Source organism: Flavobacterium sp. NRK F7 (genome assembly GCF_024054195.1).
Classification (GTDB): Bacteria; Bacteroidota; Bacteroidia; order Flavobacteriales; family Flavobacteriaceae; genus Flavobacterium.
Genome location: NZ_JAMXLB010000001.1, coordinates 403699 through 444992, shown reverse-complemented (window position 1 = coordinate 444992; position 41294 = coordinate 403699). Strand labels below are relative to the sequence as shown.

The following is a 41294-nucleotide window of genomic DNA, read 5'->3' as shown; positions in this document are numbered from 1 at the left end:
CTGGTAGTGCTAAAGTATAGTAAGTGTTGTTGATAGCATAAAAAAATTGTTGAACAACACAAAAAACCGATAAAAAGCTTTTTTAATACGCTCGAGCATCTTTTCCTTCGTAAAAATTCATAAATGCTCTATTTACAACTCGATTTCCTCCTGCGGTAGGATAGTCACCTGTAAAGTACCAATCTCCTAAGTTTTTAGGACAAGCTTTGTGTAAATCTCCTACTTTTTGATAGATTATTTTAATTTCTGCACGAACACCTTCAGGAGTTAACATGGCTGCAATTTTATCTGAAATTTCTTCATCTGTAAAGGGTGCATAAATCTCTTTTACATAATTCACTACTTCATCATCTTTAAAAAGTTCTTGACTTTTTGATTTTTTATAAACTTCATCTACAATGTGGTATAAATTACGTTCTTTTAATAACTCTAAAGCAGCTTTAAAAGCAACTAGACCTTCCAATTTAGCCATGTCAATACCATAACAATCTGGATACCTAATTTGAGGTGCAGATGAAACCACCACAATTCTTTTCGGTTGTAAGCGATCCATCATTTTAATAATACTTTGTTTTAAAGTTGTACCTCTTACGATACTGTCATCAATGATGACTAAATTATCTTTGGGTTTAACCACGCCGTAAGTAACATCATAAACGTGCGCTACTAAATCATCTCTACTACTATCTTCTGTAATAAAAGTTCGAAGTTTTGCGTCTTTTATAGCTACTTTTTCGGTGCGTAACTTAACCGATAAAATATCTTGTAATTTTTCTTCTGAAAGTTGCTCTTTGTTTTCTAGAATGGATTTGATTTTTCTTTGATTTAAAAAATCATTGGCTGCTTCAACCATTCCGTAAAATGAGGTTTCTGCTGTGTTCGGTATAAAAGAAAACACACTATTATCGGTGTCGTAATCAATGGCTTTTAAAATAGATGGAAATACTAATTTACCAAGCTCTTTTCTTTCTTTGTAAATCTCTGCATCACTTCCTCTAGAAAAATAGATGCGTTCAAAAGAACAAGCTTTTTTTATAAGCGGTTTTCGAACTTCTTCTATAAATACATTTCCATTTTTTTTGATAATTATTGCATTTCCTGGTTCTAGTTCTTTTACTTCTTCAAAAGGAACATTGAAAACAGTTTGAATTACGGGTCTTTCTGAAGCTACAACGGCAATTTCATCATCTTTATAATAATAAGCAGGTCTAATCCCAGCTGGATCTCTTAAAACGAATGAGTCTCCATGTCCAATTAATCCTGCCATGGCATAACCACCATCCCAATTTCGAGAAGCTCTTTCTAGAATTTTAGGAATGTTTAAACGTTCTGCGATAACAGCAGAAGCTTCTTTTTTGGAATAGCCTTCGTTCTTGCATTTTTGATATAAATCGGTTACTTCATCATCAAGAAAATGACCTATTTTTTCCATTACGGTAACGGTATCAGCTAATTCCTTTGGATGTTGGCCTAGATCTACTAAGCTTTGGAACAATTCTTTAACATTGGTTAAATTAAAATTTCCAGCCACAATAAGGTTGCGATGCATCCAATTATTTTGACGTAAAAAAGGATGTACGCTTTCAATACTGTTTTTTCCAAACGTTCCATAGCGAACATGTCCTAAAAATAATTCCGCGATATAAGGAATGTTCTTTTTTTGTAAATCAATATCATTAAGATATTCTGGGTGTTCTGCTAATTCATTACTGATTCTTCCGTTAATTTGTGAAAAAATATCCTGAATTGGTTGAGCATGATTGGAACGAATTCTACTAATATATCTTTGTCCTGGTTCAATATCCATTTTAATGCTAGCTAAACCAGCACCATCTTGACCACGATTGTGTTGTTTCTCCATTAAGAGATACATTTTTTGAACACCATAAAAAGAGGAACCATATTTTTCTTTATAGTATTCTAAGGGTTTTAATAGTCTTAATAATGCAATCCCACATTCGTGTTTAATAGCGTCACTCATAAAGTTGTTGTGTTGTTTGAGTAATTAGTGTTATGATGAAAATTTATTATTAAAAAAGCCCCGAAAATTCGAGGCATATGACTTTAATCTAATTCTATTTCAAATTGCGTTAGCGCTTTAAATTGTTGTAAGCGAGCAATTACTTCTTCTTTTTCTAATCTTTCCATTCTTTCTGTACCAAATTTTTCTACACAGAATGATGCTAAATTAGAACCATAAATAATCGCATTTTTCATATTGTCGAAAGCAATATTTTCGCTTTGTGCAATATAACCAGCAAATCCTCCTGCAAAAGTATCACCAGCACCTGTTGGATCAAATACTTCTTCTAAAGGTAAAGCAGGAGCAAAGAATACTTCCTTGTTGTGGAACAATAAAGCACCGTGTTCTCCTTTTTTGATAACCACATATTTTGGTCCCATAGTGTGGATTTTTTGAGCTGCTTTTACTAATGAGTATTCACCAGATAATTGACGCGCTTCTTCATCATTAATTGTAATTACATCGACTCTTTTAATTACATCCAATAATTCAGGTAAAGCGCAGTCCATCCAAAAGTTCATAGTGTCTAAAACAATTAATTTTGGTTTAACCTCCATTTGGTCTAATACACTTGATTGTACTAATGGGTGTAAATTACCTAATAAAACCACTTCTGAATTTTTATAATTGCTAGGTACTACAGGATTAAAATCAGCTAATACATTTAATTCGGTTACCAAGGTATCTCTTGAATTTAAATCATTATGGTATTTGCCACTCCAAAAGAAGGTTTTACCTCCTTTCACAATTTCAATTCCTTCAATATTGATACCTTTATTTTCTAATAAATCTAAATGTTCTTTTGGAAAATCTTCTCCTACTACAGAAACTATTGCTGCATCTACGTTAAAAAAAGAAGATGATAAACCAATATATGTAGCTGCTCCTCCTAAAATTTTATCTGTTTTTCCAAATGGAGTTTCAATAGCGTCAAATGCTACTGTACCCACGATAAGTAATTTATTCATTATATCCTTTTTGAAATAAGTTGCAAAGATAAAACTTTAGTTTAAAACTGTAAAGGTTTTAATAAAGTAAAATTGCGAATCTATTTTGATATAATTTTTCTAATTTTATACTATAAATTTATTTGTTAAAAGATGAGAATTGCAATTTTTCAAACAGCGTTAATTTGGCAACAGCCTGAAAATAATCGGAATCTTATTGAAAAGTACCTACATACCTGTAAAGAAACTTTTGATCTTTTAATTTTACCGGAAATGTTCACCACTGGTTTTACCATGACTCCTTCGGAAATAGCTGAGTCCATGAATGGAATTACAATACAGTGGCTAAAAAATCTTGCAAGAGAGAAAAAAATAGCTGTAACAGGAAGTTTGATTATAAAAGAACAAGAGCAATTCTACAACCGTTTGGTTTTTATTTTTCCGAATGGCACTTTAGAGTGGTATGATAAAAGACATTTATTTTCACTAGCTGGAGAGGAGAAAGTATATACGAAAGGGAGAGAGAAGCGTATTATTGAATATAAAGGTTGGAAAATTTGTCCTTTAATATGTTATGATTTACGTTTCCCAGTTTTTAGTAGAAATATTGAATCGTATGATTTATTAATTTATGTGGCAAATTGGCCAAAACCAAGAATTAACGCTTGGAATACCTTATTAAAAGCCAGAGCCATAGAAAACATGGTGTATACTGTTGGTGTTAATCGTATTGGTAACGATGCGAATCAATTGGAATATACGGGAAGTTCTCAAGTAGTAGATTATTTAGGGAATGAAATACTGAATGCTCAAGAGAATCAAGGTGTCTTTGTAGTTGAAATAGATAAAGAAAACATGCTAGAAACCAGAAAAAAACTCAACTTTTTAAACGATAGAGATGTTTTTGAACTTAACTTTTAAAGTTTTTTTTAATCGCCAATTCTAAATTCTTGTTCTACATCCCAATTGGCTCTAACGTCAATTTTTTTAGAGTAATAAATTATTTGTTCGGCTTGTTTTTTTTCTAAATAATTTCCGGTATCCCAAATGCCGTTTTTATTATCGTCATAGATAATTCGTAAGGTGTAAATTCTAGGTTCAATAGATTCGAAATAGACGGATTCATTATTTTCTCTACTTTCTGAAGCTACGACTTCTCCTTTGTCTGTTAAGATTTGAAGAATATAAGGAAAGCGGTTTGCATTTTTAACGGTAACGTTTAAATTACCATAATCGGAGAGTGCTTTAGTAGTAAAAGAAAAGGAAAGTGAATCGTTTTTGGTGTTATAAAAATCTTGCACCGCTTCTGGTAAAAAATTCAGCGTATATTTTTGGTTTTCTTCTTTTTTAAAATCAAAAACAATTTCTTGTTGATATTCTTGGTATTCAAAGGAAAAATCTAAAGCAACGGAATCTTTATCCATTAAATTAATTTTACTCTTGTCTATGTTTACCAAAGGTGTTTTTGTCTTAACGATTAAAGCATCTCTAAAGTTAAGGTTTCTTTGTGTGCTTTGAATTTCTAAAGAATCCGTTTGTTTGAATTCTTTAACTTTACTTGTAAAAGTCTTTGAATAGTCTCCATTTTTAACTGTAAATTGTAAAGAATCTGCTTGTATTGTAGGGATAAATAACTGAATGGAATCTTTTCCTTTATCTGGAAATTTAGTCATTTTTACAGGGATAGTTTCACTTCCAGTGGTTGCAATAATAGTTGCTTTTTCAGGATTTCCTTGAAAACCCATATAGAATTTATTATTGGATTGTTGAATTGGTTTTTCGGCTTTAAAAGTTGTTTTTTCTTTAAAAAGCTCTAATTCACATAATGTATCATTTGGCAAAGTGATAGTTTGTTCCAAGAAAGCAATTTTATCTGTTTTGGGATCAAACTTGTAGTTGTTATTTTTGTCTTTTAGTGCAATAATTTTATAAGCACCTGCTTTTATATTTTCGAAGGCAAAGAATTTTAAACTATCTAAGGTATTCGTTACATAAAGAGGTGTTTCCTTATATATAGTTGAATCTTTAAAAGTAGGGGCGTCATATAATTGTATGGATACAAAATTATCAGGTTTTTCTTCGTACGCATCTTTAACTTTGCCAACTAAAGTTAACGAGTCTATATAGCTTCCCGTTGAAAAAACGTATTTAAATTGCGAATAAGGATTGCCTTCATTATTGTCTGTGATACTTTGACCAAAATTAAAACTATAAGTTGTGTTTGGCTTTAGAGTATCTAAAATTTTTACAGAAATAAATTTACTTGCACTTCCTTGAGGGATAATAATGGGTTGCGTTTTGAAAGGAGGAGAAATAATTAATTGCTTGTTAATGTTTTTTACCTTAATAAGTTCATCAAAAACAATTCGTATTTCATTTCCTTTAAAATTAGTATTGAAATTTTCTGGATTACTAGAAATAATTTTTGGTGCAATAGTGTCTTTTGAACCACCTGTAATAGTGCCTCGTTTTGCACAACTACTCGTAAATAGTAAGAGCGATACAATAAGCCCAAATGTTATACAATAGATATTTTTCATGCCTTCTTTTAACTAAACGCTTACAAAATAACAACTATATTTAGTGTAAACATAATTTTTTATTTTTTTTTATGACTGTGTATAAGCTAACGTAATTACACTAACTTTAGCGTTGGGGATTTTTAATAGAGCTTTGGTGCAAGCTTCGATAGTTGCTCCAGTAGTAATTACATCATCAATTAAAAGAAAATGTTTTCCATTGGATTCAGTGCTATTTCTAACTTCAAATAAATTTTTACCTTTTGTTTGTCGTTCAATTTTATTCTTTTTGGTTTGTGTTTTTGAATACTCGTTTCTGAATAAAAGAGTGTCGTTATAAGGAATGCTTAATTCATTAGATAAACTGATACAAAAAGTCTCTACTTGATTGTAATTTCTTTCTTTTAATCGTTTCGGATGGAGCGGAACTGGAATTATTTCATCGATTCGATATTTTTCTTTTAAATGCTGTAATGATGGAGCATAATTTAATCCTAAAAAAGTGCCAATTTCTTGTTTGCCTTTATATTTTAATTGATGAATGAGGTTTTGGACAATACCTTCTTTATGAAAATAGAGCATGGAATAGGCAAATTCTAAATCGACTATGCCATAAAATTTATTCAAAGTATCATTTTGTTCTAATAGATGATGGTGTGTATAAGGTAAATGATGAATACAGGAACTACAAATTATTTTTTCATTGTTTAACAAAAGTTCGTTACAACCATAACAAAGTGAGGGAAATAATAATTTTAACAGATTTTTATGCATTACACCGATAATAAAATTAGAGAGACTTAAAATTCAGTTAATTTAATCAAAAATAGAACTTAATGGCATTCAAAAAAAGGACAATTATTAAAATTTCATTAACTGTTTTAACCTTTTTGGTGTTATTATTAGTTTTTGGATATTATAATCTTTGTGCTAAATATGATCTTTTAGTGGATCAATCCAATATAGAAAGCAAATTGCTTCAAAATCAGTTTGATGAAATTCTGAAAAAATACGATTCACTTAATTTAGTGATTGAAAAGAATGAAGTTGCCGAGGTTGAAAAGGTTGTGGTAGCCGCTCAAGAAAATAAAGCGCATTTTCTTTCTACTACTTGGGATATTAACCATGAAAACAAATCCTTAGAATATAAAATTAATCTTTTGAAATCTAAGATTAATGAGGATTCTAACGAAATAATCAAAATCAATACGATACTTACCCAAAACAAGAAAGAATTGGCAGAATTGGTCTCTCATAAAAAGAATGAATACGTAGGAAGACATGAGAATTTAAATGCCATAAATTTAAATGCTAGAGGGGTGAAGATTTTATCAGATTTGTATTCCAAAAATAGAGAGGGTAAAATTCAGCAAATCAGAGTTTGTTTTACTTTAGAAGGAAATGAATTTGTAAGAAATGGAAATAAGCAATTATACGTTCAAGTAGTGAATCCAAAAAATCAAATTATATCTGTTAAAGACACGCATTTAGAAACAAATAACTTGAAGTTGACCTATAGTGCGAAAACAGAAGCAATGTACACTAAGAAAGATTTAGATGTTTGTACCTATGTAGATTTAGAAGCAGACAAAACCATAAAAGGAAAATATATTATTAATGTTTACAATTCTTTTTGTAAAATTGGTAGCACTATTTTTGAATATGAATAATACTCAAATTATTCACAAAAAATCTTTTCTTTATTTAAAACCTATTTTTACTTTTGCAACATGGCAAAACAAGATGATTTATTTAAAAATGTAATTTCGCATGCAAAAGAGTACGGATTTATTTTTCCGTCAAGCGAAATTTACGACGGACTAAGTGCGGTATATGACTATGCACAAAACGGTGTTGAATTAAAGAAAAATATACGCGAATATTGGTGGAAAGCCATGGTGCAAATGCATGAAAACATTGTAGGAATTGATGCCGCTATTTTTATGCACCCAACCACTTGGAAAGCTTCAGGTCACGTAGATGCTTTCAGCGATCCATTAATTGATAATAAAGATTCCAAAAAAAGATATCGTGCCGATGTTTTGATTGAAGATTATGCTGAAAAAATCAATATCAAAGCACAAAAAGAAATAGAAAAAGCGAAAGTGCGTTTTGGTGATGCTTTTAACGAAGCAGAATTTGTAAGTACAAATGAGCGTGTTAAAGGATATTTAGATCAAAAAAATGCTATTTTACAGCGCATGGCACGTTCTTTAGAAAGTGATAACTTGGCAGATGTAAAAGCGTTGATTGAAGAATTAGGAATTGCTTGTCCAGAATCGGGTTCTAAAAATTGGACCGAAGTAAGACAGTTCAACCTAATGTTTGCAACAAAATTAGGAGCTTCTGCTGATACGGCAATGGACTTATACTTGCGGCCTGAAACCGCTCAAGGTATTTTTGTAAACTTTTTAAATGTTCAGAAAACAGGGCGCATGAAAATACCTTTTGGTATTGCGCAAACTGGTAAAGCATTTCGTAATGAAATTGTAGCGAGACAATTTATTTTTAGAATGCGTGAGTTTGAACAAATGGAAATGCAGTTTTTTGTAAAGCCAGGTGAAGAAATGCAGTGGTACGAGTATTGGAAACAAACCCGTTTAGCTTGGCATCAATCTTTAGGTTTAGGTGCTGAAAATTACCGTTTTCACGATCATGAAAAATTAGCCCATTATGCGAATGCAGCGGCTGATATTGAATTCAACTTTCCATTTGGTTTCAAAGAGTTAGAAGGAATTCATTCTAGAACTGATTTTGATTTAAAAGCGCATGAAGAATATTCTGGTAAAAAATTACAATTCTTCGATAATGAAACCAACTCTAGCTATGTACCTTATGTAGTAGAAACATCGGTTGGTTTAGATCGTATGTTTTTAGCGGTTTTTTCAAAAGCTTTGCAAGAAGAGACTTTAGAAGATGGTTCGACTAGAACCGTATTGCGTTTGCCTTCTGTTTTAGCACCCACTAAAGCGGCCGTTTTACCTTTAATTAAAAGAGATGGTTTGCCAGAAGTTGCTAAAGAAATCATTGAAGATTTAAAATGGGATTTCAACGTAGCGTATGATGAAAAAGATGCTGTTGGAAGAAGATATAGAAGGCAAGATGCGTTAGGAACACCATTTTGTATTACTGTAGATCATCAAACGTTAGAAGATAAAACGGTAACCATTCGTCATAGAGATTCTATGGAACAACAACGTGTTGCTATTTCTGAATTAAGAGGAATTATCAACAATGAAGTTTCTATGAGAAACTGGTTGATGAAAATGAAATAATTAGTTTTACACTAAAAATAAAATCCCAAATGAAACCATTTGGGATTTTTTATTGTCTATAAAGCAGTGTTGAGATGTTTCTAAATTCTGAAATTTAATTTCTAATTTTCAAGTGCATTCCAACCTCTTGCTTTTAAAGGGATTTTAGTGTCTGCTCTTGTAATTAAATGCACACCTTCTTTTTCTTCCACCATATGTCCAATTACCGAAAAATTGGGATTGGCTTTAATTTTATCAAAATCTTCCATTTTAATGGTAAATAACAATTCATAATCTTCTCCGCCGCTTAAAGCAATAGTGGTAATGTCAAGATTGAATTCTTCACAAACAGAAATTAATTGAGGATCAGCTGGAATTTTTTCTTCATAAAGATTACAACCCACTTTACTCTGTTTACACAAATGAAGTATTTCTGATGATAAACCATCTGAAATGTCAATCATAGAGGTGGGTTTTACGTCTAATTGAGCTAACAATTCTTTGATATCCGCTCTGGCTTCGGGTTTCAATTGTCTTTCAATTAAATACGAATATTGTTCTAAATCGGGTTGATTATTTGGATTCACTTGGAATACTTGTTTTTCGCGTTCTAAAACCTGTAATCCCATATAAGCAGCACCTATATCTCCAGTTACCACTAATAAATTGGTTGGTTTTGCACCATTTCTATAAGCAACTTCGTCTAAGTCTACTTCTCCTATGGCTGTGATGCTAATAATTAATCCTTTTTGAGATGAAGTGGTGTCGCCTCCAATAATATCTACATTGTAAACCTTAGCGGCTAATTTTATACCTTCATATAATTCTTCAATAGCTTCTAAAGGAAATCGGTTAGACATGGCTAAAGATACCGTAATTTGTGTAGGTTTAGCATTCATGGCACAAATGTCGGAAAGATTAGCTACCACCGCCTTATAACCTAAATGTTTTAAAGGCATATAGGCTAAATCAAAATGAACACCTTCAATCAATAAATCGGTAGAAACCACTACTTTTTTATTTTCAAAATTAAGTACGGCTGCATCATCTCCAATACTTTTAATGGTAGATTCGTGATTGATGGTGATATTTTTGGTCAAATAATCAATTAAACCAAATTCTCCTAATTCAGCTAAACTGGTTCTTTTTTGGTTTTTGTCTTCTAACATGTGATTTTTTTTGCAAAGATAGTATTATTTGGAGTAATGGTTTGTTTTGAAGAGTAGGAAATCTTACTTTGCTTGTAAAGAAACTACAAGTCTAATTCTTGAAGTTTGTCATAAATAAGATGGCTTTCATAACCTCTACGCAAAAAGTAATCAACAAATTTTTTATTTTTTTTAGGCCCTTTTTTTTCTTTTAAACTTAACCAATGTTTTTCAGCAAGAGAATTAAAGTGATGCACATACTTTTCTTCATCAATTTCTTGTAAGGCTAACTCAATGATCTTTGAAGAAATATTTCTAAATTTTAATTCGTTTTTAATTCGCAGTTTACCCCAACTCTTATAGTTGTGTTTTCCTCTAGTAAAACTTTTAGCAAAACGCTCTTCATTGATGTAATTATTTTCAATTAAATGAATCAGGATTTTCTCTTTTTCAGCTGAGCTCACTCGGTATGAAAAAAGCTTTTCATCTACTTCTTTATAACAACGCTCTTGGTAGGAACAATAATACTCCATTTTTGTAAGAATATCTTGTAATGAGAGGGTTAACGAATTGTTTTGGTTCAAAGTCTTAACGATTTAGTAAAGTAAATTTTGAACAAAAATACGTATTATTAAATATTTTTGCCTACTTTTAAAAGCTATTTTGTTATTAACCAAATCTTTAAAGCTATTAACCAATGAAGCTAAGATTACTATTAATTACCCTTTTTATGGGGTATTTTGCGTGTGCGCAAGGTTTAGAAGATTTCTCAAATATACCTACTGCTAGTACTGGAAGTTATTTGTCTAGAACATGGACAGGAACAGATGGTGTTACTTGGAATGCTACTGCAGCTAGAACAGATCAAACGTTAAATGGAAAAGCAATTTGTACAAGTGGTACTGGTTCGGTAACTTCACCAACCTATGCTGGTGGAATGGGTGTTTTAAATTTTTCATATGTACGTGCTTTTACAGGAACTGGTACGAGAAGTATTCAAGTATGGGTAAACGGGTCTCAAATTGGAGAGACAATAACTGTTTCTCCCACTTCTGATGCTGTAGCTGCTTATAGTCAACCTATTAACGTATCAGGAAATGTTGTTTTAGAATTGCGAACATCAGGTAATCAAATTAAAATTGATGACATTTCATGGACTACTTTTTCTGCTTGTTCGCCACCAGCTGATCCTTCTGGAAGTATTTCAGTCACTGCTGCTTGTGGTTCTTCGAGTTTGACTTATTCTTCGCCAAGTACAACAGCTTATTGGCAAACTAGTGCTACAGGAACTGATACTTCTTTTCCAACAACCTCTTCCTACACGGCTACTGCTTCGGGAACGTATTATGTAAGAGTATTTAACGGGTCTTGTTGGTCAACGAATGCTGTATCACAGTCAGTAAGTGTTGTGAATTCAGTATCAATAACTGCGCAGCCTACTAATCAAGCTACTATAACCGGTGCTACTGCTACATTTACTGTTATGGCAACAAATGTTACTTTGTATCAATGGCAAGTATCTACTAATGGAGGTAGTTCTTGGTCTAATGTGGGTACAAATTCCAATAGTTACACTACTCCTACGACTACCTTAAGCATGAATGGTTATTTGTATCGCGTTTTAGTTTCTGGTACAGCTCCATGTGGCACTGTAACTTCTTCTGAAGCTACTTTAACCGTTACTACAGGACCTTGTGTAAGTGAAAATTTTAACACCTTTACAGGTTCTAATTTTTCAAGTGGTTGGACCGGAAGTGGATTAGGAAATTACACCACTGCTGGTAGTTCAGGGCTTTCACCTAATTCAGTACAATTTAATGATACTAATGATGTATTAGTTACACCTTCTTTTACAAATGCAATTGAACTTTCATTTTGGATAAAGGGAAATGGTACTAATGCCGCTTCTTCATTATTAATTGAAGGTTACAATGGAAGTACTTGGGTAACAGTGAATACTATTACTTCACTTCCAACAACTGGTACAACTATCACTTATAATTCGGGTTCAGTACCTTCTTTGCCAAATAATTTACAGCAATTTAGATTTACCTATACTAAAAGTGCAGGAAATTTAGCTTTTGATGATGTAACTGTGATTTGTGGCACACCACCTTCTGGTCCAGAAATTAATGTAACAGGTAATGGCATTACTATTGTTGATGGAGATACTTCTCCTTCTTCCACTGATAATACTAATTTTGGTAGTGCATTAATAAGCACTAATATCGTCCAAACATTTGTAATTCAGAACTTGGGCACAACCGATTTAAATTTATCGTTGCCCATCACTTTTTCAGATACTTCATTGCCTCAAGAATTTGTGATTACACAACCTTCGGTGAGTACTATTGTTGCGGGTGGTTCTACATTCTTTACCGTTACTTTTAACAGTGCTGTAGCAGGATTGTTTACCAATACTATAAATATCTCAAATTCAGATTCTGATGAGTCATTGTATAATTTTGATATTCTTGCAATAGCTTCTAATTTAGCAACTGGGGGTACTGCTTTTAGATCTGGAGAGTTGATTTTTACAGGTTATGATGGGCAAATTAATGGAAGTGGGGCTGAAGATGAATATTTAGTAGCAACTTTAGTGGATATTTTACCAGGGACCGTATTTTCAATTGTAAATTCTAGATATGAAGCGGGTGCTGCAGCTGGTGTGAGAACTAATAAATGGGGAGGCGGAGGAGACGATCCTAGTGAGCCTCCTTATCAAGCCGATATTACTTATAATGGTAGTACTTCAATTCCTGCGGGTTCTGTTTTACAGATAATTACTAATGGAACCGCAAATTGGTTTGGAACAATTAATGTAATAACTAATAATGTTTCTAGCAATCGAACTTCAGATTTTTCTGGAAGTGTTTTAGGAGGGACATTTTTAACACCAAATATTTCTACAAGTTCTCCAGATCAAATGTATTTAGTTCAAGGAAGTTTTACATCAGATGGAACTATTGACGCCAATCAAGCAAATTATTATTTATCAGGCACATTACTGCATGGATTGACAAATAGAGCGGCTTGGGTGCCTTTGGCAAATGCATGTAGTGGTTCGAGTGCAACTACTTCTGCAAATCCAAGGGAGTCAAGATTACCTGCAGCATTAACTTGTTTTAATGTGGAAAGTATTAGTTCAAGTGCTGTAAGTGGATATTATGAAAATGATAAAGAACATGGAACAGCTTCCATTTACCAAATAATTAATGCGGTGGCTGATGTTTCCAATAATTGGACTTTAGGGACCGGAAGATATAATTTAAATCCAACAAATGTTGTAGCTACAAGTGCTGGTAGAACTTTTGTGATTGGACCAAGTAACCCTTCAGGTCAATGGGTAGGAGATGTAGATACAAATTGGTTTAACTGTGCTAACTGGTCAGGTTTAGCTGTCCCAGATGCGAACACTGATGTGATTATTACAGCTTCTGCAACTAATGTTGCTAGAGTAGATTATACAGCGGCTTATTCGGATAATTATACTGATTTAGCAGTTTGTAACAACATTTCGATTTTAGGGAGTAAAGTAGAACTTTTTGCTAGCAATAATAATATTTTAGAAGTATTTGGAGATTTATTAATTGACACTTCTGGAGTTTTAGATATGGATGACGCAAATTCAGCTACTGCAGATGGACAACTTCTTTTACATGGAAATTGGACCAATAATAGAACAAAAGATGCTTTAGAAGAGGGTAACGGAACTATTGTGTTTAAAGGGATAACAGATCAGATAATCAATGCAGTAGCTCCTGAAGGGACAGAAGTTTTTTACGATGTAATTATGAATAATAATTTTACAACTAGTGTTTCTAATAATTTAATTGCTTCAGGAGATTTACTTGTTGAAGTAGGTAAAACGATAACTGTTAGTGCGGATGATTATATTCAAGTTAATAATGATTTAACTGTTGATGGCACATTAACGGTTTTAAATGATGGTTCTTTAATTCAAGTGAATGATTCAGGAGTAAACACAGGTAATATTACATATGAAAGAACGACTTCAGGTAGTGCTTTGGATTATGTTTATTGGTCTTCACCTACTGAATCGAGTGTTACACCAACTAGTGGTCATGTGTATATATGGAATCCAACTCAGTCTAATCCAAATGGGGGTTATGGATATTGGAATCTGGCTTTAGGAACTTCTATGGAATCTGGAAAAGGGTATATTATGAGAGATGTGTTTTCAAGAACGTTTACAGGAGTGGCAAGAAATGGAATCATTTCAGTACCAATTGAAAGAGCAGATTATACTGGACTAGATTATTCTGGAAACAATGGAGTGACCATCACTAATGTAGATGATAATTTAAATTTAGTTGGAAATCCTTATCCATCTTCCATAAATGCGATAGATTTTCTTCTTGCCAATACTAATATTGAAGGAGCAGTAAGAATTTGGACACACGGAATAACACCTTCAACAAGTATTCAAAACCCTTTTTATGGTTCGTATCAAGCTAATTATTCGGTTAATGATTATGTGATATATAATAGTACTGGAGCAAGTTTTGGTCCAAGTACATTTAACGGTTTGATAGCTGGTGGCCAAGGTTTTTTTACAATTATGAATGATGGTGCAGCTGCAACCGAAACTGTTGTTTTTAATAATTCTATGAGAGACAAAGGGTATGATAACAGTCAGTTTTATAGAACGGCAACTGGTAGCAACAAACATAGAATATGGTTAGAATTAAAAACTGATGTTAATCAATCTGCTAAAACACTTGTTGGGTACGTTGAAGGGGCTACCATGGGTAGAGATAGAATGTTTGATGCAGTAGCTTTAGAAGCTACGCAAGCCTCAATTTATTCCATAGTAGAAGAAAAAAACATGAATATTCAAGGAAGATTTCCATTTAATGATGATGATATCGTTTCTTTAGGTGTTAAAATAACTAAAAATGGAAGTAATACTATTGGAATTTTTGCTTTAGATGGTCTTTTTTCTAATCAAGATATTTATCTGGAAGATTTATATTTGCATGTTATTCATAATTTAAAAACAGCACCTTATACGTTTGATGCTCCTAAAGGCATTTTTAATGACCGATTTGTATTGCGATTTAAAAATACTAGTGTGTTATCTAATGAATCATTTATAGCTAATGATAATCTTGTTGAAATACACACAGGTTCGTTTATCGAAATAAAATCAACTTCGAAAAGTAATATTAAATCTGTTAGTGTTTATGATATTTTAGCTCGAAAAATAGTTGATGAAAAAAACATTAATCAAAGAGAATTAACACTAAAATCACTAAATAAAAATAATGTCCCATTAATCGTGTTAATTGAATTAGAAGACGGTTATAAAATGTCTAAAAAGATTATCTTTTAAATTTTCCTACAAAAAAGAACGAAAAAAACTGCTAAATGGCAGTTTTTTTCGTTTAAATGTAAAAAATATGCTAAATAATTTTATATTTGTTGTATTAATCGAGTAGAAAAATTACCTATTAACCAACCGAGAAATGAAAAAAATTTTACTTTCATTAACTCTGCTTTTCTCTATTTTGAACGGTTTTTCTCAGAAACAAAATGGATGGAAAAAAGTAGAAAAGTCAACTTTCTTAGATACCAAAGAGATAAGAAGGTCATCCTTACCTTTAGAATATGAACTATTTGAATTCGATTATCAAGCTTTTAAATCTAGTTTGATAAATGTTCCTAAAAGAGAATCTTTAACTGAAATTTCAAATGCAATAGTTTCGATTCCAAACCCTAAGGGTAACTTGGAGCAATATCGAATTGTGGAAGCGTCTAATTTTGAAGCCGAATTACAAAATAAGTTTCCTGAAATTAGATCTTATTCAGGACAAGGTGTAAATAATCCTTCCAATTCAATCCGATTTAGTGTGTCACCCTATAATGGTATAAGTGCGATTATTCGTTCGGGTTCAGAACAAACTACCTACATTATAGATCCAGTATCAATAGATTATAAAACGTGTATTGTTTTTGATAGAGCAAAATCAACAAAGGCAGAAGGAGAATTTATCTGTACGACTGAAGAAGCAATTCAAAGAGTGGGTAATCCAAATGAGATGGAGAGTTCTTTCTTGAGAGATGCAGACGATTCTAATCTAAGAGTTTTTAGAATGGCTCAATCTTGTACTGGAGAGTATGCGAATTATTTTGGTGCAACAAGTTCCGCACAAGTAAACTTGGTTATGGCAGCTTTTAATGCTACTTATACTCGTGTTAATGCTATTTTTGAAGTCGATTTTAATTGTACGATGCAATTAATAGCAACCACTACAAATGTTATCTACTATAATGCAGGAACAGACCCTTATTCGGATTCTGCCAACATGAATAACTGGAATTCACAATTACAATCTACATTAACAAGTGTTATTGGAAGTGCTAATTATGATATTGGGCATCTTTTTGGTGCAGATGGTGGTGGTGGTAATGCAGGATGTATAGGCTGTGTATGTGGTACTTCTACTCAACCTTGGACTGGTTTAGGTTCGGGTAAAGGGAGTGGTTATACTTCACCGGGAGATGGTATACCATATGGGGACAATTTCGATGTTGATTACGTGGCTCATGAAATTGGTCATCAATTAGGTGGGAATCATACTTTTTCGCATAGTGCTGAAAATAATTCAGTTAATATGGAACCAGGTTCTGGAGTAACAATTATGGGTTATGCTGGTATTACGGGAGCAACCGATGTGGCTAATCATTCTATTCCTATTTTTCATGCGGGTTCAATTCAACAAATAACTACGAATATAAAAAGTAAATCATGTCCTTCAATTGTATCACTTTCTAATGCTGTACCAGTACCTAGTGCTCCAACTACAAAAACTTTACCAAGAGGGACAGCTTTTAAATTAATTGGTTCTGCTACTGATACAGACTCAGGAGACGTTTTATCTTATTGTTGGGAACAGGTAGATGATGCAACCACTGTTGGTGCTGTAGCTTCTTACCCAACAGAAACGAAAACAAATGGTCCCAACTTCCGATCTTTTATGCCAAGTAATTCAGGGGTAAGGTATTTTCCAAGAATGCAAGACCATGTTACTAATGGAATTACAGGAAATCAATGGGAGATAGTACCCAATGACGCTAGCGCGAATAGAACTTTAACCTTCAGAATGACCGTTAGAGATAACAGAGCAGATGGAGGAAATAATAAAGGCGTAAATACTGCGGTTACTTTCGACAGAACTAAAGGTCCGTTTTTAATAACGTCTCAGAATACAACCGGAATTAGTTATACACAAGGTTCCACACAAACTGTAACTTGGTCAGTAAATGGAACGAATACCATGACGGGTGCAGCCAATGTAAATATTAAACTTTCTACAGATGGCGGTCAAACGTTTCCAATAACGTTAGCTAGTAATACCACTAATGATGGTAGTCAAAATGTTACGATTCCTAATGTGGCTGCACCTTATTGTAGAATTTTAATCGAGCCAACAGGAAATGATTTTTATGCTATCAATACTCAGGATTTTGCAATTGGATATGTAGTTACCGATGTTTGTAATACATATACTAGAACACTTACTTCGGGTAATACAATTACAGATCAAAGTCCATTGGCATATCAAAATTTTGTTTTAAATGTACCAGATAATGTAACTATAACAGATGTTAATGTAACTTCTGATATAACTCATTCGAGAAGAAATCATCTATATGCTGCTATAAATAGTCCAGAAGGAACATTTGTACAGTTGTTTACTGGCGGTAGTTGTACTAATGCTATTTCTAATTTAACTGGGACATGGGATAGTCAGTCAGCAACAGCAGCAACTTGTGGTCCAACTAGTAATTTTGGAACTATGAAGCCAACTGGCGATTTAAATGTTTTAAACGGTCAAAATGCGCAAGGGAATTGGTATTTCAGAGTTGCTGATGTAACTGCTGGTAGAGATGGAACTTTAAATAGTTTTTCATTTAGAATTTGTTACAAAGAAATAGTTGAATCTCCTAACGCATGTGGAGTAATTACCACAACTTGGAATGGTACTTCTTGGTCTAATGGGGTGCCAATCAAAAATGTGGCAGCTATTATTAACGGAAATTATACTTCAACTGCAGATTTAGAAGCTTGTTCTTTAACCATTGGTTCAGGAGCTAACGTTATCATCAATTCTGGACATACTTTAACTATTACGAATGAAATAGATGTTGTTGCTGGTGGTTCTTTAACAATTAATAATAATGCTGCATTAAGACAAATTAATGGAGAGGCAAGTAATACAGGAAATATAGTGGTTAAAAGAAATTCAGCTCCTATGATTCGTTTGGATTATACAGCATGGTCTTCTCCAGTTGTTGGGCAACAATTATTAGCGTTTTCTCCAAATACTATTAGTACTCGTTTTTACGAATATTTGTATACAGGAACGACTACGCCTACAGCTTATCAATCTGTAGATCCTACTACAAATTTTGCTACAGGTAAAGGATACATGATTCGAGTAGATAACAACTGGTCAGCTACTACACCGGCTTCTTATAATGGTCAATTTTCAGGAGTTCCTTTTAATGGTGATTTAACGGTAGGCTTAGGAAAAGGATATAACTTATTAGGAAATCCTTATGCATCTCCAATAGATGCTGATCGATTCTTACAAGATAATGCAACCACAGTTGGTGCACTTTATTTTTGGACACATACTGTTGCGGCAAGTGGAGGTGTCTATCCAGCTAATAATTATGCTTCCTACACTACTTTAGGAGGAACTGCTGCTGCTGCAGGAGGTCAAACACCTAACGGTAAAATTCAAACAGGACAAGGATTTTATGTAAGAGCATATGATTTTGGAAATGCTACTTTTACTAATGCACAACGAGTAAACGCAACTTCAAGTACACAATATTTTAGAACTACAACAGAAGAAAATAATGACACACCTGAAGTACATCGATTTTGGTTGAATTTAAATAGCTCATCTGAAGCCTATAATCAAATTTTAGTAGGTTATAAAGAAGGTGCTACGAATGGAGTAGATAATTTAATTGATGGTAAAATGTTAGATACTGCTAATACTACTTATATTTACAGTATTATCAACGATAATGAATATGTAATTCAAGGGAAAGGATTACCATTTTTAGATACAGATAGTGTAACTTTAGGTTTGAAAGTAGGTGTGTCAGGTAGTTATACCATAAGTTTAGAGTCTATGGACGGTTTGTTTGCTTCTCAAAATATTTATTTAAGAGACGCTTATACCAATGTAATTCATGATTTAAAACAAACAGCTTATGCATTTACTTCTCAAGCGGGTACTTTTACTGATCGTTTTTCAATTGTATATAGAGAAAGTGCTTTAGATATTTCAACTTTTGTGAACGATGCTGCAATTATTGTTTATTCGCAAGAGCAATCTATTGTTGTAGATTCAGGAAAAGAGATGATTAAGAAAGTAAGTGTTTTAGATGTATTAGGCAGAACGCTGTTTGAAAGTTCTTCTTTGAATCAAAATACAGTTGCTATAACTTCTCTTACGTCTACAAATCAAGCTTTATTTGTTAGAGTAACTTTAACAAATGGGCAAGTAATTAATAAGAAAATTATATTTTAGATTTTTATAGTGAATAATGAAATGAGTTGTCAGAAATGGCAACTCATTTTTTTTGTAATTATATTATTTTGTAACTTTGGTTTACAAACCAATAAAAAAGAATGGAAAACATAAAAAGTTACGTTGAAAAAAATAAAGATCGATTTATAAATGAACTAATAGAATTGTTGAAAATTCCATCTGTAAGTGCTGATAGCGCTTATGCTCATGATGTAATTATGACCGCAGAAGCTGTCAAAGCAAGTTTAGAAAAAGCTGGATGTGATTTTGTAGAATTATGTGAAACACCAGGTTATCCTATTGTATATGGTGAAAAAATTATTGACGCTAATTTGCCAACCGTTTTAGTTTATGGACATTATGATGTACAACCGACAGATCCTATTGATTTATGGACATCTCCTCCTTTTGAACCTGTAATAAAAACCACTGAAATACACCCAGAAGGAGCTATTTTTGCGAGAGGTGCATGTGATGACAAAGGTCAAATGTATATGCATGTTAAGGCTTTTGAATACATGATGGAAACCAATTCGTTACCTTGTAATGTGAAATTTATGATTGAAGGTGAAGAAGAAGTTGGTTCGAAAAGCTTAAGCTGGTTTGTGGAAAGAAATCAAGAAAAATTAGCCAATGATGTAATTCTTATATCAGATACTGGAATGATTTCAAATACGCAACCTTCTATAACAACGGGACTTCGAGGTTTAAGCTATGTTGAGGTTGAAGTTACAGGACCAAATAGAGATTTGCATTCTGGATTATATGGCGGAGCCGTAGCCAATCCAATTAATGTTTTAACAAAAATGATAGCTTCGTTGCATGATGAAAACAATCATATTACCATACCAGGCTTTTATGATAAAGTGGAAGAGTTATCAGCAGAAGAAAGAGCTGAAATGGCAAAAGCTCCTTTTTCGCTTGAAAAATATAAAAATGCCTTAGCTATTGATGATGTTTATGGTGAAGCAGGATATGTAACCAATGAACGTAATTCCATCCGACCTACTTTGGATGTGAACGGTATTTGGGGAGGATATACTGGTGAAGGTGCTAAAACGGTTATAGCAAGTAAAGCCTTTGCCAAAATTTCTATGCGATTAGTTCCTAATCAAGACTGGGAAGAGATTACCACGCTTTTTAAAAACCATTTTGAAGCGATTGCTCCTAAATCGGTAAAAGTGGTAGTCAAACCACATCATGGTGGTCAAGGATATGTTACTCCAATTAATAGTATTGGCTATCAAGCGGCAAATAAAGCCTATACAGAAACTTTTGGAGTGCCAGCAATTCCTGTTCGCTCTGGTGGAAGTATTCCTATTGTAGCTTTATTTGAGAAGGAATTAAAGAGTAAAACCATATTAATGGGCTTTGGGTTAGATAGCGATGCTATTCATTCTCCAAACGAACATTTTGGAATTTTTAATTACTTGAAAGGAATTGAAACAATACCCTTATTTTACAAATATTTTACAGAAATGAGTAAAAGTTAATTGCTAAATTTCTCGATATTTAAATAAAAAAGAGACAGTTTTACTGTCTCTTTTTTATTTAATGTAATTGTAGTAAAAATTGTTCTACTTCTTCTTTTTGAGGCGCGTATTTTTCTTGCAAATAGGAATTTTCCCCCATTCTTCTGTAATATTCTAAGCCTTTATTTGCAAAATCCTTAAGGTTAAAATTGGAGACCATAGGAATTAAAGGAAATTCTTTATGGAAGAGCATCTCATAATAAGCTTGCCATTCTCTTTCATTTTTGTCTTCAACAAGGCTATCTGGAGCTTTTTGTCGTACATGTAACATTTCATGAGCCAGTAAATTTAGAATTAAAACCAGTGGAAATTCAAAAACATTTTTAGGAATTTGAATTTTTTGGGGTTGACCCAATACGCCAATTGTTACCATTACGATAAAACTAGGTTGTGCTACTTCCATTAATTCAAAGGAATCAAAATTAGGATGATTCAAATGATAGGTTTCAATTAAAAACTGAGCTGCTTCAACAGTCAATCCTAATTTGTGAAAGGTATTGACGGTTAACTCTATTTCTTCAAACGGCATCATGGTTAACTAGAGGTTTGTTTTTTTAAAGTGTTTCTTTTAACCATTTAAAAAATTCTCTTTGCCAAACTAACCCATTTTGAGGTTTTAAAATCCAATGATTTTCTTCTGGAAATAACATAAATCTGCTTTTTATTCCTTTCAATTGCGCTGCTTGAAACGCTTCTTGACTTTGTCCCATGGGTACACGATAATCTTTGGCTCCTTGAATAATAAAAATAGGGGTGTCCCAATTATTCACTAAGGTAATCGGATTAAAATCGGTATATGATTTTTGAGCGAGTTTATTATTGGTTTCCCAATAAGCACCACCCATGTCCCAATTAGTGAAAAACACCTCTTCTGTAGTGCCATACATACTTTGGGTATTAAATATACCAGCGTGAGCAATAAATGTTTTAAAACGTTTTTTATGAATTCCAGCTAAATAGAATACAGAATAGCCACCATAACTAGCTCCAACTGCTCCTAATCGTGATGTATCAACATAATTTTCTTTAGCAACATCATCAATTGCGCTTAAATAGTCGTCCATCACTTGACCACCCCAATCTTTACTAATTTGCTCATTCCAAGCAACACCATGACCTGGCATTCCTCTTCTGTTTGGAGCCACAACTATATAGCCTTGTGAAGCCATTACTTGAAAATTCCATCTAAAAGAATAAAATTGAGATAAGGCTCCTTGAGGACCTCCTTGACAATATAAAAGGGTAGGATATTTCTTTGAAGCATCAAAATTAGGTGGTAAAATAACCCAAACCAGCATGTCTTTTCCGTCGGTTGTTTTTACCATTCGTTTTTCTACTTTAGGTAAGTTTAATTTAGCATATACATCAGTATTTACATGAGTAATTTGGCTCCAGTTTTTCTTTTTTAAATTGTAACTAAATATTTCATTCGCATGATTCATGTCGCTACGGGTAACGAAAACTATATCCTCATTAAAACCAATAATTTGATTTACGTCGAATTGCCCTTCGGTGATTTGATTGACACGTACCGCTATTTTAGTTAATCCTGGAAAGTTAACCTCAAACAATTGTTTTGTTCCGGCTACAGGAGCTAAAAAATATACTTTTTTACCATCTTTACTCCAGGTAAAACTATCTACAGTGCCATCCCAACTGGCAGTAAGATTAATATCTAATCCTTTATGACGAACAATAATATCATTTTTATCAGCCTCATATCCATCTCTTTTCATTTGGAGCCATGATAAATCACCATTTGGTGAAAATTGAGGTGCTACATCATAACCTAGATTTTTTTCAGTGAGATTTTTGGTGGTTTTAGTAGCAATATCATACTCATATAAATCAGTATTCGTACTCGTTGCATAATCAGTTCCTGTCTTCTTTTTACATACATAGATTACTTTGGAACCGTCTGGAGACCAAATGTAATCTTCGTCACCTCCAAATGGTTTTTGTGGGCAATCATAAGGTTCATTAGAAAGGATATCGATCTCTTCATTTTTTGCATTGGTTAAAATAACATGATTATGATGACCATCATTATAAGTATCCCAATGACGGTAATCTAATGCATTAAATATTTGTACCTCACTTTTCTCTAATTCGGGATAAAAATCTTTTCCATGTGTTGGATCAATTTTTACTTCCTTGTTGCTTAAAATCCATTCGCCATGTTTATTTTTGTCTTGTACTAAATCACTATGGTTTTTAATGCTTGTTGCATTACCTCCAGTAATTGGAATACTGAAAAATTCTGAGTTAGACTTATTTTCTTCCATAGAAGGGGTGCTCACTTTATAAATGATGCTTTTGCCATCATTGGAAATTCCCAAAGGAGAAATACGACCTAATTTCCATAATAATTCAGGAGTCATTACCTCTTGTGCGCTTGCGGTTATTCCTGCCATGCTAATCAATATTAAAGCTATTTTTTTCATTGTGTTTGCTTTTTTATAAAGTCTAAAATTAGTTATTTTTAAAGAAATTGATGTTTAGAAATTCATAAAATAAAAAAGACCTTCAATTTGAAGGTCTTTTCTGTAAATAGATATTTTAAAATTATTGTTTGATAAAGCGTTTGCTTGTAGTTGTTTCGCTGTCTAAAATTTCTATAATATAATTCCCAGCAGGTAATGAAGTTACATCAATAGATTGGTTAGTAATTCTACCGTTTAATACATTTTGTCCAACTAAACTATATACTCTAAAAGTGGCTTTATCACTAACTGATGTTACATTTAATAATGATGAAGTTGGGTTAGGGTATAATGTAATCTCTGGTTGAGTTACAAATGTATTCTCTTCTTTACCAGATGAAGTGATGTTTACAGTATAATCTTCAACTTGTCCGTAAGTAAATGTTTCACAAGTTGACGGTATACCGTTATACTTCATTGAAACTCTCATTCTAGTTGCTCCTAAGCTAGCGCTTGAAGGAATAGAAATAGTGCCACTTATAGGTGTTGTTTTAGAAGCTGCTCTTGAATATACTAACTCACCAGAATCTGTAAAATCACCGTCTTGATTGAAGTCAATCCATACTGCATATCCTTCGTTGTAAATTGTTCCAGTCCATAAAGGAGTGATAGTAATGGTTTGAGACGTTCCTCTAGTTACATTAGTAGATAGAGATGTAAAGTCTTCGTAACCAGCTGTTCCTGTAGAAGCATTGTTAATGCTACCATATACAACACGAGCAATTCTTTCATCACTGGTATTGTTTCCTTGAGAACCACAATATGTTACTGTGTTTGCTAAAGTAGTAACATTTACAACATTACTAGAAGCGGATACATTACCAGCAGCATCTTTTGCTTTTACTGAGAAGCTATATGTTGTTGAAGGAGTTAATCCACTTACCGCAAATGTTCTTGCTGTAGTTGTGCTACCAATTAAAGTAGTACCTCTAAATACATCGTATCCAGTAACTCCTACGTTATCCGTTGAAGCTGTCCAAGATAAATTTGTAGTTGTTTGAGTGGTTCCTGATGCGGATAATGTCGGTGCAGATGGTGCAGTTGTATCTGACGATCCTGCAACAAGATTTACAGTATAGTCTTCTACTTCTCCATAAGAGAAAGTTTCACAAGCTGTTGGAACACCGTTATACTTCATAGAAATTCTCATTCGTGTTGCTCCAGTTGCAGCAGTTGAAGAAACTGTAAAGCTTCCAGTAGCTGGTGAAGTTGTACTTGAAGCTTTACTCCAAACTAATTCACCTGCATCATCAAAATCTCCATCTTTGTTATAATCAATCCAAGCCGCATACCCTTCACTATATACTGTTCCAGTCCAAGTTGGAGTTACCGTAATTGTATAAGCAGAACCTTTAGTTAAACTAGTAGAGATACTTGTAAAATCCGTATATCCGTTATTACCAGTTGAAGCATTGTTGATTGTGTTCAACTGTACTCTTCCAATATATTCATCAGATACAGTATTTCCTTTACTTGAACAGTAAGTTGGATCTGTAGTTCCAGTTAAAGTTGTAACGTTTACAGTATTACTATTAGAAGATAAATTTCCAGCAGCATCTTTTGCTCTAACTGTGAAACTGTAAGTAGTTGCAGGAGTTAAACCAGTTACGTTATAGGTTGTTCCAGAAGCAGTACCAATTTGAGTTCCTCCTTGGTATACATTATATCCTGTTACTCCTACGTTGTCAGTTGAAGCAGTCCAAGATAAATTAGTTGTGGTTTGAGTTGTTCCTGAAGCTGTTAAATTAGTTGGAGTAGATGGTGCAGTTGTATCATTGCCAGATCCAGCTGTAATTGTAAAATTAGTATTCGAAACATCAAAGAAAATGTGATTGGTTCCTTTTACCATAATTCTACATTGAGAAGAAGGTGTATTTGGAATAGTCACCGCTTGAGAACCATCATTAGGTGTTGAAGCTAATAAAGTAGACCAAGTTGAACCACCATTTGTTGAAATTAGAATATCTACATTCGCACAGTTTACACCATTTGAAGTTGTTCCAGCTACATTCCAAGTAATGGTTTGAGAGGAATTTCCAACATAAGAAACGGCTGTATTAGGTGAAGAAACACTGAATGGACCAGCAGTACCATTAACAGTTACTATCATATCATCACTATTATTTGCACTTCCACCTGCTCTGTTATCGCGAACTGTAAATCTAAAGTTCATTGTTCTTGCAACAGTTGGTATCGCTTCTACAGTAATTTCTGAGCCGGAAGTTGTTGTAGCTCCTGCTAATACTCTAGACATTTGAGGAAAGTAACGAACAGGTGACGTTGTTGGTGTATAGGATCTGAATGTTGGTCCAGAAGTTTTGGTTGCACTTGCAGCTGAACTTGCTCCTGTTTGAGAAGAAGAGGCATTGTCAAATTGTTCCCAGCAAAATGTTAGTGCATCTCCGTTTGCATCTGTTCCAGAACCCGTTAACATAAAAGGAGTTCCTTTTGGAATCGTGTAATCTAAACCTGCATTAGCAGTTGGTACTGAATTTCCGGTATTAGTTACAGTTGGACAGGTTTTGTTCTTAATGTTGTTCGTAACTTGTTGGATACTCACTGCATGAAAATAAGCATCTGAGTGTGGTTGAATATCTTGACTTGTAATACCTGCGTAACCCATAATTGTTGACCCAGAACCTGGCTCCATGTTTGCTCCTGTTCCTTCATTACTCATAGAAAAAGTATGGTTTGCACCAAATTGATGTCCTAATTCGTGTGCTACATAGTCAATATCAAAGTTATCACCTGATGGAATTCCGTCAGCTGGAGAAGTGTATCCGCTTCCTTTTTGATTGTTCACACAAACACATCCAATACAACCTGCATTTCCGCCGCCACCTGATGCACCAAATAAGTGACCAACGTCATAATTTGATTCACCAATTACCGATGATAAAGTAGATTGTAATTGAGAATTCCAGCTACTCATTTGACTAGATGGGGAATAAGGATCTGAAGAAGCACTTGTGTAAATTACGGCATCTGTATTAGATATTAAAACTAATTTTACACCAAAATCTTTTTCAAAAACACCATTAACGCGCGTCATAGTGTTGTTAATCGCTGCTAATGCATTTGCTTTTGTTCCTCCAAAATAAGCAGTATATTCACCTGTTACCGACATCGCTAAACGGAAAGTTCTTAATTTTGAATCATCTGCGTTTGGACGCAAAGCATCACCGTTGTCAGGAGACATTTTGTGACTTACTTCGTCAATAACACTACATTCAAATTTAGAGAAAGCTGCTTTTTTATCTGTTTTTTTGTAAACTGTGTACGCAGTTAAATCACTAGTATATGGCTCAATAAATTCAGCAGCTCTATCTGCGTGAAGCATCATAGCTTGAAATCCAAGTGGAGAAATACTAAAATAGATAGTAGAGCTTGGATTATCTATTCCTTGACCCACATAAGATTTGATTTCTGGATATCTTGCTGCCAATTCTTCATCCATGTTTGAAAACTCAATAATTTGATAGCTTTCTAATTTGCCATTTGAGTTTGGAAATGACAACACAACTGTTGACTCTGAAGCTCTTGAGTTTTTATCTGGTGTAGCCTTCAGTTTTTGCTTCATTTTTTGAAAATCCAGTGAAAAAAGTCTTGGATTTTGAATCATTGTTTTGTTAGCAACCACTTCAGCGTTAGCTTTTTTTTGTGTGGTGACCCAAAAAGAATCTCCCTTTTGCCCAAAAGAAAGACTTGTAATTGCCAGAAAGGCAATTAAAAGGAATTTTTGTTTCATAATTTGTTTTTGTTTTGTTTTTAGCACGCCAAATATATATAATATATATGGAATAAAATTACATTTTAGCTATAAAAAAACTTAAATATTAATACAAAAATTATCAATAATTTATTTTTATTAATAAAATACTTATGTTTAGTGGGTTTTTCATATTTCTAAATAATTATGAAATTCCTTTTTTTTGAAAAAATATATGTATTTTCACATTCTTTAAAACAGATATTAAAAATGAAGAAATTAGCATTGCATTGGCAAATTTTATTAGGGATGATTTTAGGAGTAGTATTTGCAATTGTTTTAATTCAATTTGATTGGGGTAAACAAATTATATTAGATTGGATTAAACCTTTCGGTACTATTTTTATAAACCTTTTAAAATTAATTGCTGTTCCACTAATTTTAGCTTCTCTAATTAAAGGAGTTTCCGATTTGAAAGATATTTCTAAACTTTCAAAGATGGGCGGAAGAACTATTGGTTTGTATTTACTTACTACTGTTTTTGCTGTTTCAATTGGATTAGTAATTGTTAATATCGTGAAACCAGGTAGTTATTTGTCTGAACAAACTCGACAAGAATTAGTAGACGGATATGCCAATGATGCGAATTCAAAAATTGCTTCGGCTGAAAAACAAAAAGAAGCGGGTCCTTTACAAGCATTAGAAGATATAGTGCCTAGTAATATTATTGGTGCTTCAGCTGATAATGGAAACATGCTACAAGTCATCTTTTTTGCTTTGTTTTTTGGTATTGCCCTAATTTTAGTGCCTCAAGAAGTAGGTGCGCCTGTCAAAGCTTTTTTTGATGGTTTTAATGAGGTAATTCTAAAAATGATAGATATCATAATGCTTGCGGCACCTTTTGGTGTGTTTGCATTATTAGCTGCTTTAGTCGCTGAATCTCCAAGTATAGATTTGTTTCAAGCCTTAGGAATCTATGGTTTATGTGTGGTGTTCGGTTTAATTATCATGATAGGGGTTTACTTATTAATCGTATATGTATTTACGAAACGAACACCTAGTTATTTTTTAAATGGTATTTCTCCCGCACAATTATTAGCTTTCTCTACAAGCTCTTCTGCAGCGACACTGCCGGTTACTATGGAACGTGTGGTGGATAATTTAGGTGTAGATGATGAAGTGGCCAGTTTTGTGTTGCCAATAGGTGCAACCATTAATATGGATGGAACAAGCTTATATCAAGCAGTAGCTGCAGTATTTATTGCACAAGCTTTTGGTATGGATTTGAGTTTTGGTGTTCAATTAGGAATTATTGCAACCGCAACATTAGCATCTATAGGTAGTGCGGCAGTTCCTGGAGCGGGAATGGTAATGTTAGTAATCGTGTTAGCGCAAGCAGGTATTCCTGAAGCAGGTTTGGCCTTGATTTTTGCGATTGATAGACCGCTCGATATGTGTAGAACCACCGTTAATGTAACTGGAGATGCGGCTGTATCCATGGTTGTAGCAAAATCGGTAGATAAATTAACATAAAATGGAAAATTTTCATTGGACAAAACTTTTTAATCCTGAATTTTACATCACCATGGAAGTGGGTGGAATTCCAATTGGAATTTACATGGTTTTGTTCATTGTTTTTGCTGAAACTGGTTTGTTTGCAGGTTTTTTTCTGCCTGGAGATAGTTTGCTTTTTCTATCTGGAATTTATTCTAGAGAATTAGTGCAAACCTTTTTTTATATTCCTAGCGATTTTTCAAATGTTACAATTCTTTCTCTTTTAATTGCAACAGCTGCTACTTTAGGCAATATGTTTGGCTACTGGTTTGGTGCTAGAAGTGGACAATTTTTATATAAGAAGGAAGATAGCTTCTTTTTTAAGAAAAAGTATTTACTTCAATCGCAGGAGTTTTTTCAAAAGCATGGAGGAAAAGCTATAATTTATGCGCGTTTTTTACCTATCGTTAGAACTTTTGTGCCTATAATTGCTGGAATTGTTCATATGAAGAAAACCAAGTTCATGTTTTACAATGTGTTGAGTTCTTTAATGTGGTCTTTTTTCTTAGTTTTTGCGGGACATTATTTATACGGGATGTTTTTAAATGAATTTGATATTGATCTGAAAAAACATATTGAAAAAATTATTCTTATTTTAATTGGAGTAACTACTTTTCCATTAGTAATGAAAGCAATTAAAGCCAAAAATACGAATACTAATTCTACTGCATAATGTTTAGTTATTGGGAATTAAAAAATTGGTTTACCAATGTTGAGTACACTATTGTTGGTAGTGGAATTGTAGGTTTGCATTGTGCGTTAACTTTAAGAGAAAAATTTCCCAAAGCCAAAATTTTAGTTTTAGAAAAAGGAATTTTACCTCAAGGAGCTAGTACAAAAAATGCTGGATTTGCTTGTTTTGGGAGCATTTCTGAAATAATTCATGACTTAAAAAATCATAATGAAGAGGAAGTAGTTCAATTAATTCATAAAAGAGTTACAGGGCTAGAATTGTTGAGAAATAGATTGGGAGATGCTACTTTAGATTTCCAAAGATATGGAGGTTATGAATTGTTCTTAAAAACGAACAAACTTTTATATGAAGAGTGTTTTGACCAAATTCCATTCGTAAATAAACTTTTAAGACCTCTATTTAAAAGCGATGTATTTCAAAAAAGCGAGGACCACTTCCATTTTAATTCGATTTTCCAATCTCTTATTTTTAATCCTTTTGAAGGGCAAATAGATACTGGAAATATGATGCAAGCGTTACTAAAACAAGCAGTTGCTAATGATATTTTAATCCTTAATCAACAACTGGTAACTTCTTTTAATGATTTGAATGATAAGGTGGAAGTAGTTACCAATGGAATCTCATTTATCACTCAAAAATTGCTTTTCGCAACGAATGGATTTGCTGCTCAATTAACGAATAATGAATTACAACCAGCCAGAGCACAAGTGTTGATTACGAAACCTATTGAAAGTTTGCATATAAAAGGGACTTTTCATTTAGACGAGGGCTATTATTACTTTAGAAACATTGGGAATAGAGTGCTTTTTGGAGGAGGAAGAAACCTCGATTTTAAAGGTGAAACTACTACAGAACTCACGCAAACAAAAATTATTCAAGACCAGTTGGAGCTATTATTAAAAACTGTAATTTTGCCAAATACTCCACATGAAATTGAACATCGATGGAGTGGTATTATGGGTGTTGGGAAACAAAAAAAACCTATTGTAAAACAACTTTCTAACAATGTATATTGCGGGGTTCGATTAGGAGGGATGGGTGTAGCAATAGGTAGCTTAGTTGGTAAAGAATTAGCAGAATTAGTATAGCGTATGGCAAAAAAAACTACTCCTAAAAAGAAAAATACGAAAACGGCCAAAAAACGTACTTTGGGTCAAAAATTATTTCGTATCGTTTGGAAAACCGTTATGTGGTTTAATATTATTAGTGTTTTTTTTGTTTTACTTTACAAATTTGTGCCAGTCCCTTTTACGCCATTAATGGTAATCAGAGCTTTAGAACAAAAAGCAGATGGAAAAGAAATGAGTTACTCCCACCATTGGGTGTCTATAGATAATATATCTACTAACTTGCAAAAAGCAGTTATTTCAAGTGAAGATGGTAAGTTTTTTGAACATAATGGTTTTGACTTTTCAGCCATGCAAAAAGCTTTTGAAAAAAACCAAAAAGGTAAAAAAATTAGAGGAGGGAGTACTATTTCGCAGCAAACTGCAAAAAATGTTTTTCTTTGGCCAGGTAGAAGTTATATCAGAAAAGGCTTTGAGGCTTATTTCACTTTTCTAATTGAATTATGTTGGAGTAAAAAGCGAATCATGGAAGTGTATCTGAATAGTATTGAAATGGGCGATGGTGTTTATGGCGCAGAAGCTGCTTCCAAATATTGGTATCACAAACAAGCAAAAAGTTTATCTAAATATGAAGCGGCTGGTATTGCAGCAATATTACCCAATCCTAGAAAATACAATCCAGTTCGTTCTACTAATTACATGAACAGAAGAAAAGCAACTATTTCGAAATATATTGGTTACACCAAATTAGAATATTAAAAAGCATTAAAAATAGAAAAGCCGAAAATTTATTTTCGGCTTTTTTGTGCCTAAATTCGGGCTAGAAAGATGTTTTTTAAAATTAATTTAACTTTTTTAAAACCAAGCGTAACTTTTCTACGTAAGTGTAGAAAAGTGTAAAACTGAAACAATTAGATATTATGATTAAAAAACAATTACTATTCATTTTAGCTGTAACAACATTGGGATATGTGAATTCAGCTTATTCACAAAGTCCAATTAGTGGATTCATGCAAGGTAAAGGGAAAGGAAATATTTCTCTTTCATATAATTCAGAGAAATATGATCAGGTTTATTTAGTGCCAAATTTAGCAGACGGAGTGCCAATCTTTAATGAAGTGCAAATTACAAGCGCTTCTTTGTATGCTACTTATGGAGTAACAGATCAACTTGATGTAGTTTTCTCTTTACCTTATATTACTTCAAAAGGAAATGCTTCTGAAGAAGTGTTGAATAATTTAGATTATGAAAACAAAAGAAGCGGGGTACAAGATGTTTCTGTTTTTGTGAAATATAACCCCTTTTATTTTGATTACGGCGCAACTTCTTTACGTTTAACAGCTGCTGTAGGAGTAAAAACACCCCTAGGAGGTTATGAAGAAAATGAAGGATTACAATCTATCATTGCAATTGGAAACAGAAGTACTACTGTAAGTGCCATTGGTTTAGCAATGTTCAAAATGGACTCAGGATTTTTTGCTACAGGACAATTTGGTGGAAATTTTGCCACTAATGAGGTACCAAACTCTTATATATCCGAACTTAAGTTAGGGTATGCCGTTTCAAAATTTTATGGAGACGCGTATTTAGCGAATCAATTTTCTACAAGTGGTGTGGATATTTTAGGAGAAGGGTTTGAAGGCTTCTTTCCAGCAACAAGAGTAAGTTATACTAAAATTGGAGCAAACGTGTATGTTCCAGTTTACCAAGAATTTGGAGTAGCTACTGGAATAAGTACGTTGTTAGCTGGAAGAAATATTGGAAAAGCAACGGGTGTTTACGGTTCCTTAGTATACAAATTTTAATAACTAATTCTAAAAATTAATAAAATGAAAAATATAAATATAAAAAGTGCCTTATTTGCCTTAATGTTACTTTCAACTTTTGCTTCTTGTGATAATGATTACAAAGATGAAGCGCCTTCAATTGCTTCAATTGCAGTTACCAACGATGCTTTTAGTACCTTAGAAGCAGCTGCTATTCAAGGTGGAGTGGCTGTGGTTTTAAGTAATCCAAATCCAAATGATCCTTCTGGAGATTATACTGTTTTTGCTCCTACTAACGATGCATTTGCTAGACTAGGATTAGTAGATGGAGGTAGTTTAGGTGTTTTACAAAATAGTTTTTTAACAAACACCTTATTATATCATGTTTCTAACGGAAATTTATTAGCCAATCAAATAATGGATGGCGGTACATCAACATCTGCTTTAGGTGTAGATAGACGTTTTGTAATGAGAGAAGGAGATTTGTATATTAATGGTTCGAAAATTATAATTACAAATGTTCCTGCTAGTAATGGTACCGTTCATGCCATCGATAAAGTAATGTTAGCAACAGGTGTAAATATAGTGGAATCTGCTTTATTAATGAAAGATGCAAAAGTATTTACGTCACCAGAACTTACGTTTTTAGTTCAAGCGGTTGTAACTTCAGGTTTGGCTCCGGTTTTAGCAGATGAAAATAATCGCTTTACTATTTTTGCACCAACAGATGCTGCTTTTAAAGCTGCAGGTTTTGCAACTGTTGAAGATGTGGCAAATGCTGATCCGTCATTTTTACAACAAGTATTGTTAAATCATGCTATTGCAGATGGAGGAACATTTACCTGTGAACAAACTAGTACAACAGCTACAACAGCTGGAGGCAATACGTTAACCTATAGTCCTTTTCAAAATGGGGTATTCACTGTTTTAGGAAATAGCAACACAACTCCTGCAAACATGGTAATTCCAGATATTTTGTGTTCTAATGGTGTGGTACATGTTATAGATACGGTTTTACTGCCATAAATACATATTATTACTTTTTTTGAGGAAAAGATCTTTGTTATTACAGAGATCTTTTTTTATGTCAAATTGATTCGTAACAAATCAACGGATTTTTCGACTAATTACCATAATCCAAAACAAATAAATTATGCAAGCACATGAAATAGATTACCAAATCTTTGGTGAAGAAATGCAGTATGTAGAAATAGAACTCGATCCTCAAGAAGTCGTTGTAGCTGAGGCAGGAAGTTTTATGATGATGGAAAATGGTATTAAGATGGAAACCATTTTTGGAGATGGAAGTAAACAAGAAGGGGGTATTTTTGGAAAACTTTTGTCTGCTGGAAAGAGAGTTTTAACAGGTGAAAGTTTGTTTATGACTGCTTACCAAAACGTTGAATATGGTAAAAAGAAAGTTTCTTTTGCTTCTCCTTATCCTGGTAAAATTGTACCTATAGATTTACTGAAATATGGAGGTAAATTTGTTTGTCAAAAAGATGCTTTTTTATGTGCAGCCAAAGGAGTTTCTGTGGGTATTGATTTTTCCAGAAAACTGGGTAGAGGTTTGTTTGGGGGAGAAGGATTTATCATGCAAAAATTAGAAGGAGATGGTATGGCATTTGTTCATGCAGGCGGAACATTAGCAAGAAAAGAATTGCAAGCAGGGGAAGTTTTAAAAGTAGACACAGGTTGTATTGTTGGGTTTACCAAAGATATACAATATGATATCGAATTCGTAGGAGGAATAAAAAACACTATTTTTGGAGGTGAAGGAGTATTTTTTGCCACCTTAAGAGGCCCTGGAGTAGCTTATATTCAATCGTTGCCGTTTAGTAGATTAGCAGACAGGGTAATTCAAGCAGCACCACAAATGGGAGGAAAAGATAAAGGAGAAGGGAGTTTATTAGGGGGCTTAGGAAGAATGTTAGATGGTGATAATAGTTTTTAGTGCTATTATTATAAATAAAAAAACCTGCTCAACAAGCAGGTTTTTTTATGAGCTATAATTTTTTTATTTTTCCAAATCTCTTATACCCATATTATAAAGCGCAAAAGCTTGAATATCTACATATTCTTGAATGATTGCTTGAGTAGATTTTCCAGCACCGTGTCCAGCATTGACATCTATACGAATTAAGGTTGGATTTGGTCCGGTTTGTTTTTCTTGTAATTCTGCTGCAAATTTAAAACTGTGTGCAGGAACAACGCGGTCGTCATGATCTCCAGTTGTTACTAATGTTGCTGGATATTGTGTACCTGCTTTAACATTATGAACAGGAGAATAGCCTTTTAAATAAGCATACATTTCTTTACTTTGTTCGCTGGTTCCATAATCATATGACCAACCTGCTCCTGCTGTAAAAGTATGATAACGAAGCATGTCTAAAACGCCTACTCCTGGGAAAGCTACTTTCATTAAATCTGGTCTTTGTGTCATGGTTGCACCTACTAATAGACCACCATTGGAACGTCCAGAAATAGCTAAATAATCTGTAGAAGTGTATTTTTCTTTAATTAAATATTCAGCAGCAGCTATGAAATCGTCAAAAACATTTTGCTTTTGCATTTGTGTACCAGCATCATGCCATTTTTTTCCATATTCACCACCACCTCTTAAATTAGGTACAGCATAAATTCCACCATTTTCTAACCAAACGGCATTTGCAACACTAAAACTTGGTGTTAAACTAATATTGAACCCACCATAACCATACAACATCGTTGGGTTTTTTCCATTCAGTTCCAACCCTTTCTTGTAGGTAATAATCATCGGTACTTTAGTGCCATCTTTTGAAGTATAAAAAATTTGTTTCGACTCGTAATCATCCGAATTAAAATCTACTTTAGGTTTTTGATATATTTCAGATTTTCCAGTTTTTGGATTATACGAATAAATGGTTCCTGGTGTTGTATAATTGGTAAACGAATAATATAAAGTGGTTTCTTCTTTCTTTCCACCAAAACCACCAGCAGAACCAATACCAGGTAAAGCAACTTCACGAACTAATTTTCCATCATAATCGTATTGTTTGATATTAGAAACCGCATCTTTCATATATTCTGCAAAAAGGAAACCTCCTCCTGTAGAAATAGACAATACGTTTTCCGTTTCAGGAATACAATCAACCCAATTTTCTTGTTTTGGTTTTTTTATATCAAACGTAACCAATCGTTGATTAGGCGCATTATAATCTGTAAGGACATAAAATTTTGTACCAACGTTATCTACGATACCATTATTTGTTTCAAAGTTATCTACTATATTGATGATGGCTCCATTTGAATTCAAGTCTTTATAGTATAATTCATTTCCAGTGGTGGAAGTGGAAGCAGAAATAATTAAATAATTTTCATCTTCAGTTACATAACCACTAACATATCTTCTTTTGGCTTTGTCTCCAAAAATGATTTTATCTTGTTTTTGAGAAGTACCCAGTTTGTGAAAATACAATTTATGTTGGTCTGTTTTTGCAGATAACTCACTGCCGTTTGGTTTGTCATAACTAGAATAATAAAAACCTTCATTTTTATACCAAGACATACTGCTGAATTTTACATCTACTAATGTATCACCAATAATTTCTTTAGTATCTGTATTTACTACAATTACTTTTCTCCAATCACTTCCTCCTTCAGAAATGGCATAAGCAGCTAAACTTCCATCTTTAGTGAAATTAATACCTCCTAAAGAAGTTGTACCGTCTTTTGAAAAGGTGTTTGGATCCAAAAAAATTTCTTCTTTACCAGTTTCATCTTTTCTGTATAGAACAGATTGGTTTTGCAAACCATTATTTTTATAGAAATACGTGTATTTTCCTTCTTTAAATGGAGCAGAAATTCTTTCGTAATTCCATAGTTTTTCCATTCTTTCTTTCAATGCATTTCGAAATGGAATTTTTTCTAAATAGCCAAAAGTGACTTCGTTTTGTGCTTTTACCCATGCTTTGGTTTCTTCGCTATGATCGTCTTCTAACCATCGGTAAGGGTCTTGAATTTGTTCGTCAAAATAAGTGTCGGTAGTGTCTACTTTTTTAGTTACAGGATAGGTAACACTCATGTCTATTTCTTTCATTTCTTTTTTTTCTTCTTTTTTGCAGCTGACAATAGTAAGTACTGCACAAAGAAAAGTGATTGTTTTTTTCATTGGTTAGGATTTAGTTGTTTCACAAAAGTAAACAATTGAAAAGGATGCAATTGTTAATGAAAACCTAATTATTAATTGAAACCTAATTGGATAAAATTTGTTTATTCTGTAACTTAAAAATCAAAATTCAAGCCTAAAATAATAGTTCTACCCATGTTTGGAATACCATCGTTTTTCAATCGTGATAAATGCGCAATGTAGGTTTTGTCTAAAATGTTGTTTGCATTTAAATAAATCCCAAAAGTATTTTTATTGATTTTTATCGTTCCACCAAAACCTAAATTAACTAAAGTATAGTCTAACGAACGTGTTTCAAATGCACTTACATTGTTCTGATTGAAGGTGTAATTAATTTGAGCAAAGCAATAGTTTTTGGTAAACCAATCAGAAATCTGAAATTCAGTTCGAATGTTGTTTTTAATTTGATTCGCTGGAATTAAAGGTAAAAAGTTTCCGTTTTCTTGTTTTCCAGTTACGGTTTCAAAACTGGTTCTTAGGTGTAACCAATCCAAAGGGTGTGGATGAAAATGAATTCCAGCTTCTCCACCAAACAAAGTTGCATTGTTTTGAAGGTATTCAAACACATCGTTATCATCTAGAACTGCTTGAGTAGGAGAAATAAAAATGTAGTTGGTAATATGATTGTAAAAACCATTTATAAAAAACTCAAAGTGCTCGCTATTGTATTCTACATTTACATCCACTTGAAAGTTTTGCTCGTTTTTTAAATTGGAATTTCCTATTTCATAACGGTTACTTCCTTCATGAACGCCATTTGAAGTAAGCTCGGCTAAATTAGGAGCTCTAAAACCAGATGCTAAATTAATTCTTGAAATAATTTTATCGGTAAGAGTTGTTTTATATCCTAAAGCAAAATTGAAGCTTTGAAAATGTTTGTCTATAGCAGCAAAATAACCTTCTTCTCCTTCTTCTCCATGTGTTGATGTTGTAATGTTTCTTCTATCATAGCGAACACCAGCTTGTATAGCATTTTTATTCCACTCATAATTAGAAGTCACAAAGAAACCATAATCATTTACAGTAGCATTAGGAATTAATAGCTCTTCTCCAAAATTTTCATTCGTTTGATGCATACCTTGTGTGCCTATGATTGTTTCTATATTTTTCCATTTAGGCAAATAATATTTTAGATTGTAATTGGCTGTTTTTAATTTCATGTGTAGTGCAATTTCATCGACAGCTTCTAATTCTTTTCGGTTATTAAAGATATAACCAAAATCAGCTTCAATTTTGGAATTTTTGAAGAAAAATTTATTCGTAAGACTTAAAATATGATTGTCAATATCTTGTTTTGGAAATAATGGTTTTCTAAAATCAGATGCTTCTATGTCTTCTTCTGGTAATCCCAAATCTAAATTGTTGTAATTGTATCTAAAATCAGTTGAAAAATGAGAATTGGCAAAACCTAGTCCGTATTTTAAATCTTTTTCAATTGAACGTGTATTAACAATGCGTTCACCATTAGGAATTTTATAATCTGCTTGTGAATTATAATTGGCTCTCAATAATAATTTCCAGTTATTGGGAGAAGCCTTAAAACCAAACGAAGTATTGGTGCCTTGTGTATTACTATAGAATTGCTGATTTACATTAGTTGCAAAGGTGTTGTTTTTCGCAAATTTTTCTGGATTGAAATACAAAACACCTCCAATTGCATCGGAGCCATATAAAAGCGAAGCAGGTCCTTTAATAACTTCCACACTTTCAATTCCAGAAGCACTTAATCCTAAACCGTGTTCTTCTCCAAATTGTTGGTTTTCCAAACGAACCCCTTGTGCATAAACCAACACTCGATTGGAACTTAATCCTCTTATAACAGGTTTACCAATAGAGGCTCCTGTTGAAACTTGATTGACTCCAGCAATAGAGGCTACGCCTTCCATCAAAGAAGAAGCTCCATTTTCTTGCATTTGTTTTAAAGTTTGATGCTCTACTTTCATTACATTTTGAGACTGTATTTTGTTAAAGGAAGTAGAGACTACAATTTCATCTAAATGTTGTTCTTTTTCTTGTAAAGTAAAGTTTAACGTAACCTCTTTTTGATTACTGTTGATTTTTTCTGTTTTTTGTTCGTATCCATATAAATATACAACAACAGTTATATTTCCTTTTGGTATATTGGTCACAATATATAAACCGTTACTGTCGGTTTCAGCATAAGAATTGTTTTCAATAATATGAACAGCAACATTTTGTAATGGCGTATTGTTTGTTGAAGTTATTGTACCGGTTAAAGTGTTTTGAGCGTAACTAAAACTAGCTACTATAAGTAGCATGTATAAAAATAGGTTTTTCATTTTATTTCATTTAATAATATATAGGAATAGTTCACAAATAAGGGTGTTTATCTGTGAAAAGTATTTTGCTTTTTTGGCAAAATAGTGTACTACAATTAAATGAAATTAGGCGGACCTCTTAAAGAGAATAGACTTCCACTAAAGAAGGATAAGGCTTCTTTTACACTAAAAGAATACGGACTTTCTTTAAATGGGAAGTAAAAAGAATAAGTGAAGATTTTTGGTGACAAAAAAGAGGCGAATTTAAAATCACACACGTGACATTGCTCTTTTTCTGTAATTTGAATATGAAGGTGTTTTTTGTTGGATGAAGTATCAAGATTCTCAATTGTAGGATTGGAATGATGACGCAAAATATGTAAAGATTGATAACTCACAGCTAAAATAACCGCAAGCATTACTGCAAAGTTGAGTATGGCAATCTTTTGTTTCATGAATCACAAATATAAAAACAAAAATGAAATAGATGCAAAATAATAAAGAGTATCTGAAAAGGATACTCTTTATTTAACAATTTTTATATAAAAATTACACTAAATTATTTTTAAGTAAGTATTCCGCTATTTGAATGGTATTGGTTGCAGCTCCTTTTCTAAGGTTATCAGCAACAATCCATAAATTTAAAGTATTTGGCTGACTTTCATCTCTACGAATTCTTCCTACAAAAACATCGTCTTTTCCTTCTGCATATAAAGGCATTGGATAAGTAAATGTATCTAAATTGTCTTGAACGGTAACCCCATCTGTTTGATGTAATAATTGTCTTACTTCTGCTACATCAAAATCATTTTCAAATTCTACATTTACAGCTTCACTGTGTCCGCCAACTACAGGAATACGAATAGCCGTAGCAGTTACTGCAATTGTTTTATCATTTAAAATCTTTTGGGTTTCACGAACTAATTTCATTTCTTCTTTCGTATACCCATTGTTTTCAAAAACATCACATTGTGGAATTGCATTTCTATGAATCTGATATTTATAGGCCATTTCACCTTTCGCTCCAGCATATTCATTTTCTAACTGTTGCACAGCTTTTACACCTGTTCCTGTAATGGATTGATAGGTTGAAACAACAATTCTTTTAATTTTATATTTTTTATGCAGCGGTGCCAAAGCCATAACCATTTGAATGGTAGAGCAGTTAGGATTTGCAATAATTTTATCATCTTTTGTTAATACAGAAGCATTGATTTCTGGAACGACTAGTTTTTTAGTAGCATCCATTCTCCATGCCGAAGAATTATCAATAACGGTAGTACCTGCTTCCGCAAATTTTGGAGCCCATTGTAAAGAAGTTTCTCCTCCTGCAGAAAAAACAGCAATTTCAGGTTGCATGTCAACAGCGGTTTGCAATCCAACTACTTTATACGTTTTACCATTCCAAGCTACTTCTTTTCCAATCGATTTTTCAGAAGCAACTAAAATTAATTCGCTTACAGGAAAATTTCTTTCTTGTAATACTTTAAGCATGATCTCGCCAACCATTCCGGTAGCACCAACTACTGCAACTTTCATTTTTTTGTGAATTTAGTGATGCAAAAATATAGAATAATTTTGGTAGAATTACTAGAAAAAAAAATATTTCACAAAAATTTATATTTGTAACATTTTTTAAAAAAAAATACCCTGAATAGATTTCAGGGTTTAGTTAGAATATATAATGTAGCGGACTATTTATTTTTTAATAAATCTCTAATTTGAATTAATAATTCCTCTTGTGTTGGTCCAGCTGGTGCAGCAGGAGCAGCCTCTTCTTTTTTCTTAGCTTTTTCAGCAGCCCTTAGTACTATAAAGATAAAGAAAGAAATAATAACGAAATTGATTACAGCTTGAATAAAATTACCATATGTAATAACAGCTGCTCCAGCTTCTTTTGCAGCATCAAGAGTTGCATAACTTTCTCCATTCAATGAGATGAATTTTGTGGTAAAATCGACTCCTCCAGTAATTAAACCTACAATTGGCATAATCAGATCATCAACTGCAGAACTTACAATTTTTCCAAAAGCGCCACCAATTACAACAGCTGTAGCTAAACTTAATACATCACCTTTCATTAATGATGCTTTAAAATCTGCGAAAAATCCCATAATAAGATATTTTAGTTAGTTAATTTGTTAAGTGTAGCTAATTTAATAAAAAAACTTACATTATTTTAGTTTTTGTAAAAAACGCGTTTCACACGTTGTGAAATTCCTGTTAAGATTTCGTAAGGAATGGTTTCTGTTACCGTTGCAATTTCAGTAATATTGGGGTTTTCCCCAAAAATAATGACTTCATCACCTGCTATACAAGAAATGGAAGTAACCTCTACCATCAACATGTCCATACAAATATTACCTAAAATAGGAGCTTTTTGATTTTTTATGACAACATACCCTTTTTCATTTCCCCAAGCTCTTCGAATACCATCTGCATATCCTATAGGAATGGTAGCTACTTTCATCCTTTTAGTCACCATGAATTTTCGGCTGTAACCAATACTTTCACCTTCCTTAACTTCTCTAATTTGAGAAATCACACTTTTTAAAGTACTTACATTTTGTAGGTTA

28 protein-coding genes (1 of these 28 running past the window's edge) are annotated in these 41294 nt (G+C 33.1%); 13 read left to right on the top strand and 15 right to left on the bottom strand.

Annotated features, from left to right (window positions below):
• Positions 1-82: 82 nt before the first annotated feature.
• Positions 83-1981, bottom strand: coding sequence for an amidophosphoribosyltransferase (locus NHF47_RS01775; RefSeq protein WP_252763309.1), 1899 nt, complete (start codon positions 1979-1981; stop codon positions 83-85).
• An 83-nt stretch (positions 1982-2064) separates the two neighbouring features.
• Entirely contained in the window at positions 2065-2991 is a 927-nt protein-coding gene (locus NHF47_RS01770; protein WP_252763308.1) for a PfkB family carbohydrate kinase, read from the bottom strand.
• 132 nt (positions 2992-3123) lie between these two features.
• On the opposite strand from NHF47_RS01770, the gene NHF47_RS01765 reads away from it, so the two are divergent.
• Positions 3124-3891 (top strand): nitrilase family protein, encoded by a 768-nt coding sequence (locus NHF47_RS01765; protein ID WP_252763307.1) that lies wholly within the window; start codon positions 3124-3126, stop codon positions 3889-3891.
• An 8-nt stretch (positions 3892-3899) separates the two neighbouring features.
• On the opposite strand, the gene NHF47_RS01760 is transcribed toward NHF47_RS01765, so the two are convergent.
• Positions 3900-5510: an Ig-like domain-containing protein gene (locus NHF47_RS01760; RefSeq protein ID WP_252763306.1), complete on the bottom strand. Its 1611-nt coding sequence runs from the start codon at positions 5508-5510 to the stop codon at positions 3900-3902.
• Positions 5511-5579: 69 nt separating this feature from the next.
• Complete coding sequence (locus NHF47_RS01755) at positions 5580-6263, bottom strand: ComF family protein (RefSeq protein WP_252763305.1); 684 nt, start codon at positions 6261-6263, stop codon at positions 5580-5582.
• Between the two features lie 62 nt (positions 6264-6325).
• Here NHF47_RS01755 and NHF47_RS01750 point away from each other — a divergent pair, with 62 nt between their 5' ends.
• Positions 6326-7159, top strand: a complete 834-nt coding sequence (locus NHF47_RS01750; protein ID WP_252763304.1) for a hypothetical protein — start codon at positions 6326-6328, stop codon at positions 7157-7159.
• Between the two features lie 60 nt (positions 7160-7219).
• Positions 7220-8764 carry a glycine--tRNA ligase gene (locus tag NHF47_RS01745; RefSeq protein WP_252763303.1) on the top strand — a complete coding sequence of 515 codons (1545 nt, stop codon included), beginning with the start codon at positions 7220-7222 and terminating at the stop codon, positions 8762-8764.
• A gap of 101 nt (positions 8765-8865) precedes the next feature.
• Here NHF47_RS01745 and thiL read toward each other — a convergent pair whose 3' ends face one another.
• Positions 8866-9912: a thiamine-phosphate kinase gene (gene thiL, locus NHF47_RS01740; protein ID WP_140998198.1), complete on the bottom strand. Its 1047-nt coding sequence runs from the start codon at positions 9910-9912 to the stop codon at positions 8866-8868.
• 83 nt (positions 9913-9995) lie between these two features.
• The gene (locus NHF47_RS01735) at positions 9996-10424 is read right to left on the bottom strand and encodes a regulatory protein RecX (protein ID WP_252763302.1); all 429 of its coding nucleotides are present in this window, start codon (positions 10422-10424) and stop codon (positions 9996-9998) included.
• Positions 10425-10588: 164 nt separating this feature from the next.
• On the opposite strand from NHF47_RS01735, the gene NHF47_RS01730 reads away from it, so the two are divergent.
• From NHF47_RS01730 to NHF47_RS01720, 3 genes are all read left to right on the top strand, one after another.
• Positions 10589-15247 (top strand): choice-of-anchor D domain-containing protein, encoded by a 4659-nt coding sequence (locus NHF47_RS01730; protein ID WP_252763301.1) that lies wholly within the window; start codon positions 10589-10591, stop codon positions 15245-15247.
• Positions 15248-15380: 133 nt separating this feature from the next.
• Positions 15381-19466 (top strand): reprolysin-like metallopeptidase, encoded by a 4086-nt coding sequence (locus tag NHF47_RS01725; protein WP_252763300.1) that lies wholly within the window; start codon positions 15381-15383, stop codon positions 19464-19466.
• Between the two features lie 101 nt (positions 19467-19567).
• Positions 19568-20959, top strand: coding sequence for a dipeptidase (locus tag NHF47_RS01720; protein WP_252763299.1), 1392 nt, complete (start codon positions 19568-19570; stop codon positions 20957-20959).
• Positions 20960-21017: 58 nt separating this feature from the next.
• Here the strand turns inward: NHF47_RS01720 and NHF47_RS01715 are convergent, their stop codons facing one another.
• The 3 genes from NHF47_RS01715 to NHF47_RS01705 form a co-directional block, all read right to left on the bottom strand.
• Positions 21018-21530, bottom strand: coding sequence for a hypothetical protein (locus tag NHF47_RS01715; RefSeq protein WP_308219253.1), 513 nt, complete (start codon positions 21528-21530; stop codon positions 21018-21020).
• 22 nt (positions 21531-21552) lie between these two features.
• Entirely contained in the window at positions 21553-23442 is a 1890-nt protein-coding gene (locus NHF47_RS01710; RefSeq protein WP_252763298.1) for a S9 family peptidase, read from the bottom strand.
• Positions 23443-23563: 121 nt separating this feature from the next.
• Positions 23564-27229 (bottom strand): reprolysin-like metallopeptidase, encoded by a 3666-nt coding sequence (locus NHF47_RS01705; RefSeq protein WP_252763297.1) that lies wholly within the window; start codon positions 27227-27229, stop codon positions 23564-23566.
• 231 nt (positions 27230-27460) lie between these two features.
• Between NHF47_RS01705 and NHF47_RS01700 the strand changes: the two genes are divergently transcribed.
• From NHF47_RS01700 to NHF47_RS01670, 7 genes are all read left to right on the top strand, one after another.
• Positions 27461-28723, top strand: a complete 1263-nt coding sequence (locus NHF47_RS01700; RefSeq protein ID WP_252763296.1) for a dicarboxylate/amino acid:cation symporter — start codon at positions 27461-27463, stop codon at positions 28721-28723.
• A 1-nt stretch (position 28724) separates the two neighbouring features.
• Positions 28725-29417 carry a DedA family protein gene (locus NHF47_RS01695; protein WP_252763295.1) on the top strand — a complete coding sequence of 231 codons (693 nt, stop codon included), beginning with the start codon at positions 28725-28727 and terminating at the stop codon, positions 29415-29417.
• Positions 29414-30526, top strand: coding sequence for an FAD-binding oxidoreductase (locus NHF47_RS01690; RefSeq protein WP_252766049.1), 1113 nt, complete (start codon positions 29414-29416; stop codon positions 30524-30526). Before NHF47_RS01695 ends, NHF47_RS01690 begins: the two co-directional genes overlap by 4 nt.
• A 3-nt stretch (positions 30527-30529) precedes the next feature.
• Positions 30530-31264 carry a monofunctional biosynthetic peptidoglycan transglycosylase gene (mtgA, locus tag NHF47_RS01685; protein WP_252763294.1) on the top strand — a complete coding sequence of 245 codons (735 nt, stop codon included), beginning with the start codon at positions 30530-30532 and terminating at the stop codon, positions 31262-31264.
• Positions 31265-31425: 161 nt separating this feature from the next.
• Positions 31426-32310: a hypothetical protein gene (locus tag NHF47_RS01680; RefSeq protein WP_252763293.1), complete on the top strand. Its 885-nt coding sequence runs from the start codon at positions 31426-31428 to the stop codon at positions 32308-32310.
• A gap of 24 nt (positions 32311-32334) precedes the next feature.
• Positions 32335-33297: a fasciclin domain-containing protein gene (locus NHF47_RS01675; RefSeq protein WP_252763292.1), complete on the top strand. Its 963-nt coding sequence runs from the start codon at positions 32335-32337 to the stop codon at positions 33295-33297.
• Between the two features lie 127 nt (positions 33298-33424).
• Positions 33425-34225, top strand: a complete 801-nt coding sequence (locus NHF47_RS01670; RefSeq protein WP_252763291.1) for a TIGR00266 family protein — start codon at positions 33425-33427, stop codon at positions 34223-34225.
• A 63-nt stretch (positions 34226-34288) separates the two neighbouring features.
• Here the strand turns inward: NHF47_RS01670 and NHF47_RS01665 are convergent, their stop codons facing one another.
• The 6 genes from NHF47_RS01665 to NHF47_RS01640 form a co-directional block, all read right to left on the bottom strand.
• Positions 34289-36421: a prolyl oligopeptidase family protein gene (locus NHF47_RS01665; protein WP_252763290.1), complete on the bottom strand. Its 2133-nt coding sequence runs from the start codon at positions 36419-36421 to the stop codon at positions 34289-34291.
• 113 nt (positions 36422-36534) lie between these two features.
• The gene (locus tag NHF47_RS01660) at positions 36535-38739 is read right to left on the bottom strand and encodes a TonB-dependent receptor (protein ID WP_252763289.1); all 2205 of its coding nucleotides are present in this window, start codon (positions 38737-38739) and stop codon (positions 36535-36537) included.
• Positions 38740-38834: 95 nt separating this feature from the next.
• Positions 38835-39173: a hypothetical protein gene (locus tag NHF47_RS01655; protein WP_252763288.1), complete on the bottom strand. Its 339-nt coding sequence runs from the start codon at positions 39171-39173 to the stop codon at positions 38835-38837.
• A 94-nt stretch (positions 39174-39267) separates the two neighbouring features.
• Entirely contained in the window at positions 39268-40257 is a 990-nt protein-coding gene (locus tag NHF47_RS01650) for an aspartate-semialdehyde dehydrogenase (RefSeq protein WP_252763287.1), read from the bottom strand.
• Positions 40258-40412: 155 nt separating this feature from the next.
• The gene (gene mscL / locus NHF47_RS01645) at positions 40413-40832 is read right to left on the bottom strand and encodes a large conductance mechanosensitive channel protein MscL (RefSeq protein ID WP_252763286.1); all 420 of its coding nucleotides are present in this window, start codon (positions 40830-40832) and stop codon (positions 40413-40415) included.
• Between the two features lie 65 nt (positions 40833-40897).
• Positions 40898-41294, bottom strand: the 3' end of a protein-coding gene (locus NHF47_RS01640; RefSeq protein ID WP_252763285.1) for a bifunctional UDP-N-acetylmuramoyl-tripeptide:D-alanyl-D-alanine ligase/alanine racemase. Its footprint extends 2048 nt past the window's final position; only the last 397 of its 2445 coding nucleotides appear in the window; its start codon lies off the right edge, out of view — the gene reads right to left on this strand; it ends in the stop codon at positions 40898-40900.

What these genes read in the sequence shown, in the direction of transcription:
- NHF47_RS01730 (WP_252763301.1), top strand. Translation starts at nt 10,589, where the DNA reads ATGAAGCTAAGATTACTATTAATTACCCTTTTTATGGGGTATTTTGCG.
- NHF47_RS01670 (WP_252763291.1), top strand. Translation starts at nt 33,425, where the DNA reads ATGCAAGCACATGAAATAGATTACCAAATCTTTGGTGAAGAAATGCAG.
- NHF47_RS01705 (WP_252763297.1), bottom strand. Translation starts at nt 27,229, where the DNA reads ATGAAACAAAAATTCCTTTTAATTGCCTTTCTGGCAATTACAAGTCTT.
- NHF47_RS01655 (WP_252763288.1), bottom strand. Translation starts at nt 39,173, where the DNA reads ATGAAACAAAAGATTGCCATACTCAACTTTGCAGTAATGCTTGCGGTT.
- NHF47_RS01760 (WP_252763306.1), bottom strand. Translation starts at nt 5,510, where the DNA reads ATGAAAAATATCTATTGTATAACATTTGGGCTTATTGTATCGCTCTTA.
- NHF47_RS01770 (WP_252763308.1), bottom strand. Translation starts at nt 2,991, where the DNA reads ATGAATAAATTACTTATCGTGGGTACAGTAGCATTTGACGCTATTGAA.
- NHF47_RS01750 (WP_252763304.1), top strand. Translation starts at nt 6,326, where the DNA reads ATGGCATTCAAAAAAAGGACAATTATTAAAATTTCATTAACTGTTTTA.
- NHF47_RS01735 (WP_252763302.1), bottom strand. Translation starts at nt 10,424, where the DNA reads ATGGAGTATTATTGTTCCTACCAAGAGCGTTGTTATAAAGAAGTAGAT.
- NHF47_RS01765 (WP_252763307.1), top strand. Translation starts at nt 3,124, where the DNA reads ATGAGAATTGCAATTTTTCAAACAGCGTTAATTTGGCAACAGCCTGAA.
- mscL (WP_252763286.1), bottom strand. Translation starts at nt 40,832, where the DNA reads ATGGGATTTTTCGCAGATTTTAAAGCATCATTAATGAAAGGTGATGTA.
- NHF47_RS01715 (WP_308219253.1), bottom strand. Translation starts at nt 21,530, where the DNA reads ATGATGCCGTTTGAAGAAATAGAGTTAACCGTCAATACCTTTCACAAA.
- NHF47_RS01775 (WP_252763309.1), bottom strand. Translation starts at nt 1,981, where the DNA reads ATGAGTGACGCTATTAAACACGAATGTGGGATTGCATTATTAAGACTA.
- NHF47_RS01700 (WP_252763296.1), top strand. Translation starts at nt 27,461, where the DNA reads ATGAAGAAATTAGCATTGCATTGGCAAATTTTATTAGGGATGATTTTA.
- thiL (WP_140998198.1), bottom strand. Translation starts at nt 9,912, where the DNA reads ATGTTAGAAGACAAAAACCAAAAAAGAACCAGTTTAGCTGAATTAGGA.
- NHF47_RS01680 (WP_252763293.1), top strand. Translation starts at nt 31,426, where the DNA reads ATGATTAAAAAACAATTACTATTCATTTTAGCTGTAACAACATTGGGA.
- mtgA (WP_252763294.1), top strand. Translation starts at nt 30,530, where the DNA reads ATGGCAAAAAAAACTACTCCTAAAAAGAAAAATACGAAAACGGCCAAA.
- NHF47_RS01755 (WP_252763305.1), bottom strand. Translation starts at nt 6,263, where the DNA reads ATGCATAAAAATCTGTTAAAATTATTATTTCCCTCACTTTGTTATGGT.
- NHF47_RS01745 (WP_252763303.1), top strand. Translation starts at nt 7,220, where the DNA reads ATGGCAAAACAAGATGATTTATTTAAAAATGTAATTTCGCATGCAAAA.
- NHF47_RS01650 (WP_252763287.1), bottom strand. Translation starts at nt 40,257, where the DNA reads ATGAAAGTTGCAGTAGTTGGTGCTACCGGAATGGTTGGCGAGATCATG.
- NHF47_RS01710 (WP_252763298.1), bottom strand. Translation starts at nt 23,442, where the DNA reads ATGAAAAAAATAGCTTTAATATTGATTAGCATGGCAGGAATAACCGCA.
- NHF47_RS01695 (WP_252763295.1), top strand. Translation starts at nt 28,725, where the DNA reads ATGGAAAATTTTCATTGGACAAAACTTTTTAATCCTGAATTTTACATC.
- NHF47_RS01665 (WP_252763290.1), bottom strand. Translation starts at nt 36,421, where the DNA reads ATGAAAAAAACAATCACTTTTCTTTGTGCAGTACTTACTATTGTCAGC.
- NHF47_RS01660 (WP_252763289.1), bottom strand. Translation starts at nt 38,739, where the DNA reads ATGAAAAACCTATTTTTATACATGCTACTTATAGTAGCTAGTTTTAGT.
- NHF47_RS01725 (WP_252763300.1), top strand. Translation starts at nt 15,381, where the DNA reads ATGAAAAAAATTTTACTTTCATTAACTCTGCTTTTCTCTATTTTGAAC.
- NHF47_RS01720 (WP_252763299.1), top strand. Translation starts at nt 19,568, where the DNA reads ATGGAAAACATAAAAAGTTACGTTGAAAAAAATAAAGATCGATTTATA.
- NHF47_RS01675 (WP_252763292.1), top strand. Translation starts at nt 32,335, where the DNA reads ATGAAAAATATAAATATAAAAAGTGCCTTATTTGCCTTAATGTTACTT.